The 57,671-nt window shown below is 43.0% G+C and carries 19 protein-coding genes (2 of these 19 only partly in view); 13 read left to right on the forward strand and 6 right to left on the reverse strand.

The features are described from left to right. From SKC37_RS07615 to SKC37_RS07645, 7 genes are all read left to right on the forward strand, one after another. On the forward strand, window positions 1-979 hold the 3' portion of the coding sequence (locus SKC37_RS07615) for a hypothetical protein (RefSeq protein ID WP_377980900.1). 215 nt of this gene lie to the left of the window's left edge; the window shows 979 of its 1,194 coding nt (coding positions 216-1,194); its start codon lies off the left edge, out of view; the stop codon is at window positions 977-979. A gap of 88 nt (window positions 980-1,067) precedes the next feature. After that, on the forward strand, window positions 1,068-2,225 hold the full coding sequence (locus tag SKC37_RS07620) for a helix-turn-helix domain-containing protein (protein ID WP_377980901.1): 1,158 nt from the start codon (window positions 1,068-1,070) through the stop codon (window positions 2,223-2,225). A gap of 109 nt (window positions 2,226-2,334) precedes the next feature. Continuing rightward, the gene (locus tag SKC37_RS07625; RefSeq protein ID WP_377980902.1) at window positions 2,335-31,296 is read left to right on the forward strand and encodes a tandem-95 repeat protein; all 28,962 of its coding nucleotides are present in this window, start codon (window positions 2,335-2,337) and stop codon (window positions 31,294-31,296) included. After that, on the forward strand, window positions 31,296-32,189 hold the full coding sequence (locus SKC37_RS07630; protein ID WP_377980903.1) for a PorP/SprF family type IX secretion system membrane protein: 894 nt from the start codon (window positions 31,296-31,298) through the stop codon (window positions 32,187-32,189). Before SKC37_RS07625 ends, SKC37_RS07630 begins: the two co-directional genes overlap by 1 nt. After that, on the forward strand, window positions 32,189-33,349 hold the full coding sequence (locus tag SKC37_RS07635) for an OmpA family protein (RefSeq protein ID WP_377980904.1): 1,161 nt from the start codon (window positions 32,189-32,191) through the stop codon (window positions 33,347-33,349). The genes SKC37_RS07630 and SKC37_RS07635 overlap by 1 nt, the downstream gene beginning before the upstream one ends. A gap of 92 nt (window positions 33,350-33,441) precedes the next feature. Then, window positions 33,442-33,696: a hypothetical protein gene (locus SKC37_RS07640; RefSeq protein WP_377980905.1), complete on the forward strand. Its 255-nt coding sequence runs from the start codon at window positions 33,442-33,444 to the stop codon at window positions 33,694-33,696. Window positions 33,697-34,058: 362 nt separating this feature from the next. Then, window positions 34,059-35,108, forward strand: coding sequence for an NAD(P)-dependent alcohol dehydrogenase (locus SKC37_RS07645; RefSeq protein WP_377980906.1), 1,050 nt, complete (start codon window positions 34,059-34,061; stop codon window positions 35,106-35,108). Here SKC37_RS07645 and SKC37_RS07650 read toward each other — a convergent pair. From SKC37_RS07650 to SKC37_RS07670, 5 genes are all read right to left on the reverse strand, one after another. After that, entirely contained in the window at window positions 35,105-35,458 is a 354-nt protein-coding gene (locus tag SKC37_RS07650; RefSeq protein WP_377980907.1) for a helix-turn-helix domain-containing protein, read from the reverse strand. The genes SKC37_RS07645 and SKC37_RS07650 overlap by 4 nt on opposite strands. Window position 35,459: 1 nt before the next feature. Further along, window positions 35,460-35,768 carry a type II toxin-antitoxin system HigB family toxin gene (locus SKC37_RS07655; RefSeq protein WP_377980908.1) on the reverse strand — a complete coding sequence of 103 codons (309 nt, stop codon included), beginning with the start codon at window positions 35,766-35,768 and terminating at the stop codon, window positions 35,460-35,462. 325 nt (window positions 35,769-36,093) lie between these two features. Further along, entirely contained in the window at window positions 36,094-36,594 is a 501-nt protein-coding gene (locus SKC37_RS07660) for a heme-binding domain-containing protein (RefSeq protein WP_377980909.1), read from the reverse strand. A 31-nt stretch (window positions 36,595-36,625) separates the two neighbouring features. Then, the gene (locus SKC37_RS07665; RefSeq protein ID WP_377980910.1) at window positions 36,626-37,111 is read right to left on the reverse strand and encodes an asparaginase domain-containing protein; all 486 of its coding nucleotides are present in this window, start codon (window positions 37,109-37,111) and stop codon (window positions 36,626-36,628) included. 3 nt (window positions 37,112-37,114) lie between these two features. Next, window positions 37,115-38,497, reverse strand: a complete 1,383-nt coding sequence (locus SKC37_RS07670) for a hypothetical protein (RefSeq protein ID WP_377980911.1) — start codon at window positions 38,495-38,497, stop codon at window positions 37,115-37,117. Window positions 38,498-38,628: 131 nt separating this feature from the next. On the opposite strand from SKC37_RS07670, the gene SKC37_RS07675 reads away from it, so the two are divergent. The 5 genes from SKC37_RS07675 to SKC37_RS07695 all read left to right on the forward strand — a co-directional run bounded on the left by SKC37_RS07675 (window position 38,629) and on the right by SKC37_RS07695 (window position 53,848). Beyond that, window positions 38,629-40,323 carry a hypothetical protein gene (locus SKC37_RS07675; protein ID WP_377980912.1) on the forward strand — a complete coding sequence of 565 codons (1,695 nt, stop codon included), beginning with the start codon at window positions 38,629-38,631 and terminating at the stop codon, window positions 40,321-40,323. A 176-nt stretch (window positions 40,324-40,499) separates the two neighbouring features. After that, window positions 40,500-40,997 carry a helix-turn-helix domain-containing protein gene (locus SKC37_RS07680; RefSeq protein WP_377980913.1) on the forward strand — a complete coding sequence of 166 codons (498 nt, stop codon included), beginning with the start codon at window positions 40,500-40,502 and terminating at the stop codon, window positions 40,995-40,997. A gap of 147 nt (window positions 40,998-41,144) precedes the next feature. Next, on the forward strand, window positions 41,145-51,701 hold the full coding sequence (locus SKC37_RS07685; protein WP_377980914.1) for a cadherin-like beta sandwich domain-containing protein: 10,557 nt from the start codon (window positions 41,145-41,147) through the stop codon (window positions 51,699-51,701). 2 nt (window positions 51,702-51,703) lie between these two features. Beyond that, the gene (locus SKC37_RS07690) at window positions 51,704-52,597 is read left to right on the forward strand and encodes a PorP/SprF family type IX secretion system membrane protein (RefSeq protein ID WP_377980915.1); all 894 of its coding nucleotides are present in this window, start codon (window positions 51,704-51,706) and stop codon (window positions 52,595-52,597) included. Window positions 52,598-52,621: 24 nt separating this feature from the next. Beyond that, window positions 52,622-53,848 carry an OmpA family protein gene (locus tag SKC37_RS07695; protein ID WP_377980916.1) on the forward strand — a complete coding sequence of 409 codons (1,227 nt, stop codon included), beginning with the start codon at window positions 52,622-52,624 and terminating at the stop codon, window positions 53,846-53,848. A 53-nt stretch (window positions 53,849-53,901) separates the two neighbouring features. On the opposite strand, the gene SKC37_RS07700 is transcribed toward SKC37_RS07695, so the two are convergent. Further along, window positions 53,902-55,026 (reverse strand): helix-turn-helix domain-containing protein, encoded by a 1,125-nt coding sequence (locus tag SKC37_RS07700; RefSeq protein ID WP_377980917.1) that lies wholly within the window; start codon window positions 55,024-55,026, stop codon window positions 53,902-53,904. A 227-nt stretch (window positions 55,027-55,253) separates the two neighbouring features. Here SKC37_RS07700 and SKC37_RS07705 point away from each other — a divergent pair, with 227 nt between their 5' ends. Further along, on the forward strand, window positions 55,254-57,671 hold the 5' end (the start) of the coding sequence (locus tag SKC37_RS07705) for an Ig-like domain-containing protein (RefSeq protein WP_377980918.1). 6,060 nt of this gene lie beyond the right edge of the window; the window shows 2,418 of its 8,478 coding nt (coding positions 1-2,418); it begins with the start codon at window positions 55,254-55,256; the stop codon falls past the right edge of the window.

Genomic DNA, 57,671 nt, shown 5'->3' on the forward strand with positions numbered 1-57,671 from the left:
TCCTGGTTTTATTCATGCCTATTCGCCGTTTCATTTTTTAGCTCCGGTTATATCCTTTTTGTTTGTTTATTTTATGCTCTATCCACAGCGTAAAATGGCTTGGTGGCATGGACTTTTGTTTTTGCCTTTTGTACTGCACTTGCTGGAATTACTTCCGTTTTTTCTGGGGCCGGTGGAAAACAAAGTGAAAGAAGTAGGGCTCATCATGAAGTACCATTCACTGATTAACTATCCGAGCGACGTCAGTTATTTTTCTCCCCAAACCTTAGCTACCTTAAAGGTGAGTAATACGTTGCTTGGGGCGGTGGTCAGTTTTATTTTGGTCCTCATTTTCATCCGAAAAAATAGTTACAAAAGTAGTTTTGTTTTGAACTGGTTGCTTGCCTATACGAGCTTAAGTCTACTGTCCATTGTATTCATTATTGCCTACGTAATGGGTATCATCGGGTTTAATAATCTACAATTCTCCTATGCAGATTTGCTGATGCATTTAGCTGCATTCCTGAATGTAGGGGTTGTCTTATATCGTCCGGCTTTGTTAGATACCGTTACTTTCCAAAGCCTGGTGAATCGCTTGCAACCAGAGCAGCGCCGTCCTGAGCCCGATGAGGATGCGGAGAAATTGAAAAAATACGAGGGATTTGCCCAGCGATTAGAGGAGTATTTCGTAGCTCAAAAACCTTTTTTACAAAGCGATGCCAGCTTGGATAATACCGCTAAATCGATTGGTATTTCAGCGCGAGAATTATCGCGTACCACACAGTATATCTACGAATTAAACTATCCAGATTTTGTCAATTCGTGGCGGATCAATTATATCGTAGAGCAGCGTAAACAGCACGAATCATGGAGGAAGATGTCTCAGGACTTGATGGCGGAACAAGCCGGTTTTGGGTCGAGACAAGGGCTTCATAATGCCATTAATAAGCTTCACCACATCACTCCGGCTGCTTTTTTCGCTCAAAAAGACGCCGAATAAATTTTGTCCAATTCTTGTAACATACGTAATATGTTACAGATGTACTTGTCCAATTTTTGTTATTTAGCTTATCATTCAAATGTTCTAAATGTCAAACGTCGGATCTTTGTACCTGTTTTCTTTGGTCAGCTCGCTTTGCGTACTCTTTGGTCTGAATTTTTTGTTCAGAAAGGGGAATCTTGTCGTAGCTAAGATCCTAGCTTCTGAGTTTTTAATTTTAGGGTATTTAGTGGTAGCGGCCTATTATTTAATGCCGGAGAATATTGTCGAGACACCTTATTTTTTCAGAACGGTTGCACCCCTGTTTTATTTGTTACCCCCTTTGAATTTCTTGTTTCTTTGGTATTTATTTCATCCCAAAGCCAAGTTCAAAAAAATTCACCTGTTCTTTGCCCTACCTTTTCTTTTACAGTTAGTGGAGAACTTGCCCTTTTATTTAAGTTCGAAGGCTACGAAAATAACAGAGATAAAGTGGATGCTCGCACAGGGGGATTTCTTTGCTTTTAGTCCGCGCTTCATGTGGTTTGATCCGATTTGCCATGTGTATGCGAAGTTTGTGATGTATGCTATTTTCTATGTTGCGATGGTCTATTATTATTGCCGCTTTAGGATGGCGAAGCAGAACCAAATTTTGTTCCAAAAAGGGATTTTCCATTTCTGGGTCATTGGGATTTTGATTTTTCGATTTTGTACGCTGTTCTATATTTGGTACACGTTCATCTTTACCGATCATGGAAAGACCTCGTTCATTACTACGGATTATCTCTTAATTGCGGAGTTTGTTTTCCATCTGTTTTACTTAGCGATTAATCCCAAATTATTGGATGTCAAAATCCTCGCCGAGAATTTACGTGGTCCGGAAAAAGAGGAAAGTGTACTTACGGCAGACGAGGAGAATCGACTCTGCGCTTTAGCGGATAAGATAGAAGAGTATTTCAAAACCACGGAGGTCTTTCTAAATTCACAATTAACGGCGGAATTATTGGGTTCATTAACGGGCAATCCGCACCGATCCATCGGCCAGGCGATTAAATGTAAGTATGGCATTTCCTTCCGTGATTATTTGAACAATTACCGGATTGCCTACATCGAGGAGAAGCTAAGTGACCCCGCTTATTTAGCCAAATCGTCCATCGAAACGATCGCCGAAGCGTCCGGTTTCGGTTCACGCCAAAGCTTCTACACCGCCTTCAAGAAAGCCAAAGGATGCACCCCAAAGGAGTATTTCAACTCCAGAATAGGTTAGATTATTCGTCCAAATTCTGTCAAAGGCGCTTTTTTTGACAAATCCCCCCACCCCGTTTCACTTTCTTTGTTTGCCGAATTGTATTATTTCAACATCGGCAGACTGATATATGAAATTACGTTTACCGATTCGCTTTGTTCTAATTGTCCTTTTTCAGCTGGTTTCTGTGTTTGTTATTGCACAGACGCCGTGTGTGGTTCCTTACAATCCTACTCCTGCTACCTCGTGGGGAATGATTCAAAAATTTCAGTCCAATGCGGTTATTTGGAATGGAGGAATACCTACTGCGGCAGATCTGAATGGTGATGGTATTTCTGAAATTCTGGCACCCGCTAATGATAATTCAGGATATTACGTATACAAAGGAGACGGCTCCAATGCGACTACCGCCACTAAAAGTTTCGTTATTGCTACCACTAATGAGCGCTCCGTTCAACCAGCTATTGCTAATATTGTAGGTTCTTCATCACCAGAAGTCGTGATGGTCAACGCTTTGGGATTTGTTTACATTTTTAGTAATACTGGTGGCACAGAGACTAACTTTTTGTACAAATCAACAACAGCTTCACAATATGACAATGGGAACTTTGTTAATCAAATAACGAAGTCCGCTACACCGTATATTGTAGATATTGACGAAGATGGCACAGCCGAAATCGTGATAGGTTCAGATGTTTTTGGAATTGTCAATGGCGCATTAGTTAAGAGAGTAGCAGGGTTGCCTTTAAATTATTCCAGTCAAACTTATGGTTCAACTGGTACTCCTATTGATGTGATTGTTGTTGACATTATTTCAACTAATCCCGGCAAAGAATTAGTTTTTGGATCAAAAGTGTACGGCTTTAATCTTGCAGCAGGCACTATGTCCTTGTTAAAGGATTTGAGTACTGTTTCTGGTTCAGGAATTGCGGCAAACGATAACGGCCCCACTGCCGTAGGCGATATGAATGGGGATGGGAAATTAGACATTGTATATAATGGATCTTCTTTTGTAGTGATGTGGGACCCTAACGGAACCACATTAGCCAATACCTTACTTTTTAAAAGAGTGCCGCCATTTTTTAATTATGGAGTTAGAGGTTTACCCTTAATTGCCAATGTGTACAATGATAAAACAACGGGGGGCAAAGCCACAGATTTGCCAGAAGCAGTTATTATCAACTCATCAGGTGCAAGTTCGGGTGCCGTAACAGCCTATAATTTAAACTATAATACTACTGCAGGAACAACGACGCAACACATCTGGACATTTGGGACCAATGACATGTCGGGTTCTACGGGTATTACCGCATTTGACTTTGATGGAAATGGTATGCGAGAAATCGTATACCGCGATCAGTCCACGTTGCGGATTATCAATGGCAACCTTGCCACACCAGTTAATTATGCTTCAGCACCTGTTGCTTCTGCTACTTGGGGAGAATACCCAATTGTGGCCGATTTAAATAATGATGGTCAAGCAGAAATTGCAGTTACGGGTAACAATATGCTACAGGTTTTCGGGAGTGATCCAGCCACGTCTTCTTGGAAAGGTGCTCCCAATTATTGGAACCAGCGCAACTACCGCATTGTCAATATCAATTCGAATTTAACGGTTCCTACTACTGAAATTAATGCAGCGAGCACTATTGCGTACAATAACAATGAAGCGCAGTTGCAATTTTCAGATGCTACAGGGAATGGGGTGCCTAGTGGATTTACGTATTCGCCCGATGCAACCATCACCATTAATTCAATTACGGGTGTTTGCCCTACTATGATTGTTTCTGCAACTATTAGTAATACGGGTGCTGCAGTTTTACCAGTTGGGACGTTTGTTTCTCTTTACGATGCAGATCCAACGAGTGTCGCCGCTAATTTAATAGGCACTTTTCAAACAGCCGCTGCTATTGCTGCAGGAGCCTCCATCAACGTTTCGATTAATGCACATTTAGTAGGCGGTGGTTCTCGAATTTTTGCGGTGGTGAATGATAATGGAACCAGTGCAACACCTTTTAATTTAAGCACTTGGTCAACCAATTTTAAATCAAATACCCCTATTTACGAGTGTAATTTTGTCAATAATATCAGCTCAAGAACTTTTACACCCTGTTTAGATTCGGATGGGGACAATGTGCCTGATTTTGGAGATATTGATGATGATAATGATGGCGTTTTGGATTATGAAGAACAAACTTGTTCCAGTGCGTCCATGAGTAAATCAGATATTACTGTTAGCTCTGGCATTTCCTGGTTCTTTCAAAATGCACCTGCAATAGGATTAAATGCATTATTGGATGGTTCACAAATTCAACAATTGTATCCTACGGAGACAGCCATCGCTAATAAAACGCTTTTACAATTTAATTTCGTTACTCCTAAAGTGCTCAACTTAATTGAGCTCGAGAATAATGCAAGTCAAACCCCCTTTGTAGCAGGCGGAACCTATAAAATTCAGGGATCTAATAATGGTATAACATGGGAAGATATTGTTGGTTCTCAGGCGATTGCCAATACAGCTCCGATATTAGCTACGACTAATTCGATCAAATTTAATATGCCTGCTAACTATAAAGGCTATTTTAACTATCGAATTTTTGCCATTAATGTTACGGGACAAGCTAATTGGGCAAGAGAAGCTTATTTTAGAGAAGTCACTTGCGTTGATATTAATACGGACGGAGATGGGCTTCCTAATCGATTGGATATCGATTCTGATGGCGATACCTGCCCTGATTCTAAAGAATCAAATATTAATACCACGCTAACTTCAACTGGCGTGGTGGCTACTTCTGGTAGCGCGGCCGCCACTTTTGGGAATAATGGTTTTGCGAATGCGTTAGAGACGGTTTCTGAAAGTGGTATTTATTCTGGATCATATGCATATGAAAATGCAACAAATTCATCTAAAAATGGATGTACGGATACAGATGGGGATTCTGTAGCGGATGTTTTTGATTTAGATGATGACAATGATGGTATACTAGATACGATAGAGGGAAATAGTTGTGTGGCATTAACAAACGATTTTCAAATTTTTAACGATCTAACGATCAAACAATTTAACCTTGTTTATAATGGGGACTTTGATTTAGGGGATACTGGATTTACTACAACCTATACAAAAGGTAATATTGGAGCTTGTGGAGCTTATCTTGTTGCACCTACAGGCTGGGTTTCTAGTGCAGGGTCTTTATCTGAAGGAAATGCCATGCAAATTAATGCTGACTGCGAGGCCCCATTTACTGCTTTTTGGAGTCAAACGGTATCAGTTAAACCCAATACGAATTATAAATTAGGTTTTTCAATCAGAAATGGGAATCCGGCCGCCGTTAGTTATAGTATTAATGGAGGTGCTCCACAAGGAAATTTTGGTACAACGGGTAATTGGGTTTCAAAGCAAGCTACGGTCAATTCTGGCAATAGGTCTACGATGGCCATCAGTCTTTTTGAAAGTACAGGCGCACCTATGTCTGCGGATTTTGGAGTTGACGATATTTTTTTAATAGAGATAAAGGACATTTATTGTTCTCAAAATTTAGATACCGATAATGATGGCATCTTGAATCATCTGGATGTAGATTCCGATGGTGATGGTTGTTACGATGCGGTAGAAGCGGGTATTTTAACATCAAGCAATACAGGAATTGTTGCCGGTGCTTATGGGTTTAATGGGTTTGCAAATAACTTAGATACAGCAGGCGAGTCGGGTATTTATAAGGAGACTTATTCTTATGCGTATGCGGTTAATGCATCATTTAATGCTTGTCTGGATACTGATGGGGATGGAGTAACAGATTTAAATGATATCGATGATGATAATGATGGAATCTTAGACAGGATTGAATGCGATATGCGCCCGCGTAAAATATTATTTGCAGGTTCTTCAGAAAGTTATTTGGGAATGCGCGCAAATTTATTTGCAGAATTTGATAATTATAAAATAGCTGGAGCAAGTATTGTGGAGTCCAATATTATTGAAACTGCGACAGTTCCTGCCGGTTTTTATGATGGCTATGATATGGTTGTTTTTGGTGGTGCGGCATTTAATACTATACATGCAAACCATTGGACTGCCTTACAAGCAGCTATACAAAATAAAACAAGCGAGGCATTTGTTATAGAGTCAGACAACTGTTGCGTTGTTGCAAATCAAAATGGCTTAACTAATTTATTAAATACAGTATTTGGTACATCGTATACTTTATCTACAACTCGAACAACTAGCACGAACGAAACGTACAATAAGAACGCTTCTAATAGTTATGCTAGTCAATTCAATACAAACGCATTATTAGGCGGCATTTATTATCCTATGTTAGGGGTTGCCAGTTCAGATATTTTATTTAGTTCTTCTGCGAATGCAACAGAGACAGTAGCAGGATTAAAACAATTACCAGGTACTACCGATAAAAATCGATTCGTGTCTTGGTTTGTAGATGGTTCAGTTACACAGACCACACCTTGGTATGCATCAAATGTCGGTAAAATTGCCACCGCTTTTTATAATGCTTATTCAAGTGCTAGTTCATTTACTTGTGATACTGATAATGATGGAATTTTCAATCATCTAGATTTAGATTCGGATGGCGATGGATGTCCTGATGCTAAAGAAACGAATATTCCGAACCTGAGATCAGGGACAATCAAAAATGGAACAATTGGTTCAATTACTACAACTACAGTAGATAATGCGATTGCAGGAACAACGGGTAATTATGGCGCAAATGGATTTGCGAATGTAGTAGAAACGGCAAACGAAAGCGGTATTTATAGCGGCACATATAATTACAGTTTTTCGTTAAATGCTAGTCTTAATGCTTGTTTGGATACAGATAGTGATGGAGTAACTGATATTTTTGATATAGATGATGACAATGATGGCGTCTTAGATGTCGTCGAAATGACGAATTGTAATTCATCTCTACTTATAACTCCTAGTTCAGCAACTTCAAGTCCAGTTTATGGAGGGAGCACAGCTACGCGTACAATTGATGGATCTGGCTTTACGGGTAGTGGTCTTAATGCATTAGCTTCGTCCCCTGCTGTTTTAGAAGACGCGTGGCTTTTGAAAGAACCATTAACATCCGGATTTATAGAATATAATTTACCAGGCAATTCCAATATTGGTGGCGTGGTATTATGGGCGCCTGATGCAAATAATTATGGAGGGGGCGATGCGCCGCCTAAAGACTTTACGGTTGAAATTACCTATAATAATGGGCAAGTATTCACTACAGGTATTTACACTACTGAACAACCGAATGGAAGTGGGTCAAACCGTGGAGCTCAGCCATTTTACTTTCCACAAACCTTTTTAAGTGCAACTAAGGTAAAATTAAATATCATCAATGGTTGGTATGATATAAATAATAATAGCCTTAATCAAGTAAGTACGGATGGCATAACTGTTAGCGCAGCTTACAATATGTTTTTGGGGGAGTTTAGGGTTTTGTGTGGAGCTACGGATTTAGACACGGATAACGACGGAATTCCAAATAGGTTAGATTTAGATTCAGATGGAGACGGTTGTCCAGACGCAAAAGAAGCGGGTATTATCGGTACACTAAATAATGGAATAATCAAAAACGGAAGTAATGGGGCCGTTTCTACCACTACTTCGGGAGTTGCGGGATCCATTGCAAATGGTGGTTATGGAACGAATGGATTTGCAAATGCTTTAGAGACAGTTGCAGACAATGGAATTTATTCAAGTGTTTACAATTATGGTTATGCCATTTACGCAGGGACATCGGCATGTTTAGATTCTGATGGTGATTCGGTAGCAGATGTTTTTGATTTAGATGATGATAATGATGGTATTTTAGACCAAACAGAATCGTCATCTTGTAGCACTACTCCTAATTATATTTTTAGAAATATTAACGGAACTACAACGGGGGCAATGGGCTATAATGGCGCCTTCCCTTCCTGGATGTTAAATTCATTTACAGAATCTGAAGATGGGTATAGAATAGTTTTTGATCAACCTGTATCGGATGTGGTCCTTCAGTATGCTTCCATCTATCAAGACGATCGAATTGGTGATTTCACGGTTAAACTAAAAGATGGGACAATCATTGCTGGCATAGATTTTAATTTATTAACTAGCTATGGGCCTACTAATTCAATCTGGACTCCACAGCCCAATAATACAGGTAATTTTAACGGTAATTTTACTAAGTATTTTGGTGCGCCTTTTTCTACGAATACGCCCTATTTTAGAACAACAGTAGCTAATACGGGAACTACTCAGTCATGGGGGATTGTACAATTAAAAAATATTGCCGGCGCAGCCGAAGTGGGTATCTCAGAAGTGAGTTTCAGAATCATTGGGGGTACTGCCACATCTGGAACCGGCGGGTTAGCTGTATTTGCTTCTTGCTTTTTTGACCAAGATACCGATAACGACGGCATTTCAAATCGCATAGATTTAGATTCAGATGGGGATGGATGTACGGATGCAGTGGAAGCAGGGGTATCTGGAACCTTATCTACAGGTACTGTAAAAAATGGTTTGTATGGTGTAGTTAAAACAACTACGGCTAATGTAGTGAGCGCAATTGCAGCTGCACCTTATGGAGTAAACGGTTTAGCGGATGGTGTGGAAACGGCCCCTGAAAGTGGTTTAATTAATTATACTTCAAAGTATGATCCCCAAGCAATAAGTAAAAACTTAGCGAGTTGTGCAGATACCGATGGTGATGGCGTTTTTGATTCTGTTGATATTGATGATGATAACGATGGGGTATTGGACGCGGTGGAGTCGCCTAATTGTTTTTACAGGGCTGCAGAATGGTTATCAGGTAATAGAAGTGAAATTCTAGAGAGTACTTCGCTTGCTATGAGTTCAACCTATAGAGATTTAAGTAAACTAGTGGATGGAGATAATGGAACTGCAGCGGCAAATTATTCTGTCATTTTTAATGCATCCACCACTGCCGCTCAAACGGTTTATGGCTTTCAAATGCCGGTGCCGGTGGCATTAAAAAGAATTTATGTAGGGTACGTAAATACGAACACCCATTTTAATACGGGTACGATTATCAGATTAGAGGGATCGAATAACAATACTACTTGGACTACATTAGGCACAGGATATGGTGCAGTCACGTCGATACCAGGAGTAACGGGATCCATTACGGCAAATACGTTTACGGTAGATGATGCTAACATTGCTAGGTATTCTAATTACAGAATTTATTGGGTTTCTGGGGGAGGTGTAAATGCATCTGGTATTGCCAATGAAGTTTATTTTGAAACCGCTACTTCTTATCAGCCAAGTACAAGTCCCAAAGCGGTTTGTATAAATGATACGGACAAGGATGGAATCTTAAATCACCAGGATTTAGATTCCGATAATGACGGATGTTCTGATGCCATTGAAGCAAAGAGTTCAACAACCGCTACAAGTACAACAGTTTATCCAGTGTTTTCATCAGGGGATGATACAAATGCTAACGGTTTATTAAATGTGTTTGAAAGTGCTACGGCAGGGGTAGTGAATTATACTTCGGCTTATGATCCATTTGCTTTAAGTGCCAATTTAGCCTTGTGCAAGGATACGGACGGGGATGGAGTCTCTGATAACACTGATTTAGATGATGATAATGACGGTATTTTAGATGCCTTGGAATCTCCTGATTGTTTTTATTCAGAAAACGATTGGCATTTTGGTAATCGTTCAGACATTAAAGTTTCCTCGGGAATGTCCATGACAAGTCCACAAAATCAACCACAAAAATTAGTGGATGGTAAAAATAGTGGGGTTAGTTATGATGTGAGAATGGAAACCACTACTTCAACAGTCAATGCACTGGGTTCAGGTAGACAGGTTTATCAATTTAACATGAATATCCCGGTTAAACTTTCCAAAATTTTACTGGGATACACGGGTATCTATTCACACTTTAATGATGGCACTAAATTAATTTTAAGAGGATCAAACAATGGTGTGAATTGGACATTTTTATCTGGTTCTGGTACAAGCACATCTACTGCAGAAGTCACCTATGACGCAACCATTAATGCCAACTCTGCAACAGAAACTTCTACCATTTACCCTTATCCAGCAACAACGCAATATGCTACTAGTGCCAATATATTTTCGGTAACACAAAATGCAGCAAAGTATCAGTACTATGATATTTATTGGTCAAGTGGCGGAGGTATTAATAATACGGGTTATGCAAATGAGGTGTATTTTGATGTAGCGTCAGATTACATTCCAAGCGAACACCCTAAGGTAGATTGTTCGAATGATACGGATGGAGACGGCATCTTGAATCATCTTGATTTAGATTCAGATGGTGATGCTTGTCCAGATGCAAAAGAAGCCGGCATTACAGCAAGTTTAACATCGGCATCGGTCATTAATTTAGTTGGGGCGACGATTGCCTCTGGAACTTCAACTTCAACCTTACAAAACGCAATCATTGATGGAGCTGGTGTCTCTACTTTTGGCAATAATGGATTTGTCAATACATTAGAGACTGCTAGTGAAAGCGGTGCTTATAATGGTACCTATAATTATAGTATTGCTATTAATAAAGCCCAAAGTATATGTTTAGATTCTGATGGCGATGGCACACCTGATTTAGTAGATTTAGATGATGACAATGATGGGGTTTTGGATATTGTGGAATGTCCTGTTCCTGGTAAAAAACCTTTAGTGCCAAGATTTGATATTGCTTCTGGAGCAAGCAAGACCGCAACTTTTACAAATTTCCCTGAAGAGTTATGGATTGATATTTGGGCCCTAGATAACAATTTTAATTTAAAAATTAACAATGTAGATATTACCAATGTGAGTGAACTGAATTTTGCTCCATTGGGTGCTGGTTATCCTTATCCAAAGCCTTATACTGATATTGTAAGAGCGGACGGAACTGCAATTTATCCATCCGGGAATGTTTGGAATTATCCAAACGCGTCTCAATATCCATTAATCAGAGTTAAGATTAATAATAATGGGTATTCTAAAATTTATGGATATGATTTTGTTAATGGAACTGGTAATTATAAAGAGTTAGTTTTAGTAAGCGCTGTTTACCAAAAAGTGCCTATTAATTTAACAGGCACCAATACAATTGTTTTTAGTCAAGATAATACTTGGGCACCATCAAATTTAAATGCGGAGTTTAATACCTTCAGTAGCGCAGGTTTTTGCGATACAGATGGCGATGGGTTAGAGAATCGATTGGATTTAGATTCAGACAATGATGGATGTAGTGATGCGTATGAAGCTAAAACAACGACAGACATTTCAGCCAATTTTAAATTTACGAGCGGTTTCGGTACCAATGGATTCGTAGACGCTAAAGAAACAACGGCAGATAATGGAATATATAACGGCTATTATCCGTACGATTTTGCCATTGATGCAACGATCAAAGCGTGTAAAGATTCAGATACTGATGGTGTCCCTGATGTATCCGATTTAGATGATGACAATGATGGAATTTTAGATGCGGTGGAATCACCATCTTGTTTTTATAGTTTATCAGAATTATCAAAGCCAGTTGCTGTCAGTTCAGATTTAATGCCTTATGATGCTACTGGTACTTATTCTGTTGACAAATCAATTGACGGTTCATTGGCTACTTATTCTGCTTTTAAATCAGGGCAGTTTCTCGCTAACAATGAAATTTTAAAATATACTGCGAATGGTCTCATAGATATTACAAGTTTGACTCTAGACCTAGATTTCAGAGCGATATCAACTGATGCTGCCAGTACATTTAGATTCCAAGGTTCGGTAGACAATGTGCTTTGGGATAACTTAAACACAGCTCCAGTTTCTTCACTGACCTATACGCCGCCAGCTACTTTAGTTTTGACCAATAATCTTCAGGCGGGTAAAAAGTATAAGTATTTTAGATTGTATGGAGTTGCAGGTACTTCTAATTTTGGTGGCGTTGCAAATGCTACATTTAATTTAGCGTCTTCGAATCGATCAAGTGCAAATCCTAAATTAACTTGTTCAAACGATACAGATTCTGACGGAATACCAAACAATTTGGATTTAGATTCAGATGGTGATGGATGTCCAGATGCAAAAGAAGCAGGCGTTACAGGAACACTTACAACGGGTTCGGTTGTAAACTTAACTTCTCCATCAGGTACGGCTACTTCGACTACGGCAAATGTGGCTAGTGCCATTGCGTCATCCACTTATAGTGATAATGGTTTGGCAGATGCTTTAGAAACGGGGACAGAGTCAGGCAATTATTCGGGGACTTATACGTATGATTTTGCTGTTAATAAGTCATTGAATGCTTGTTTGGATACAGATAATGATGGTGTTCCAGATTTGTTTGATATAGATGATGATAACGATGGTATTGTAGATGCAGTAGAATCGCCATCCTGTTTTTACGATGCAAGTGAACTATCCATCCCAGTTTCTATTAGTACGGAATTACTTCCTCATTCTTCTTATACAATTGAGAAGGCATTGGATGGTATAACAACTACTGCATCTGCTTTTGCGCCTACTCAAAACTGGGTGGGGAAAGAAATTTTTAAATACACTGCCACTAGTTCAATTCCAATTGCTAGCATTGATATTGATTTAGTGAATTGGGGCTTGTCATCAGATGCGAACCAAACGTTTAAACTACAGGGGTCCAACGATAATAGCACCTGGTCGGATTTGTCGGCTGCTTTGAATTCACAAACAAATACCGGTACGTTTAGTATTCGTAATACTTTATTGCCTAGTGATAAATTTAAATATTTCAGAGTGATTGGGGTGGCTGGAAATTCTAATTACGGAGGTGTTTCAGAATCGAGATTTGTTCTATCTAATTCTTTTGTTCAAAGTCAGTACACTAAACCCACTTGTTTAACAGGTCGAGAAGATGCGGATTTAATCCCTAATCATTTAGATTTAGATTCAGATGGGGACGGATGTTCTGATGCATTAGAGGCGGGAACTTCCACTAATACAACAGCTAATTTTAAATTTACGGGTAATGCATTAGATTTTGGGGCAAATGGTTTTTATAATTCTTTAGAAAATACAGCTGCAGAAAGTAATTTATATAAAGGTGTTTACACTTATGATTATGCTATCGATCCAACCTATAAAGCATGTACAGATACAGATGGCGATGGCGTAGGGGATTTAGTAGATATTGATGATGATAATGACGGTATTTTAGATGCCATTGAATCGCCCACTTGTTTTTATACTTTAACTGAATTAGCAAGTCCCATTTCAGTAAGTAGTGAGTTAGTGCAATATTCATCTTATGTTATTGGGAATGCCATTGATGGTATAGGAACTACTGCATCTGCATTCAATGCAAATCAAGATTGGGTGAATAAAGAGATTTTCAAGTTTACTGCTAAAAGTTATATTTCAATTTCTGGAATGAGTTTTGATTTAGTCAACTGGGCTTTATCAAGTACTAACGCAAGTACCTTTAAATTACAAGGATCAGGCGACAATCTAACTTGGATAGATTTATCAGTACCCACATTTTCTTCAGCCACCAGTGGAACTTTCACTATTTCGAATACACTCGCAACTACTGTGAAATTCAAATATTTCCGGATTTTAGGAGTGGCAGGATTGAGTAGCTATGGAGGGGTATATGAGGCCAAATTTAATCTCGCTACATCAACATCCGTTAGTGCAAGCCCTAAGCCAACTTGTTTAACGGGTCGTTCTGATGGGGACATAATTCCTAACCATTTAGATTTAGATTCTGATGGCGATGGATGTAGTGATGCATTAGAGTCAGGAACATCATCAAATACAACAGCCAACTTTAAATTTACAGGTGCCTCGGCTGATTTTGGAGCTAATGGATTTATAAATACACTAGAAAAAACCAATGCCGAAAGTAATTTATACAAAAGCACATATACCTATTATTATGCGACCAATAATACATTAAATGTTTGCTTAGATTCAGATGGGGATGGTGTAAATGATATCATTGATTTAGACGATGATAATGATGGTGTTCTAGATTATGTGGAACAATCTTGCGAAGGATCTGTCATGAGTAAATCAGATATCACGATAAGCTCTGCTGTAAATTGGTATTTTCAAAATGCGCCAACTGGATTAAACGCATTTTTGGATGGCTCTTTGATTCAACAAATTTATCCAACTGAATCGAGTATCTCTAATAAGACAGTATATCAATTTGATTTTATCGCGCCTAAAGTATTAAACTTAATTGAGTTAGCAAATATTACGAATCAAACACCTTTTATAGCAGGCGGAACCTATAAAATTCAAGGATCAAATGATGAGGGGACAACTTGGAGTGACATTGTTAGTTCACAAGTAGTGGCTAACACATCTCCAATCCTGGCTACGACCAATTCCATCAAATTTAATATGCCTGCCAATTATAAACCCTTTTTATCGTACAGGATTTATGCCATTAGTATGACGGGTCAGGCCAATTGGTCTACAGAGGTTTATTTTAGAGAAGTAAATTGCGAAGACATTAATACGGATGGGGATGCGAACACCAATAGATTAGACCTTGATTCGGACGGTGATGCATGCCCTGATGCTGTTGAAGCGGGTGCAACGTATATTTCAACGTCTGGCATTTCAGGCACGGCTAGATTGACCACAAGCATAATTCCGAGTACACCCAATTACGGTGCTAATGGTTTTGCCAATAGTTTAGAAACTTCCACCGAATCGGGCGCTTACACCGGAACCTATACTTATGTTTATGCTACTGATGCTACCGTAAGTGCTTGTGAGGATACGGATTCAGATGGTGTGACTGATGTGCTTGATTTAGATGATGACAACGATGGTGTGTTAGATGTCGTGGAATGTCCAGTTTTTGCTCCTAATATATTATTAAACGGCACATTTGACACCAATACAGCTGGTTGGACTGCTGGTGCTAACTGGGTTTATTATACGCCAGGTTTTCTTTGGAACTCTGCAGAAAATGTAACGAATGATAAAATTTCCCAAACTTTTGCTAAGCCTATTATTCCCGCAGCACAAACTACAGTAGATGTTGTTTTTGATGTTAATACAAATGGATATGGTTGGGATATATCAAGTGCGAGCACTGCATCCTTAGATGTTATTTTAAATAACAAAATATATGCTACTATAAGCAATCCTAATGGAGGAACCATTGCAAGTGTAGTGGCTAAAAATAGCGCAACAGTCAATGTTTCAAGTGTTGATATTGTAGCAAACATGGTTCCTACAACAAAGATGGTTGTTAAAATACCTAAAACAGCACTTGCAAATACAAACACATTAAGTTTTAGTTTTACTGCTTCTAGTGATGATTTTGGTATTGACAATGTATTTATTGGAACACAATTAGATGCTTGTGATAAAGATGGAGATGGCATTATAAATAGTAAAGACCTCGACTCTGATGGCGATGGTTGCCCCGATGCGGTGGAAGCAGGAACTACCTATATTTCAACCTCTGGTATTTCGGGTTTGGCTAGATTATCAACAAGTTTAATTCCTGGCCCTTTTGATGATAATGGATTTGCTAATGGCGTAGAAACCGTTGCTGGATCAGGTCTTTATAAGGGAACTTATACATATGATAATGCAATCAATGCATCCATTAATGCTTGTACGGATACCGATGGTGATGGCGTATCGGACGTGCTAGATTTAGATGATGATAATGACGGTGTGTTGGATACCATTGAGAATAATTGTTCGGTGGTTGTTGTTAACAAAACGGGAGCGATTATCACGAAACCATCTACCATAACGTATGGTTTTAATGGGAACACCATTGCTAATTTAATTGATGGTGTGGATAATAACGTTTATGTTGTTAGTGCCCCTTCAGGTACTTTAAATGGCCCTTGGTTTAATTTTGAATTCCCTAGTCCTAAGGTTTTAACCTATTTGGAAATTGGGCATTATCAAAATCAACGTCTTTTTTCTACAACGTCTACTTACAAAATTCAAGGTAGCACAGATAATTCCAATTGGGTAGATGTTACAGGTACATTAACGTATAATGATGTTGCAACCACTACTAGTGGAGGTTTGTCAAACTTCAACTCCAATATTGCTAATTTCCCTGCCAATACGAAGCCATATAAATTTTATAGAGTTTTAGGAATTAATGCGGCTTCTGGTGGTGGATGGGCAACCGAAATACATTTTAAAGAATTTGTGTGTGCATCATCTGATTTTGATAATGATGGCATACCTAACAGTTTAGAATTAGACAGTGACGGCGATGGTTGTTTTGATGCGGTGGAAGCAGGTACAACGAATATTTCTACATCGGGTGTTGCGCCTTCGGCTAAATTAACTACTAGTGTCATTCCTAGTCCTTACGGTGCCAATGGTTTTGCTGATGGATTAGAGTCGACAACAGAAAGTGGATTATACACAGGAACATATACTTATGACTTTGCAAACAACACATCTATTAAAGCATGTTTAGATTCGGATACGGATGGCGTACCCGATATTACAGATTTAGATGATGATAACGATGGGGTGTTAGATACGATTGAGCAAACAAATTGTGTTACAAGCGGAATCAATTTAAATACATTAACATTTAATGGGTCTTCTATTACAGCCAAAACAGCAAATAGTTTAACTACAGCCGGTGGCGATGCTTGGAAATCATCCTACTCGAATGAGAATCTTAAACTTCCGATTTCCTTAAAGTTCAAGCATAATTCAACAACAGGTTATGAGATGTTTGGATTACTTCCTGTAACAAAAGCACAAACTCCAGGAGATTGGGGGGACGGTGCATATAAATTTTATCCTCAGAATTCTGTTACCTATGGTTACTTTACGACCACTTGGGATATTAATAACGTTCCAATTACGGCGTCGGATGTATTAAGTATTGATATTTCTGCAACAGGTTATGTAACTGTTGCAATTAATGGAGTTACTCAAAAAGCATTTCAAGGTGTAGTTTCGGATTATAAATTAGCCCTTAGTTCATACCGAACATCTTCTTTAAATGATATTATTTTAAGTGATGCTACGCGTCCTGCCATTTTTTCTTGTACTGATTTAGATACTGATAATGATGGTAGACCCAATAGATTAGATTTAGATTCAGACGGCGATGGCTGTTTTGATGCAGTGGAAGCAGGAACAACATTTAAATCATCTTCAGTTGTTTCTACTTCTAAATTAACAACCGATATTATTCCAGGAGATTACGGTTCAAATGGTTTTGCAGATGGTTTAGAAACTACCTCACAATCAGGTATTTATACTGGTACTTATAGTTATGATTACGCCATCAATTCAACTATTAAAGCCTGTTTAGATTCAGATACAGATGGCGTTGCGGACGTATATGACTTAGATGACGATAATGATGGGGTGTTAGATAGTATTGAAAATGGCCCATTTGGTTGTGCACTATCTCCAGCTTGTGTTACCAACCCTTCTTTTTCTGCAACAGCTTCTGCAACGGGTACACCTCCTACGGGATGGACAAGTTTTGCAAATGGAGGATCTGTAGATATAAATCAAGGAAATTGGCAAATAAGTTATGGACAAGCTACCCCTTCTAGGACCTTATTCCCTGCTGCTACCGCTAATACCTTCTTCATTTATGGAATGAGCAAGGGTGGAAGTGGATCACTTGGAGGCTGGGGGCCTTTTGGTGAAGCCTTCCAGCAAACACTAAATTGCTTGACAGTAGGGCAAACCTATTACTTATCATTTAGAGGTGCATTTACGCATAGTCCGGGTGTTAATGCTGCAGTGTCCTATGAAACAACCCCAACAGCTGCAAGGTTTGTCTTATTAAGAGACGGAACGCAGGTTTCACAAGCACCGGATCAGTTGTTAGAAGCAACACAACAAATGGTTACTTTGTCATTTGTCGCTACTGCAACTACCCATACTATTGCGCTCGCACATACAGCTGACAGAGCAACGGATTTATCGTTAATGGTTATTGAGGCAGGTTCTGGATACTTATGTACAAGTAAACCCGCGTCATCTAATGAAAATTTAGATACTGACGGAGATGGTATTCCAAACCGTCTGGATTTAGACTCTGATGGCGATGGTTGTTCGGATGCTTCGGAATCTAAAACAGTCAATTCATTAACGGCGACTACCGTTACAGGTACTTATGGAAACAATGGTTTTGCCAACTCTATTGAAACAGCAACTGAAAGTGGATTGTATAGTGGTACGTATTTATACTCACGTGCGACAGATCCAACGATTAAAGCTTGTCTAGATTCTGATTTTGACGGGGTTCCAGATATCGATGATTTGGATGATGATAATGATGGGATTTTAGATTCGAATGAATGTAGCGTCGCATTAATGATTGAAAATAATCCAGCAAACCTGGGTCAGGTTTCTCGGAAAAATTGGACATTCGCTTTTATTAATGGACAAGATGTTAACAGCTTTGCAGGTACTACTTTTGGTGCATTAAGAGCAGAGGCAACACAAAATGTATATGGTGAGGTTAAGTTGCCGCCTGCAACAACTCCTGTTATTAAAGAACCAATTACTTCTCTTGATATTCCTACCTTGGATTTAGGAACAGTAGTTTATAGAGAAGTTTTTGTAAAAATACCATCAACTGCAGCGTTTAGAAATGCAACTCAAATTTCCTTTAGAATAGGGAAGAATAATTTGACTTGGAATGCTGCTGTTTTATATATAGCGCACAACGGAGCTCGAATTACTTCAACGACTCCTGCTGCTGGCGGCGGAGGAAGTACGAGTGTTTTAGTATCTACAAATAGTACGGACTTAAAACTGGTTTCTCAAGGTAAATACAACGCAACTGGTGGACCTTATTATCAAGGAAATGCTTTTATAACAAGTCCAGCCAATGCTGGGAAATGGGTTAGAATGGCATTATCTATTCAAGATGATGGAAGTTTTGAACAAGCTAGTGTACAATATAGTCTTAATGGATCAACGACTTGGTCGCCAGTAGATGTTGACAATGGTTTCCAATTTGCTGCAACTGAATTTAGCAATTCTTTAGATGATTCAAATTTAGCTTGTGACACAGACGGCGACGGTATTCCAAATCAATTAGACCTCGACTCCGACGGCGATGGTTGTTCTGATGCGAATGAAGCCTACGGATTAACAACGGCGCAGGGGACAGATGGTAACCAGTATTTTGGCAATAGTCCACTAACCGTAGACGTCACGGGTAAGGTTTCTGGTGCGACTTATACTGCTACAAGTGCGAACGTCATTACGGCAGGATCTGCTAGTACGATTACTGTTCAACCTACAGATCAATCGATTAATATAGGAGGAAATGCTGTATTCAGCACGGCATTAACGACTGGATCTGGAACGACCTCTTACCAATGGCAAGTGAGCACAAATGGCGGAACTACTTGGACCAATGTTACTAATTCTGCACCCTATTCTGGTACTAATACAGCAACATTAACGGTTACAAATGTTCCTTTATCAATGAAAGGATACCGATACCGATTAAATATCGCTCAGTCCAATTTTGTCTGTGGAAATGTAACAAGTTCTGAAGTAAGATTGTTGATGGACAACACGCCAATTGTGGTGGACGAAAGTGCAACGGTTGCAGAAGACACGCCATTATCGGGTAACGTATTAAGCAATGATAAAGGATCGGGAACACCGGCAGCGACTTTAACGGTAACTAATTTTATCATAAATGGCACCACGTTTACAGCTGGCCAAACAGCCTCGATTTCAGGAGTAGGTTCGATTACTATTAACACGAATGGAACATATACCTTTACACCTACAGCTAATTACAATGGTGCGGTTCCACTAATTGAATATACGGCACGAGATGCAAATGGCGGAACGGATGTAGGGGCATTAAACATTACCGTAACTCCAGTGAATGATCCACCGGTGGCTGTAGATGATATCATAAGTACGAACGAAAATACACCTGTTTCTGGAAACGTATTAACAGACGGAACAGACGATTCAGATGTAGATGGGAATACCTTAACGATCACTGAATTTAAAATAGGGTCGGTAAGTTATAACCCAGGAAGTCCGGTTTCTATTCCAGGTGTAGGAACCATTTTATTAACGTCAAGTGGAAGCTACACTTTCACTCCTACTGCTGGTTATACGGGTTCTGTTCCAGGCATTGATTACAAAATTAGTGATGGAAATGGCGGTTCAGATACGGGTACGCTAAGCATTACAGTGAACAACGTGAACGATGCGCCTTTAGCGACGGATGATATTGTGTCTATGCTACAAGGAGGCATTGCGACGGGTTCTGTCTTAACTAATGACACCGATGTGGATGCGGGGACTACGTTAACGGTAACCGGCTATACGATTGCAGGCTTAACAGGTCCTTTCCCACTTGGAACGATTTATGCAATTCCAGGCAAAGGAGGGGTTACAATTTCGGCAAGTGGTAATTATACATTTACTGCAGATCAGAATTATTCTGGCTCTGTCCCTCACATTACTTACACGGTAAGCGATGGAACTTCTACCGACACAGCTATACTAGATATTTTCATAGCTCCGGTGAATGCCTTGCCAGTTGCGGTGGACGATGTAAATACAACTCCTGAGGATACTCCAGTCAGTGGAAATGTAGTAAGCAACGACACGGATGCGAACGGAGGAGATACTAAAACGGTGGTAGGATTTACCGTAGGTGGCCAAACCTATCCAGCCGGATCGACAGCTATTATTACCGGAGTAGGTACGATTGTGGTAAACGCAAATGGGTCCTATACGTTTACTCCATTTACCAATTACAATGGAACCGTTCCTACAGTATCTTATACGATAAGCGATGGTAACGGGGGCACTGATAGCGGAGACTTAGTAATTTCTGTCACGGCTGTTAATGATAATCCTATCGCCGTAAACGATGATAATAAAACCACGCCAGAAGATACGCCTGTCACGGTAAATGTATTAACAAACGATTCCGATCCAGATGGTAGCGGAACCGTTTTAAGTGTAACACAATTTACCATTGCGGGTATTTCAGGCACGTTCACTTCTACAGCAACAATCCCTGGCAAAGGAACGATCACGGCATTAAGCACGGGCGAATTTACCTTTACGCCATTCTTGAATTTTAATGGCGTTGTTCCTACGATTACGTATACCGTTTCTGATGGAACGGCGACTAATACGGCGAACTTTAATTTAACGGTTACTCCGGTGAATGATGCGCCAATAGTCGTGAATGAAACGCTAAGCACGTTAGAAAATATGCCTCTTTCAGGCAACTTACTATCGAATGATACGGACGTAGAATCCAATACTTTATCGATCACGCAATTCACCATTGCAGGTGTAGGCACAGCAACTGCCGCAACGTATCCTGCCGGAAGTATCGTTGATATTCCGAATGTAGGAACCGTGATTGTGAACGCGGATGGAACGTTTACGTTTACGCCGGTACGCGGTTATTCTGGCACACCGCCAGTGATCACTTACGCGGTAAGTGACGGAAACGGGGGAACGACTAACGGGACTTTGGCCATCACCGTTACTCCTGTAAATGATCCGCCTGTAGTGGTAAATGAATCCGTTCAAATCCAAGAGGACGCGGTGGCAACGGGTAACTTATTAACCAATGATACAGATCCTGAAAATAATCCGTTAACGATTACGCAATTTACGATTGCCGGAATTTCAGGCACCTTCACTTCGACGGCTTCAATTCCAGGCGTAGGAATGATTACGATTAACGCAAACGGAACCTACACGTTTACACCTACTGCAAATTACAATGGCATTGCCCCTTTAATCGAATATACAGTTAGCGATGGTTTAGGAGGAAACACTACGGGGAATTTAACCATTGTGGTGGCAGCCGTAAATGATGCGCCTATTGTGGTAAATGATACGAAATCTGCACCAGTAAATACGCCTATTGTAGATAATGTATTAACGAACGACCGAGATGTAGAGGTGAGTGCTTTAAGCCTCACGAAATTTACGATTGCAGGCATTGATTACTTGCCGGGGGCGACTGCGATTATTACCGGCGTGGGTACGATTATAATGAATGCGGATGGAACGTTCACATTCACTCCTGCGACGAATTATATAGGCGCTGCACCTTTAGTTACTTATACCGTTTCAGATGGAACGGCGACGAGTACGGGGACCTTGAGTTTAACGATTACGCCGATTGATGCTGATGGGGATGGTATTCCGGATGAAGTAGAAAAAGGATCCGGATCCACTCCACGCGATACAGATAACGATGGCACGCCAGATTATCTAGATACGGATAGTGATGGCGACGGAATTTTAGATAGTGCAGAAGACGCAGTATGTATCGGATTTATGCCGTGTGTGCCTACCGACACGGACGGCGACGGTACGCCGGATTACCGCGACCTCGATTCAGATGGTGACGGTATTCCAGATGCAATAGAAGGGATTATAGATACGGACGGCGATGGCGTACCTAATTACCGTGATACGGATAGTGATGCCGATGGTATTTTAGATTCAATTGAAGGAAACATTGATACGGACGGCGATGGCACACCGGATTACAAAGATTTAGATTCTGATGGAGACGGGATTACAGATGCAATAGAAGGCGCGACAGATACAGACGGTGATGGTACACCTAATTATATCGATCTAGATTCTGATGGTGATGGCATCTCAGATGCGATCGAGGGAACAACGGATACGGATGGAGACGGAACACCTAATTATTTAGATACGGATTCTGATGGCGACGGCATTTCAGATGCTATTGAAAAAGGGCCTACCGCGACGCCTGTCGACACAGACGGCGATGGAACACCAGATTACAAAGATCTGGATTCTGACAATGACGGAATTTTAGACAGCGCAGAAACGGCGACGGATACGGACGGCGATGGCGTACCTAATTTCCGAGACTTAGACAGTGACGGCGACGGCATTTTAGATGCAGTGGAAGGAACAGTAGACACAGACGGCGACGGCACACCAAATTATTTAGATGTAGATAGTGACGGCGACGGTATCCCTGACAGCATTGAAAAAGGACCAGGCTCCGTTCCAGTAGACACGGATGGTGATGGAACTCCGGATTACAAAGACTTAGATACAGATGGCGATGGAATTCCAGACGCAATCGAAGATGCGGGTTGCACGGGTACAGCTCCTTGTACACCTACGGATACCGATGGTGATGGAACGCCTAACTTTAGAGACCTAGATTCTGACGGCGATGGCATTTCAGATGCGATGGAGAAAGGACCAAATGGTGCGACACCTGTCGATACAGATGGCGACGGTACTCCTGATTACTTAGACTTAGATTCTGACGGAGACGGCATTTCAGATGCGATTGAAAAAGGACCTAACGCGACGCCAATAGATACGGACGGCGACGGTACTCCTGATTTCCGTGATACGGATTCTGATAATGATGGGATCTCGGATTTAATTGAAAAAGGACCTACTGCAACACCTGTAGATACAGATAATGATGGCACCCCAGATTACCGTGATTTAGACTCGGACGGAGACGGAAAATCAGATCAATCCGAAGGTAATGTTGATACGGACGGCGATGGCACTCCTAACTTTAGAGACTTAGATTCAGATGGCGATGGCGTATTAGATGCCGTGGACGTTTGTCCATTAGTGGATGGTCTAGGCAGCACGAACGGTTGTCCTCCAGATAGCGACGGAGATGGTCTTGCAGATGTAGACGATTCAGATGACGACAACGACGGCATCTTGGATACGGTAGAGGCAGCGGCTTGCTCGCCTTCGGCAGCAAACTGTGATACCGATGGAGATGGCATTCCAAATATCCTTGACACGGATAGTGATGGGGATGGTATTTCAGATGTCATCGAAGCTGGCGGAACCGATGCTGACAAGGATGGCAAGGCCGATGGAGCCGTAGATAGCAATGGCGTTCCAGCTTCTGCTTCAGGCGGATTGACACCTCCTAATACGGACGGAACAGGTAATTCGAATCCTTACGACACGGACAGTGATGGCGATGGAATTTTAGATTCGATCGAGAAGGGAACTGGAACGACTTTGGCAGATACAGATAACGACAATATCCCGGATTATTTAGACTTAGATTCTGACGGCGACGGCATTAGTGATGCGATTGAAAAAGGAACCGGAACTGCGGTAGTGGATACAGACAATGACGGAACTCCAGACTTTAGAGATCTAGATTCGGATGGCGATGGTATCCCGGATGCGACCGAAGGAACGACGGATTCTGATAACGATGGCACGCCTAACTATAGAGATGTAGACAGTGATGGGGATGGTATTTTAGACAGCGTGGAGAAAGGAACGGGCATTACCTTATTAGACTCAGACGGCGATAACATTCCTAATTACTTAGATGCAGATAGTGATGCCGACGGCATTCCAGATGCGGTCGAAGGTACCGTGGATACGGATTCAGATGGTACGCCGGATTATTTAGATCTGGATTCAGATGGCGACGGTATTTTAGACAGTGTGGAAGATGCGGGTTGCACAGGTACAGCACCATGTACGCCTACAGATACGGACGGCGATGGTGTGCCTAACTTCAGAGATTTGGATAGTGATGGCGATGGCATTCCAGATGCTGTTGAAAAAGGATCAGGTAGTACGCCGGTCGATTCAGATAACGATGGGAAGCCAGATTATGTAGATACCGATAGCGATGGGGATGGAATTTTAGATACCGTGGAAGACGCAGGATGTATCGGTACGGCACCATGTACACCTACAGACACAGATAATGATGGTATTCCAAACTATTTAGATATCGATAGTGATGGAGACAATATTCCTGATACCCTTGAGAAGGGTACAACAACATCACCTGTGGATACAGATAGTGATGGCACTCCAGATTATTTAGATACGGATACCGACGGGGATGGTATTCCTGATAATGTGGAAGATGCTGGTTGTGCTGTGGCATCCACCACTTGTACACCTACAGATACGGATGGCGACGGCATTCCAAATCACAAAGATTTAGATAGTGATGGGGACGGAATCCCTGACAGTGTAGAGAAAGGGGCGAATGGAGCTACTCCAGATGATACGGATGGAACGGGATTACCAAACTATTTAGATACAGACAGTGATGATGACGGCATCTTAGATGCGGTGGAGCGCGGTATTGACGGCAATAATCCACTCGATACAGACAGCGATGGAATCCCAGATTACAAAGAAGTAGATAGTGATAACGATGGTATCCCCGATGCAATCGAAGGCACGGTGGATACGGACGGCGATGGTATTCCGAATTACCGCGATACGGATTCGGATAATGATGGAATTTTAGACGCTACGGAAGATGCAGGATGTACCGGAACGGCACCATGTACGCCTACTGACACGGATAATGACGGTATCCCTAATTATAAAGATCTAGATTCAGATGGAGATAACAAGTCAGATCGCTCTGAAGGAGAGACCGATTTTGACGGAGATGGAACACCTAACTATTTAGACCTAGATTCTGATGGAGATGGCGTCCTAGATAGAGTAGATCAATGTCCGCTATTGGTAGGTTTGGCAAATTTAAATGGTTGTCCAGTAGATACAGACGGCGATGGCGTATATGATATTGATGATGCAGATAACGATAACGATGGTCTATTAGACACGGTGGAGGCAGGCGTTTGCTCTCCTACTGCACCAGACTGTGATACGGATAGCGATGGAATACCGAATCGTTTGGATCCAGATTCAGATAATGATGGAATCAGTGACGTACGGGAATCCAATGGAACCGATGTCGATGGAGATGGTAAGGTTGATGGAACAGTAGATGCAAATGGGGTTCCTAGCTCGACGAATGGGGGTTTAACTCCGCCAAACACCGATGGCACCACCCTTCCAGATCCATACGATCTCGATAGCGACGGTGATGGCATCCCAGATAGCCTAGAGGGTACAGTAGATACGGATGGCGATGGCATTCCGAATTACCGCGACCTAGACTCAGATGGCGATGGCATTCCAGACAGCGCAGAAAAAGGAACGGGCACGGCTATTTTAGATACGGATGGGGACGGAACTCCAGATTATAAAGATTTGGATTCAGATAATGATGGTATTCCAGATCGTGTCGAAGGTACAACGGATACCGATAACGATGGTATCCCGAATTACCGCGACATCGACTCAGACGGCGACAGCATTCCGGACAATATCGAGAAAGGAACAGGTAGTACCTTATTGGATACGGATGGAGATTTAATTCCTAACTATTTAGACACGGACTCTGACGGCGATGGCATCTCTGATTCAATCGAAAAAGGCTTGAATGGAAATAGCCCTATCGACACCGATGGAGATGGTGTGCCGGATTACCGCGACCTCGATTCTGATAACGACGGCATTCCTGATAGCGTCGAGGGTGCATTGGATAGGGATGGCGATGGCGTCCCTAATTACCGTGACCTAGATTCAGACGGCGACGGCATTACAGACGCAGTTGAAAAAGGTCCAAACGGGGCGACTCCAGTAGACACTGATCTCGACGGAACGCCAGATTATTTAGATCTAGATTCAGACGGCGATGGCAAATCAGATGCAATTGAAAAAGGAACCGGGTCGACTTTATTAGACTCAGATCGCGACGGAATTCCAGATTACCGCGATGTAGATAACTATGGTAAATCGGACTTCAATGTTACGAATGTAAATGTACCTGTTTCAGGAAACGTGAAGACAAACGATACCGTTCCTACGGGCACCACTTACGGTCAGCCAGCTGCTTTAGCGGGGGCTACACTCGTGATGAATGCTGCCACTGGAACGTATACCTTTACGTCGACCACCCCAGGAAAATATGTGTATTATATTCCGGTTTGTGGTCCTGCTCAAACATCGAATTGTCCACAAACGCCTTTAGAAATTACGGTCCTAGACCCTCTGGCGGTGGATAAGCCGGCAGCAAATAATGACTTTGCGATCTTAGAGCAGGGTGGTTCTGCCACGGTAGCCATACTCGCGAATGATAAGGCAGGCGATTTAGGCAAATCAATTGATGCAGCTTCGCTTGTTATTTCCACAGCACCGGGTCACGGAACGGTAGTCGTTAGTAGCAATGGAACCATCACCTATACTCCATCACCGTTCTTCGTAGGTGTAGATAGTTTAGTGTACCGCATTTGCGATACGAACGTACCATCACAATGCCAAAGCGCCACCGCCTACTTCACCATCGAACCAGCTGGTGTGTTAGTAAGTACGGGAGCGGTAGACGATTTTGCTATCCTGCGTGGTAGCACAGATGGATCTACAAGTGTGACAGGAAACGTCTTAAGTAATGACTTAAACGGTGCCGGAGCATCGCTGACAGCCAACCTCATTAGTGGGCCTAGTAGTGCACAAGGTACCTTTACAATGAACGCTGCAGGCAACTATACCTTTACGGCAGCGCCAGGATTTAGTGGTCCTGTGGACATTGTTTATGAAGCCTGCGGAGGCAGTCCAGTGGTTTGTACGAAAGCAACGCTTCACATTTTAGTGGATCCAGTGCCCGCCCTTGTAAATGACGTCACGACGGCCTTTGCCAATGTTCCTAAAACGGGGAATCTTTCGACGAATGAAACTGTGCCAGCGGGCACGACCTACGGTCAGCCAGCTGCCTTAACGGGTGCAACGATTGTAGTAGACGCAAGCGGAACCTACACGTTCACAGCGACAGCTGCCGGAACGTATACGTATACAATTCCAGTATGTGCACCAGGTCAGACGAGCAATTGTCCTACGGAGACTTTGGTGATAACGGTAACTGCTCCTTCGCTAGTGGATGACTTAGCGAGTGCGTTTGCTAACGTGGCTAAGACGGGTGATTTGTCTACGAATGACACGAACCCTGCAGGATCTACCTACGGTCAACCAGCTGCCATAACAGGTGCGACAATCACGGTGAATGCAGATGGAACGTTTAGTTTCACAGCTACTACTGCCGGAACGTATACTTACACGATACCAGTTTGTGCACCGGGTCAGACAGTGAATTGTCCTACGGAAACGTTAGTGATAACTGTGACGGCGCCAGGCCCAGTGGACGACGCTGTGACTGCTTTCGCGAATGTTCCTAAAACAGGAAATGTATCTACGAACGACAGCAACCCAGCCGGCACGACCTTCGGTCAACCAGCTGCCATAACGGGTGCGACGATCACGGTAAATCCTGACGGTACGTATAGCTTCACCGCAACAGCTGCAGGAACTTACACGTATACGATTCCAGTATGTGCACCAGGTCAGACGAGCAATTGTCCTACGGAAACGTTAGTGATAACGGTGACGGCGCCAGGCCCAGTTGATGACGCTGCTACGGCTTTTGCAAACGTTCCTAAAACCGGAAACATCGCTACGAACGACAGCAACCCAACTGGCACGACTTTCGGTCAACCAGCCGCAATAACAGGTGCGACAATCACAGTGAATGCAGACGGTACGTATAGTTTCACTGCGACAGCCGCAGGAACGTATACCTACACGATACCTGTATGTGCGCCGGGTCAGAAAAGCAATTGTCCTACGGAAACGTTAGTGATAACGGTGACGGCGCCAGGCCCAGTGGACGACGCGGCTACGGCTTTCGCGAACGTTCCTAAAACCGGAAACATCGCAACGAATGATAGCAACCCAGCGGGCACGACCTTCGGTCAACCAGCGGCCATAACGGGTGCGACAATCACAGTGAATGCGGACGGAACGTATAGCTTCACAGCGACAGCTGCCGGAACTTACACGTATACGATTCCAGTATGTGCACCGGGTCAGACGAGCAATTGTCCGACGGAGACGTTAGTGATAACGGTGACATCGCCGCAAGTCACAAACGACGCGGCGACTGCCTTCGCAAACGTTCCTAAAACAGGAAATATCGCTACGAACGACAGCAATCCAGCCGGCACGACCTTCGGTCAACCAGCTGCCATAACAGGTGCAACAATTACCGTAAATGCGGACGGTACCTATACGTTCACAGCGACAAAAGCAGGAACGTATACGTATACAATTCCAGTCTGTGCACCGGGTCAGACAAGCAATTGTCCTACGGAGACTTTGGTGATTACGGTGACGGATCCAGTAGTGCCACCGGTTGTGCCACCGGTGGTCCCTTATTTGGCACCTACCACGAATCCAGACATCGACGCGACGAACATCAATGTGCCGGTGAGCGGTAATGTATCGACGAACGATGCGCCAGGTGCGACTTATGGTCAGCCAGCGCAACAATCGGGGGCGACGATTACGGTCAATGCGAACGGATCGTACAGCTTCACGGCGACGATTCCGGGTGTTTACACATATCTAGTTCCAGCTTGTCCTACGGGCCAAACGTCGAACTGCCCTACGGTTCCACTCGTGATTACGGTCAGCGATCCGTTAAAAGATAGCAACAGTCCGGTCGCGAATACGGATGTGGCGACGGTGAATGCGGGATCATCTGTGACGACGAAAGTCTTAGCGAATGACAATGCGGCAAATCCTGCGGCGAGTCTGAACCCTGCTAGTCTCGCAATCGTAACCAACGGAGCGAACGGAACAGCCGTAGTGAACTCGGATGGAACGATTACTTATACACCAAAAGCAGGCTTCACCGGAGTGGATGAAATCACGTACAAGATTTGTGATAATTCGACACCGGCACTTTGCTCGACGGCGAAAGTCGTTTACACGATTCAACCGGTAGCGGAACCTTCAAAAACTTTTGCGACGGATGATTATAACAGCACGCCAGCGGGATCTCCGGTAACGGGATCTGTGCTAGCGAATGACGGAAATACGGCAGGGGAGACCTTGACGGCGACGATTGTTAGTGGAGTTTCAGCTGCGGAGGGTACGCTCGTATTTAAGGCAGACGGGACGTATACGTTCACGCCGGCGCCAGGTTTCTCAGGTCCGGTTGATGTGGTTTACACGGTATGTTCTGCGAGCAATGTGTGTGCGAAAGCGACGCTTCACCTGGTCGTGAATCCGGCGCCAGTGATCACGCCTGACTTTAACGCGACCTTGATCGGGATTCCGGTGAACGGTAGCGCGGCGACGAATGACGTCGTGCCAGCGGGATCGACCTATGGCCAGCCAGCTTCGATTAGCGGTGCGAGTCTGCAGATGAATCCGGATGGTACGTATATTTTCAGTTCGACGACGCCGGGAACGTATGAGTATTTGGTTCCAGTTTGTGCCAAAGCTCAAACGACCAACTGTCCTCTCGTTCCATTAGTCATCACGGTGAGCGATCCGAATGCGATCACGAATCCTCCAATCGCAAATGCGGACGTGGTTTCAGTGGCAGCAGGATCTCAAGTAACGACGAATGTGTTAGCGAATGACCAGGCGGCGAATGTGGGAGGAGTGCTGGTGTATAGTACTTTGGCGATCACCAACGCACCACTGAATGGAACCGCGAAAGTCAATGCGGACGGAACAATCACGTACACGCCAGCGCCAGGATTTGTGGGCACAGATGTGTTAACGTACACGGTCTGCGATAACAGCCAACCGGCACTTTGCAAGACCGCGAAAGTGTACTACACGGTGGGAGCTTCGGCTTCGAAAAACTTGCTGGCCTCAGATGACTTCGCGACGACGCAGGGAGGTTTAGTGAGCGGAAACGTGTTAGGAAACGATAAGAGTTCGACGGGCAGCGCCTTAACGGCGACGGTGGTGACGAACGTGGATCCGGCCAAAGGAATCTTCAGCTTGAGTCCATCGGGTGCGTATACGTTCACGCCAGCGGCGGGTTATGTAGGACCAGTGGACATCATTTACTCGGTGTGCAGTGCGGATGGAAAATGTACGCAGGCGACCTTGCACATTACCGTATTACCGGTGCCGGATATGATCGCGCCACAGGCCATCACGCCTAATGGGGATGGTAAAAATGACACCTTGATTTTCCGTGGATTGCCAGGATTGAACATCGAAAATCGCTTGACGATTTACAACCGTTGGGGTAACATCGTGTTCTCGACGGGTAATTACCAAAACAATTGGTCAGGTCAAACGGACAATGCTTTTGGCGCGCTTGCTACAGATAGCCAGTTGCCGGATGGAACGTATTATTACATCCTTGACTTCTTTGGCGCTAGACCAAACCTAGGCAATTATGTGTACTTAGATAGATCTTCGAACTAATGAAAAAGAGTTATATACTGATTTTGTTTTTGCTGGTTGCATTGAGCTCAAAAGCCCAAATCGAAACCATGTATTCGATGTACCGCATTAACCCCATTATTTCATCCCCCGCTTACGCAGGAACGATGGAAGATGGGCACCGCGGCGAAATCGTGGTGATGGACCGCCAGCAATGGTTAGGGATTCAGGGTGCGCCGCGGACGTTGGCTATGACCGCGAACTTTCAATACAAACCCAAAATAGGCGGAGGCTTCTTGTTGCTCGCAGATCAGGCGGGACCTTTGCGCGTTTCGACGATGGCGGGGGATTTAGCCTACCACGTGCAGTTTAATCCGGAGTGGAGTATGGCTGGCGGGATTCGCTTGGGCGTATCGAGCGTTTATTTGGACTATGACGGCATCCAAGTGGTGGACCCGAATGATCCGATATTAGCGACGAATAAAGGCTCAGGATTGAAAGGAAATACGGGTTGGGGCGTGCGCTTTAATCACAAGGGCGGATTCTTTGCGAGTTTATCGATGCCGCGGGTGTTGAGCTATGATTTTGGCGGGTTTTCTGGAGCCTACAAGGACGTGACGTATTTGTATATCAATGCGGGAACGACGGTGCGCGTGAACGATCAATTGTCGTTTTCACCCTCCTTTATGGCGCGTGCCGCGCAGGACGTTCCACTCAGCTGGGACGTGAATTTGATGGCTCGGGTAGGAAAGGCATTTGATGCGGGTTTGGCCTATCGACATAAGGATAGTTATGGTCTTCGTTTTGGGATGCAAGCAAACCCCAAAATCTACCTCGGCTACATCTACGAAATGCCCATTTCCGGCCTAAGCAAAGTGAGTAACCAGACGCACGAAATCGCGATTCGCCTGTCTATTTTAAATCGTCCGAAATAATGAAGAAGCTATTTTTTATCCTATTAAGTTTCTCTGCTTTTGCTCAGCAAAGCACCGTGGAAGACATCAAATACACCCCGCGCCACAGCATGGCGCTGCTGTTAGGGGGCACGAATCGCTGGATGCAGGAATTGCCATCGCGCCGTGATTTCTTAGTTAATTATACCGAATTAGGGTTGCAATATGCCCGCGAAACGAAGCCGAATGTGGACGTTTTTGGGACCTTATTATTCGGTCTTAATGGGTCGCGTGATCGCTATGCTTCCGCGGGTTTGGGTCTTCGTTATTACCTACGCGATAGGGATAAGTTTCGCCTGAAACCGTTCGGGCAGTTTGCGGGGGATGCCGTTTTCGATAATAATTATAACCAAACCTACCGCGATGTGGATTTCGCAGGATCCATCGCCGCTGGTGTGGATTATAAGGTGGCGGATCACTGGCTTTTGCGCGGTCTCACACAGGTGGGATTCCCGTTTTTTGTGTCAGGTAAACTAGATCCACTGAATCATAGAGGGACGAATTTTAGTGCGACTTTAGGGCTGGTGTTTGAGTGGGGTCACTCACCTATTGCTGAGGCGGTGGTTGTGGCTGAGCCTGCTCCTTTAGATACCGATGGCGATGGGGTATTGGATTCTGAGGATGATTGCCCTACGGTGAAAGGGGTGCGCGAAAATAAAGGTTGTCCGTCTGATAAAGATGGTGATGGGGTGATCGATGCGTTGGACGATTGTCCGGTGGTGGCTGGCTTGATGGAGTTGAAAGGTTGTCCTCCGGTGGCTCCGGCTCCTGCTCCTGTTGTGGCAGAGGTGGCGCCGCGTCGCGAAGTCAACCTCGATTCTTTGTTTGATACCGTCGTGTATTTCCGCACGGATAAGTCGTGGATAGGGCCGATGAATGCGCGTAAATTAAACCGCATAATTGAGTTGTTGAAGGAATACCCGTTTGTGAATGTGAAGCTTCAAGGTCACACGGATTACCGTCAGACCGAGCAATATAACACCGGTTTAGCCGAGCGTCGTGTGGCGTCTGTTCGCCGCTACTTGATGCAGCGCGGAGTTTCTGTAAATCGCTTTAAAGGCGAGGCGTTCTCTGAGTTAGTGCCGGCTTCGAAGACGGATCTGCAGTTGAATCGCCGTGTGGAGGTGCATATTTGGAAATAAGATTTATTTAGTCCAAAAACTGTGCTTGGCAGGATTTTTGACAAAGAGTGATTTTGCGGTAATGTAGTTTTGATTGTTATTTCTCTTTTACGATGAAATCAATACGATTAAAATACTGTACGGATAACGGTTGCACGTTTAAGTTTGTTAATCGGGCGAATATTCAGCGTTTCGACGTAGTCGAGAAGAAAGGGTCTGTTTTCATTGAACTGACTTTAAAGACGGGAGAATCGGTTTCGCTTTTAGGTGGTGTGGAGACTATGGATGCATTTAATCAGCGATGGTCTCGCTTTGAGGCTTCGGAAGAGATCTTTTTTGATCTCGCAGAGTTCGAAGTCATACGATAATTTAGAACACGGAGTTTTGAAACCCTTTGGCTGCTGGCTGGAGGGTTTTTTCGTTTAACTCGGTGGTCGGCGCGAAGCGCCTTAGTCACGACTGCGTCGTTTAGTCGTCCTTCGGACTTAGTCGAAAGGGTCATTAGGGGCGCAAATGGCAATATTGTATGAAATAAAGCGCGAGGTACGCAGAGGGCTTTTCAGGTATTGACAGAAAGTGTCAATAGTCCAAAAGCGGCTTGGGTGGCTTGAAGATTATTTCAATATATGCCCCTTATTTGGCCTAAAACAATTTTACAATATAAAGGTTAAATCGTGATACAAATGTGAGTATTAAACGAGTAATTTTACCTTATACAAAAAACGAAACTATGATAAAAGTACACGGATATGGCGCGGTAAATCCGCAGGCGCCCATTGCGCCGATTGATTTTGAAAGACGCGATGTAGGTCCCAAAGACGTAAAAATTGACATCCTTTATTGCGGGGTTTGTCACTCAGATATTCATATGGTGCGTTCCGAGTGGGGGCCGTCTGTCTATCCCATTGTTCCAGGCCACGAAATTGTGGGTACGATCACGGAAGTAGGTGCAGAAGTAACGAAGTTTAAAGTGGGTGATTTGGCTGGTGTGGGTGTTTTTGTGGACTCGTGCCGCGAATGTCCGTCGTGTAAAAAGGGTCAGGAGCAATACTGCGACGAGGAGATGACGCCTACCTATAATGGCTATTACCGCGATGGGGTGACGCAGACTTTTGGTGGATATTCCTCGACTTATGTGATCGACGAAGCGTATACGTTGCATATTCCGTTTACCAAAGAGCTAGAGCGTGTCGCCCCTCTCTTATGCGCCGGCATCACGACCTATTCACCTTTGCGTTATGCAGGAGTGGGTAAGGGTCACAAAGTGGCGGTGTTAGGTTTGGGTGGTTTAGGCCACATGGCGGTGAAATTTGCAGCTTCTTTTGGCGCTGAAGTGACTATGTTGAGTACGTCACCATCGAAAGAGCAGGATGCCAAAGCCCTAGGCGCGCATCACTTCGCCTTATCGACTGATCCTGCAACCATGGAATCTTTGAAAGGCTCGTTTGACTTTATCTTGAATACGGTGGCGGCGTCACATGATTTGAATAAGTTTTTGGGCTTATTAAAGGTTGAGGGCAAGATGCTTTTAGTGGGAATTCCTCCAGAGGCGGCTCAAGTTTACGCGGCTACGTTGATTTCCAAAAGACGTTCCATCATCGGATCCATGATCGGTGGCATCGAGGAAACACAAGAAATGCTAGACTACTGCGCAGAACACAATATCCTTTCTGATGTCGAAATGATCGATATGAAAGATGTTAATGAAGCGTACGAGCGCGTGATCAAGTCAGATGTGAAGTACCGTTTTGTGATTGATATGAAGTCGCTGCGCGACTAAATAAATACCTCAGCAGGGATGTTTAATTCTTTTTTGAATATTCTTATGGTTTCTAATGTTAAGGGTTTGTGTCGGTTAATGATTGCTGACACATACCCTTTAGAACCAATTTTCCCAACAAAATCTTTATTTCGTAATCCCTTTTCTGACATTTTTAGCTTAATTATCTCAATGGGATCAGGCGTAGGAATTGCATAGTGAGTGTCCTCATATTGCTTGACAAGCAACAAAACGATTTGAATTTTTTCGCCCTCTGTGCTATTTACAGGATAGTTTTTGTCAAATTGATTATCTAACCAATCCAAGCATTTTTGATATTCAATGTCTGATTTTATGATTTTCAGTTCCATTTTATTTTTTGTTTTGGACAGTTAGTGCTTCTATTTTGTTGTATTCTGAATGGCTTCCAAACCATTTAATTTGAATTGCTTTATAATCAAATACAATTCTGACTATTAGGCGAAATTTATTCCCTTGTATATTAAATATAATTCGATTGTCTCCGATTATACTGGAGTCCGGAAATGTTCGACGTAATTCATTAATACTCTTGAAGTCGGATTTTTCTAATTCGTGGTACCAAGACAATAAACTAGTTTTAGCCTCTGGATACTTTTTGCAATACTCGAGAAGCGTTTTTCTAGCTATTATATTAAACACAAAGCAAGGTACAAAAGTTTACTATAAGTAAACTTATAATCTTAAATTAAATAAAAAGTCGATTTTCGAGTATTGACAAAATCTGTCAACACCTGAAAATCGACTTTTATACTTTGTGAGTTATTTCACTAAATAGTGCCATTAGAGCCAGCAGGCGAATATTCGCCCTAAAGACTGCGGACTCAGTCCCTCCTAACCGTGCAAAACACCCCCTCCGGACTAAACGACAAAGTCGTGACTAAGCCGTAGGCGACTCTTTGACTTCGCTGCGCAGCAGCGCTGACTAAGCCGAAGGCGACTCTTTGACTGCGCTGCGCAGCAGCGTCTAGCTCTTTTTTCTTGGCTTCATCTTCAAACTATCAGCCGGATAGCTTGCTTTTAACATCGCCATTTGAGACTTAGCCCAGTTGATGATTTTAGCGCGATCAGCCTCTGATAATTTGGCATTACTATGTAGACCAAAATACGTGTAAGACGGCATTGGCATCTCGCCAGACTCTACTTGTTCCACCACCTCTTCTAATTTGTGGTTTTGCACCGCGATAGGCATCTTCGTGAACGTCGCAAAATTCAAGTGCTTTTTACCATCATTCACGTGGTGATCTAGCCAAAAACCCACCGGCTGAACTGAACTGTACCAAGGATAGGTGGATTTGTTCGAGTGGCAATCGTTGCAGGCGTTTTCTAACAGGACTTTAACGTCTGCGGGCACTTCGTACTTTGTTTCTAAAGCGTAAGTGTTATCGTTCGAGAGGTTTTTCTCTGTAGGAACGAATTGGATGGCGATTAATACAACGATTAATCCAACGATGATTTTGTTCTTCATGATTAACAGGGTTTTATATAGATGCAAGGTATTAATTTATTGTCTCGAATTCACCCTTTTCCAGATTCTTGCGGACGTTATTCGTCGCAAAAATCTTCCCATTCATCGAAATGTAGACGCCAGGCTCTAATATTTGGAGGAAAGCTAAGGCACTTCCTAGGTTAAACATCCCGTCAGAGCTACCAAACTTGTAGGGGATCATGGCGCCGGTGAGGACGATGGTTTTGGGGATATTTTGGGAGGCCAAATACTGGGCCGTTTGCACCATCGTATCGGTTCCATGGGTAATTAATATACGATCGGCACCAGCAGAAGAACAGGCAAACGAGATTAGCTGGCGGTCTACGTCGCTAAACTCTAGACTATCTTTCATGAGTAACGTGTCGATGGAAACGTCCAGTCTGCTACGGCCTTTTTCGAGCATCTCCGGTAGGTGCGTATCTTTAAAAAACAGCGAACCATTTAGCTCGTTATATTCTTTGTCAAAAGTCCCGCCGGTTACAAAGATTTGGATCATATTTTATGAGTTCAAAAACTCCTCACTCACCTGAAAAAACTGCTTGTTTAAGCGGTATACTTTGAGGCGAGAATCGGTGTCTGATTTTTTGAAAATAATGAAATTAGTATCGACTTGCAGAATAGCTTTTAGCTTCAGATTTAACTGGTTTAAGACATCATTTTTCAGGCGAATATTGTGTGAAAAATGAACGCCTTTTTGTTCAATTAATTCAAGGAGTTCTGAGTTCGGAACGTCGTCTTTTTTTAATAGATGGCGCAGAACTTTTAGCTCGTTTTCTTCGAAATTAATAGTGGCTTTTCCAAGGTATAAAATGCCGTCTTTGTCTTTAATAATGGTCGCTTTGGACGGGCGCAATTTGAGGAAAAAATAGAGGACTAAAAAACACCCAAATAGTCCGATGATGGCAATGATATAAGCAGAATATTTTGCCCAAAGATTTAGCTCTAAAAATGGAGCTTTTAAAATAGCATTGCCTAAAAATTTATCGATGGGGACTGAGACTAATTCTATATCCCCATTTGAATGATTATTCGCAAAATAATAGATAATTCCATTCTCTACAAAGGGCTTAAATTGGGGTGAAATTTTCGATGATACGGCTTCATTTTGAAATATTTCATAGCTGTCATCCGTAAAATTTACTCGAATAATCTTTCTTTCTTCATTGAATGCAACGAAGTAATTATCGTATTGAAAGTTTTGGGGATTATTGCCAAAAAACAGGGCTGTTTTGCCCCTATTTTCCCAAGTTTTTGAACGTAAATTAAAATGCCAAAGATCTTGGTTCCGTTCAAATTTTAGGTTGTCAAACGCATTAAGTACCATCCCATTAAAATAGCTGATATCTTCCCCACTTTTGAATTGGTTTACGTCAAACATTCCAGGAGGAACTTTGTCTCCTTGAACGGGTGAATAGCTCTCCCATTCTTTGGAATTAATATCAAAATAAGTAAAGAAATTTCGTGCAGACCAGAACCCATATCCCCCGAATCGAAAAATGCGATTATCATACAAAAATTGCTGGCTATTAATTTGCATTTTATGTTCAAAAGAATGATCAATACGTACTAATTCGTTTCCTCGAATTTCATAGACAATTCCCCCTAAATTTTGGGTAATATAAAGCTTATTATCAATGATATTTAATTGGAAAGAAGTCGGGGTGAATTTTTTATAAAAAGTGGAATCGCTAAACTTAAAATAAACAGGGGCAGACTCGGTTAATTCTGGAATCTTGATCGTTTTATAAGAGTTCTTTTCAATTAAATAAATGTAAGGTTTTGCATACGTAATGGTTGCTTCTCCTAAATAAGATAAGCGGAGATTATCTGCCTTAAGAAGAGAAGCAGAAAACAGTAAAAGTAAGATGATGTATTTTTTCATTGTGCTCCGGAGTCAGTGCTAAAATTAAGCTAATTTTTCCAAATAATGGTTATAAGCCCTTATAGTGGCCTTGTTTGGTTTGAGTTACTGGCAAATAGTATTAATTTGGCCCTCATAATCTTCTGTTCTAAATGAAAAATACGCTGCATTTATGCTGCTTTCTAGCAGCCTCCTTTCTTTTTTCTTGCTCTAATGCGACTGATTCGGATCAAAATTTAGGTAAATCAAGTCCTGAACTAGAGAAACTTTTAAGTCAGCAACAGGTGTATGCAACTAATAGGCAGATGGACTCTGTGTTGATTTTGGGACTAAAAATCAGGGAAATAGCAGAGAAGGAAGGCGATTCTTTAGCCATTGCAAAGTCTCTTTTGCCAATTAAAGGCGAAGTGGATGCGGCTAATCAACGGAAATTAGAGATTTATCTTCCGGGGGCCATTCGGTATTTTAAGTCACATGGCCGCTTATATGATCAAGCGAAATTGCAGGCATCTTATGGCGCCATTTTAGCTACGAAAGGATCCTACGAACTGGCGCTGAAAGAGTTGCTATCCTCGTATGATATTTTGGTTAAGTTGGATAGCTTGGGGCCCCGGTTTAGTGTGGTGTTGAATATAGGGAATACTTTTTCGGGTATTGGGAGTCATGATAAGGCCCTTGTATATTATCAAAAGTCGAAAGACCTCGCGATTCAGCTAAATGACTCCCTCAAAATGAGTTCAGCGTTTTTAGACTTAGGGATTGAGTATAAGACCAGTCTTCCGGATAGTGCTATTTGGTATATTACGAAATCGGCCGAATTGATTCCCTTGTCTTATCGTTCATTTCTGGCCTTGAAAGTAGATTATAATATGGCACAAGCGCTTGCTGTTCAAGGTAAAAATGCAGAGGCTATTGCCATTTTTAATCGCATTTTAGCAGAGTCTGCAAAACGCAATGAAACAGAGGGAATGGCGATGGCACATAGAGGATTGTCATCGGTTTTTGCCTCGATGAAAATATACCCCAAAGCGAAATTTCATTTAGAGCAATCGAATAAAATATTTACAGAAATAGGCGGGCAAGATTTTCTGATTTTGGAGGGTTTCCCGGAGGCTATCAAGCTTTTCGAAACCTTTGGCGATTATAAAAATGCCTTTACTTACATGCGAGATTATAAGGTGAAGAACGATTCCTTAGTTTCACTTCGCAAGCAAACGACCATTCACGATTTAGAGATTAAATATCAAACAGAGAAGAAAGAACTGGAAAATAAGAGCTTGAAAGATCAGGTGTTTTTAGAGCGAATTGCCTTGGCTGTTTTGGCCGCTTTCTTAGGTGCTTTACTGTACTTCTATTTAGTACGCGTACGCTTATTGAACGAGCGTAATAAAGCCTATTTCAGCTTGATGAGAAATTATGAAGAGTCGAGTGCGCAATTTAAGCGTTCGCGAAAGTTAGAGGCTGATGCGGAGGGGCAATTATTACAAAAATTGTACACTTATCTCGAAAAGGAGAAGTCGTATGTGAATCCTAAATTAAAAGTAGATGAGGTAGCTCTGGCGATTCAATCCACCCAAAAAGAGATTGCGGCGGCATTAAAGAAGAACAAGAATCAAAATTTTACCGCATGCATTAATCAGTACCGAATCGAAGAGGTAATCCGAATTTTTAATGACTTGAATTACGATCACTACAAGTTAGAGGCCATTGCGACGATGGCTGGTTTTGGCTCGAAACAATCTTTTTACACGGCTTTTGAAAGTGTGGTAGGGGTTAAGCCGGCCTTTTATCGTCAAAAAGTTACGGATGATCTGAAAGCTAAGAATAATGCGATTGTAGCTAATTAAGGTTGTTTTTTCTGAAATTAGTCCAATATATAGCAGTAGGGCATCAAATGTTAGACTACTAGTTTTTGTGGGTACAAACAAGGGTTTTTAAATTCAATCCGAATTAATAAAGCCACTCTGTTTGTTCTATAATGATTTTTAGTCCTTTTGACCTTGTTTGTTTTGCCTTAGCCTTTGTGGCAATCATACTTTTGGTCACCATTTCCTTATTCATCCACCGAGTGAACTTGTTGAAGGAAAGGGAATTGGCTTATCAGGATCTTTCCGAAAAATTTCAGCAGCTAGAAAAGAAATATGCTACCGAGGATTCCTCTGAACTAGAAGTATTGTTCCGATTGTGCTCATACCTCGAGAAAGAGAAGGCCTACCTTAATACGAAATTGAAGGTAGACGAGGTGGCTGAGGCCATCCATTCTTCCCAGCGCGAAATCTCGGTTCTCTTAAAGAAGCATAAAAACCAAAATTTCAATTCGTTCATCAATCACTATCGAGTAGAGGAGGTTCTTCGCATTTTCAATGATGCGAACTATGAACATTACAAATTGGAATCGATTGCGATGATGTCGGGTTTTGGGTCAAAACAATCTTTTTACAACACGTTCGAGGCCGTTGTGGGAGAAAAGCCGGCACACTATCGCCAAAAAGTTCAAACGGAACAACCCTCCTTAAAATAGCCATTCTGCGCCATTTAAACCCATATTTTCGCCAAAGTCCAATATATATCCATTTGGCAATAAATCCTTGACTACTAGTTTTTGCGCTTGAAAAGGAGGTAGAGTAATTTTATTTAGGATTCAAATAAATACTCTGTTCTTCCCTCTATGAATAATCTTCATAAACTCCGTGTTCTAAAATTCATTTTATTATTTGTAGGCTTGTTTGGTAGTCTGTCCAGTGTGGCTCAGACGGTTAAATTGTCGTCTTTGACTTTTGCCTCCTCTCCGCTTATCGAAAACTATGATCCATCCACCGCTAGTGCAGCGAATCGAAAAAGTTACACAACGAGCATGAAGCTATCGGGTCAAATCACCTTTGACCGAGTACTAACGCCTAACATGAATCGTGAAGCCGTTAATATAGCTTCATATTCTATTTTTGATGGTCTAAATACGTATAATGAGACTAATTCCTACGTAGTGGGTCCTAGTGGACAACCCACTGTTTCTACTAATGCGAATGGCGATATCTCCTCGATTAATATTATTTTCAAACAATGGCAAAATCCAGCTAAAGTAGATGTCAATGATTTTATCAATGAAATTTGGATTACAGAAAATTATACATCTGCGCTTAATGGGTCCTATTGTGGCTCCAATTTTACAATAGGTTATTGTCCACAAACATTTTACAATAGGACGAATAGCTCCATTGTCATTCCACTACCTGCGATTACTTATTTGTCTTCTAATGCGAATTTAGGGGGATTAACTATTACTTCTAATGGGGAGTCGTCCTCTCCTCCAGGATTTTCTCCATCTGTTACTAATTACGGCGTAAGTGTACCCTATGCCATGGCTACCATGACGGTTACTCCCACGCTTGAAAGTGGAAGTGGGACTATTTTAGTGAATGGCAAAACAGTTTCAAATAACGCAGCCAGTAGCAGTATCGTTTTAAATCAGGGATCAAATACGATTACCATTGCTGTGACTGCTCAAGATGGAACGAAGAAAACATATACGATAACGGTTACTCGTTTAGCTCCATCCACGAATGCGAATCTGTCAAACCTTGTTTTATATAATTATACAGCTGTTCCTTTAAGCCCATCATTTAGTTCAGCAATTACTGCCTATACCGCAACCGTTCCTTACGCTACTACAAATGTTCAATTAGAACCTACTTCTACTGAGACTACAGCTAAGATTTCAGTTAATGGGAAAAGCGTAGCAAGCGGTTTTAATAGTTCAGACGTGATTTTAAATGTAGGCGCAAACGTAATTAATGCGGTGGCTACTGCGCAAGATGGTATTACAAAAAAGACTTATTCTGTAACGGTGACTCGCCAAGCTCCATCTGCAAATGCGGATCTTAGCAACTTAACCTTAAGTAATAATGCGTCATTAAATACAGGGTTTGTTTCCAATACAACTTCCTATACTACTACTGTTCCCTATTCTAGAAGTATGCTGAATGTAACTCCTACTTTAGCGGATGCAACAGCGACAATAACAGTCAATGGTAAATCAGTTTCAAATGGATCTGTTAGCCAAAACGTTTATTTAACGGTAGGGTCAAATACGATTAATGTGACGACTACAGCACAAAATGGAACCACTAAAAAATCGTATACCTTAGTTGTAGCCAGAACTACGCCGGCAACTGATGCGAATTTGGCAGGTCTTGCCTTAAATAATGGAGCCCTTTTAAGTCCGACTTTTAATACGAATACAACATCCTACACTAGCACGGTTTTATATGCCGTATCTGCTATAAAGGCAACCCCTATATTATCAGATGCGAACGGATCTGTCTTTGTGAACGGAAAACTTGTTGCAAATGCAACACCAAGCTCTGATATCCTTTTAAATGTAGGAGCAAATACCATTAATATGGTTGCCACGGCGGAAGATTTGATTACCCGTAGAGGATATTCTGCTGTCATTACGAGATTGCCGGCCTCTACAAATGCCTATTTAACGAGTATTTCTGTCAACAATGGAGCAACCATTAGTCCCACCTTTGCAACCAGTACGTATACCTACACCTCAACGGTGGCTTTTGCGGTCAAAGCATTAAAATTCACCTCAAGTACGGCAGATGCTACGGCAACTATTTCAGTGAACGGGAAATCCGTTCCGAGTGGCGTGGCTAGTTCAGATGTTTTACTAAGTGTGGGGGTGAATACCATCAATGTGGTGAGTACCGCACAAGATGGGGTTACCAAGAAAACCTATACGTTTGTTGTTACAAGAAATCCAGCGTCCACCAATGCCGATTTAACGAGCATTTCACTAAATAACGGCGCAACATTAAATCCTAGTTTTGCTACGAATACAAACGCTTATACAAGTACGGTTTTATATGCGGTTTCTGCTGTAAAAGTGACCTCTATTGTTTCTGATCCGACAGCTATCATCACCGTAAATGGTAAGACGGTTGCGAACGGGGCGGCTAGTTCAGATGTGTTATTAAGTGTAGGGGCGAATACTCTTACTGTCGTGAGCACGGCACAGGATGGAATTACCAAAAAGACCTATACCGTAGTTATTACCAGAAGTCCAGCCTCTACTGTTGCGGACTTAACGAATCTTACCTTGAATAATGGGGCTAGTCTCAGCCCAACTTTCGGCACAAATACCATCGCATATACTAGTGCCGTTGCTTATGCTGTTTCCTCACTAAAATTCACGCCTACCTTGTCTGATGCGACAGCTGCCATTACGGTGAATGGTAAAAATGTGGCGAATGGCACAGCCAGCTCTGATGTGTCATTAAACGTAGGGAACAACACGATTTCAGTAGTTGTTACAGCCCAAAACGGAACAACCAAGAAAACCTACACGGTCGTTGTTACGCGTGCGGCAGCCTCAACGAATGCTGCCATGAGTGGATTAAGTATTGATCAAGGTACATTAAGCCCAAGCTTTGGGACAAACACCTTAGCCTATACGACTACGGTAGCTAATGCGGTAAATTCCATTACGTTAACGCCTACTATCTCTAGTTCTTTAGCGACACTTAAAGTCAATGGAATCACGGCAACCAGTGGCCAATCGAGTACGATTAATTTAGGTTTTGGATCTACCACCATAACCATGGTGGTTACGGCAGAAGATAAAACTACACTGAAGACATATGTTTTAACGGTCAACCGCGCCCTTTCTAATAACGCAGACTTAAGCAATCTTTCCATGACGGGAGTAGCCTTAAGCCCTACTTTCTCGAGTGCGACGACTACGTATACAGCGACTGTTCCGTATGCTTCTACTAGCACGACAGTAACTCCGGTTAAATCGCAGGCAAATGCTACGGTCAAAGTAAATACGACAGCCGTTACCGCGAGTAAATTAATCAACCTAAATGTAGGGTCAAATACGATCACGACAGACGTAACGGCACAAGACGGTACGACGACAAAATCGTACACATTAACGGTAACTAGAGCAGCAGCCTCTACGAATGCAAACTTGAGCACCGTGGCATTAAGTTCTGGAACTGTCACGATCACATCTTCTACTTCCTATACAGGAATTGTTTCTACTAGACCGACGATTACGGTTACGCCAACAGCCGCAGATGCGAGTGCGATTATTAAAGTAAATGGTCGAGTAGTGGCGAATGGTGCCACAAGTGGTTTAGTACCTTTAACGAATGGCGTGGAGGTTTCTATTCAAATTACGTTAACAGCTCAGGATGGAACGACTTCGAAGACCTATACTTTAGGGGTTACGTATACGCCACCATCTTGTGCGCCAGTTAACTTAGGAACAACAAATGCGAACGGTAAAACGTACCGGGTATTGAAATTTTCTTCAGTAGGTGAGTGTGAATGGACTGCTCCTACGGGTGTGACTAAAATAGATTATTTAGTCGTAGCTGGGGGTGGTGGTTCTGCGGGATCTACTAGTACTATTGGATATGGAGAATTCATCGGCGGCGGTGGTGGTGGCGGTGGCGGTGTACTTACCGCTTCGAATTATTCCATTACTCCAGGCCAAACCTATAATGTTAAAGTAGGTGCAGGAGGTTTAGGAGGATTAAAATCAAGCATTGCAATGCTTAGAACGGCTAAACCTGGAGGAAACTCTCAGTTTGGAAGTATTATGGCTTATGGTGGTGGTTATGGTGGTGGTAAGAATGAACCCGGAGGAACTGGTGGATCCGGTGGTGGCGGTGGTGGTTATGGCTGGAGTCTATGGCCTAACGATGGTGGTTCAAGAATTTCAGGTCAAGGAAATGTAGGTGGATCTTCAGCTTACTCTTTATTAGGTGATTTAGATGGAAACCGCGCTGGTGGTGGCGGTGGTGGTGGCGCAGGTGCCGCGGGAGCTAACTCATCAGGTCCTCAAAATGGAGGTAATGGTGGTGCAGGTCTTTTATCGACGATTACAGGTGCCAATGTGTACTACGGCGGTGGCGGTGGTGGTGGAACACGTGATATGTCGTGGTTTTTTGGATTATTTGATGAAAACGTTAGTCCTGGATCTGGTGGAACAGGTGGTGGAGCTGCAGGAAATAGAAATGGAAATGGAAATGATGGTTCAGATGGATTTGGTGGCGGTGCCGGTGGTGTAGGTGGTGATGGAAATGGAGGTGCAGGAGGCGATGGTGTTGTTATTATTCGGTATGAAGAACTTCCCAATGTGCCTGTAGAAACGACGATCGTAGGTACCGTCACAACGACAAATAACGTAAGTACATTCACATCTGATCCTACTGGAGCCGTTTACAAAGTATTAACATTCTCTACTTTAGGAAACTACCCAGATTGGACTGCGCCTGCAGGTGTAACTTCAGTTGATTACCTAGTTGTAGGTGGTGGAGGTAGTGGTGGAACACCGGGAGGAAATATTGGTCAAAATTACTGGGGAACTGGTGGAGGCGGGGCCGGTGGGTTGTTGCAAGGAATTATGACGGTTACTCCTGGAGGAACCTATTCTGTAACAGTAGGAGGAGGAGGTACAGCTCCTGTTTATACGAATACCAATACCTATGTAGGGGATAATGGAGATGATTCCCGTTTTGGAGGATTACTCGCGTTAGGCGGCGGTGGCGGAGGTGCCGGCGTAAGCGTAGATAGTGGAAAAGGAAATGATGGAGCATCCGGAGGAGGATCTGGTGGTAACAATGGAAGCGTTTATGCTTTGGGTACGGCAGGACAGGGATACAATGGTATGGTTTCTAGACTCTATGGTAATTATAGACATGCTGGCGGCGGCGGCGGCGGTGCTGGGGGAGTAGGTACACGCGGCGGTCATCCTGACGGACATAATTCCGTAGGAGGAGATGGAGGCCCAGGAATTACTTCTAACATTTCAGGTTCTTCATTATACTATTCTGGAGGGGGCGCTGGTGGTGCCAGGGATACAAATGGTGGACAAGGTGGAGGAACAGGTGGTTCTGGCGTAGGAGGTAATGGAGGAACGCAATCTTCGGGTTCAAATGGTATGGATGGCCGTGGCGCAGGCGGTGGAGGAACCGGTGCTGATGCTGCCGGAGGTAACGGAGGATCCGGTGTGGTGATCTTACGCTATGCGGTTTCCACGGATGCAAATTTAACGGCCTTAGGAATTAGTTCTGGAACATTAAGTCCGGTGTTCGCAAGTTCGACTTTAGCCTATACAGTTGAAGTACCTAATGCTGTTTCTACTTTCTCTATCACACCAACTTTATCTTATGGTGAGGCCCTAGTGTCGATTAATGGGGAGGCCGCGCAAAGTGGACAACCTAGTCGTGCATTTGATTTAGAAGTAGGAGAAAACAGTTTCTCTATCATCGTGACAGCGGCTGATGGAAGAACGAAAAAAACATACACAATCGAAGTGCATCGGATTTCTGCAGATGCAACTTTGGCAGACTTAAGCTTAACCGAGGGTTCGCTCTCGCCTACGTTTGATGCAGCCACAGGCACATATTCTGCTTTAGTTTCTAGTAGCGTTAGCTCTGTAAAAGTGATTCCTACGCTGACAGATGCTACGGCGAGCGTGAAAGTCAATGGTGTGACGGTTGTGAATAAACAACAAAGTGGAAGTATCAATTTAGGTATTGGGCCAAATGTCATCACAGTTCTTACGACAGCAGAAGATGGCACGACGACTAGAACGTATACGGTTACAGTGACGCGTGTTTCAGTTGACTTAAGTGATTTAAGCCTTGGTTCAGGAACCTTAAGTCAAACGTTCTCGTCTAGCCTGACAACGTATACTTCCGTTCTTGCGAATGCAATTACGTCAACTACGATTTTACCTACGGCAGTGGATGCTAATTCAACGGTAAAAGTGAATAGTCTAGTGACGACTAGTGGACAAGCAAGTAGTCCTTTGGCCTTAAAAGTAGGGGACAATGCGGTCGATGTAGATGTCATCGCACAGGATGGATCCTTGCAAAAACGCTATAGTGTAACGCTAACGCGTACGGGACCATCGACAATTGCTACTTTGTCAAACATTGCCTTAAGCAATGGAACACTGAGTCCAGCCTTCGCAAGCGGTACGACTAGTTATGCTGCCACTGTTCCGAATAGTGTTAGTTCGATGACCTTGACTTCTACGATAACCGAAGCCAATGCAACGATCACCGTGAATGGAGATCCAGTCATTAGTGGTCAGTCTTCAGGACTGATTAACTTAGGAGTAGGAGCAAATGTTATTACGGTAGAGGGAACGGCTCAAGATGGTGTTACGTTACAAACGTATACCATCACGGTTACTCGTGGTGCCCCATCTACGGTGGCGACATTAGCAAGCCTTGCGTTAAGCAATGGAACGATTAGTCCGGTATTTGCTAGTGGAACGACAACCTATACGACCTCCGTTCCGAATAGTGTGAGTGCCATGACCTTAACTCCTACGGTGACGGATGCTACGGCAACGGTAACAGTGAATGGAGATTTAGTGGTGAGTGGTCAGTCGTCTGGTCAACTCAATTTAGGGGTTGGAGACAATGTCATTACCATCGTGGGAACGGCACAAGATGGCCTCGCTCAGCAGACTTATACGTTGACAGTTACGCGTGCTGCTCCATCTGCGGTGGCAACATTGGCGAACCTAGTTTTGAGTAACGGCACAATCAGCCCAGCATTCTCTAGCAGTACGACTAGTTATACCACTACAGTAGCAAACGATGTGAGTTCAATTACCTTAACACCTACGGTGACAGATGAGACTGCTACGATTTCAGTCAATGGAGACGTGGTAGCTAGTGGCCAGTCGACGGCTTCTATTAATTTAGGCGTAGGTGCAAACGTCATTACGGTTGTCGGTCTAGCTCAAGATGGAAATACGCAGCAGGTTTATACCGTAACAATAACCCGTACGGCGCCAGCGACTGATGCGACCTTGTCAGGAATAGTTCTAAGCAACGGTACATTAAGTCCAGCATTCTCTAGTGGAACCACAAATTATACGTCTACGTTAGCTTCGAATGTGAGTTCAATTACTTTAACTCCGACGGTAACAAATACGTATGCGACGGTATTAGTGAATGGTGACCCTGTTATCAGTGGACAAAGCTCAGGTGTAATAAACCTAGGTTTTGGCACTAATACCCTATTAGTCGTAGGCACAGCGCAGGATGGAAGCACACAGCAAACCTATACGCTGACGATCACACGTAACGCTCCATCGACCGATGCTACAATAGCTAGTTTGTCAATGAGCAATGGGTTGTTAAGTCCAACTTTTGCGAGTGGAACGTCAAGCTATACGGCAACGGTGGCGAACAATGTGAGCTCGATTACTTTGACACCTACCTTGACAAATGCTTCAGGATCAATTACCGTGAATGGGGATGCCATCATCAATGGTCAATCCACTTCAGTTATCAATCTTGAAGTAGGAGCAAATGTCCTTACGGTTGTGGGTACCGCTCAAGATGGTAGCACGCAGCAGATTTATACTCTTACGGTAACGCGTACGGGTCCATCGACCGACGCGACCTTGTCTGGATTATCATTAAGCGCGGGCTTGCTTAGCCCAACTTTTGCAAGTGGAACGGCAAGTTACACGGCAACGGTTGCTAATAGTGTTAGCTCGCTAACATTAACACCAACCACTACTGATGCAGGGGCTACGATTTCCGTGAATGGAGACATCGTTGCTAGTGGTCAGTCATCAAGTCTTGTGAATGTTTCCGTAGGTACGAATACGTTAACGGTAGTTGTAACGGCACAAGATGGTAGTACGCAACAAAGCTATACAGTTACAGTGACCCGTACGGCTCCAGCTACAGATGCTACTTTATCCGGATTAGTTTTAAGCGCGGGTTCATTAAGTCCAGCATTCTCAAGTGGTACCACTAGCTATACAGCGACAGTGGGCACGAATGTGAGTTCATTAACCTTGACTCCTACCGTGAACCAAGCCAATGCAACGGTTACATCTAATGGCGATGCAGTGACCAGCGGTCAGTCTTCCGGGGCCATTAATTTAGGCATTGGATCAAACGTAATTACCTTAGTAGGACTAGCACAGGACGGTGTAACGCAACAAGCGTATACCGTAACCGTAACTAGAACTGCACCATCGTCCGTGGCTACGTTAGCGGGTTTATCCACAAGTGCCGGAACGTTAAATCCGGTCTTCTCCAGCAGTAGAACTAATTATGAGGCAACTGTTGCGAATAGCGTTAGCTCGATAACAGTGACACCTATTGTTACAGATGCGTCGGCAACTATTTATGTCAATGGTATTCCAGTAGTCAGTGGCCAAACCTCAGGTGCGATTAACCTAAGTCCAGGCGAAAATGCGATTACGGTCTTAGTGCGTGCGGAAGATCAAACCACGTCTAAAACCTATGTATTGACAGTGACTAGAACAGCAACTCAATTAAGCATTTCTGCCCCAGCACTTACCTTATCAAAAGTATATGATGGTAATGATGTAGCGAACATCACCGCAGGTAGTTTAATAGGAGTTATTTCTGGCGATATTGTCACTGTGACAGCAACGGCTAAATACATAAATGCGAGTGTGGGTACAGGTAAAATTATTATGGTTACCTATGCACTTTCTGGCGCAGATGCTTCTAAATATATTAGACCAAACAACGAAGTTTTTGACTCCGGGATTATTCGAAATGTCAACCCTACCATCTCCGGATTTACGCCAATTTCGAAAACTATAGGTGACGCAGCGTTTGCGTTAACCGCACCTACCACGAATAGTACAGGAGCTTTTACCTATGTCTCTTCGAACCCAGCAGTGGTATCGATTAGCGGAAACACGGTGACGGTTGTGGGTGCTGGAACGGCAACTATTACAGCTACTCAAGCGGCGGACACTAACTTCTCAAGTGGCACCATAACCACAACGATAACGGTGGCGGCGGCAACGAATACGAATACTACCACACCTCCTGTGGATACCGATGGCGACGGCGTTTCTGACGCTCAAGAGGCAATCGACGGTACGGATCCTACTTCAGCGACCAGCTTTAAGGATACGGATGGCGATGGAGTACCAGATGTAGTAGAAATAGCTGATGGTACTAACCCAGCGGCAGCTGGCGACGCCAAAGACACCGATGGCGACGGTATTCCGGATTACATCGAAGTCAAACAAGGAACAAACCCAGCGGTAGCCGGTGATGCAAAAGACACCGATGGCGATGGTGTACCTGATTACATCGAGGCATTACAAGGTACAAACCCTGCCGCAGCTGGAGATCAATTAAAAGATACCGACGGCGATGGAGTACCAGATTACATCGAAGTTCAACAAGGAACTTCACCTACGACAGCCACGGACGCTAAGGACTCAGACGGCGATGGTGTTCCAGATTACATCGAGGTGAAACAAGGAACGAATCCGGCTGTAGCCACAGATGCGAAAGATACTGACGGTGATGGAGTACCTGATTACATCGAGGTAAAACAAGGAACGAATCCTGCCGCTGCTGGCGATGCGAAAGACTCTGATGGAGACGGTGTTCCGGATTATATCGAGGTGAAACAAGGAACGAATCCGACTGTTGCTTACGATGGTAAGGATACGGATGGTGATGGCATTCCTGACTATGTGGAAATTGCTGCGGGTCTAGATCCAAACGATGCGACTTCAGCGGTTGATTCAGACGGTGATGGCGTTCCTGATTATGTCGAGATCAAGCAAGGCACTAACCCGAACGATGCAAAATCTGTGAAAGATACGGACGGTGATGGCGTACCTGATTACATCGAGGTGTACCAAGGCACGAATCCAAACAGCGCGTCAAGTTTTGCTGATGCGGATGGTGATGGAATCTCCGATGTGGAAGAGGGCTATAGTCGAATCAAAGGGGCGAACATTCCTGATTTAGATGGCGATGGTATTCCTGATTACCGCGACACGGATTGTGATGGCGATGGCATTCTAGACGTGAATGAGGATAACCTGAACTTAGGCGCTTTACCAGATTGCGATAATGACGGTATTCCCAATCGACTAGACAAAGATGTTTGTGTGACGTTTACACCACAAGGTATTTCACCGAATGGCGATGGCGAAAATGATGTCTTGTTAGTACCGGGTGTATTAGCTACACAGCCTAATAAGTTAACGGTTTACAACCGAAGCGGTATGGTGGTTTATGAGCAATCGAATTATCAGAATGATTGGGCAGGAACTACTAACAGCGGAGACTTACTGCCGGATGGAGTGTACTATTATGTGGTGGATTTCTTCGGAGTAAAACCTACGGTTAACACGTTTATTTACATTAGCCGTTTAGCACAATAAATATGAAAAGGATAGCTTTATTTTTAATAAGTTTTTTATTTATTCAGCAAGCGCAAGCACAGCTGGAGTCCATGTATTCGCTGTATCGTTTTAATCCGCAAGTGATTAATCCGAGCCAGGCTGGTAGTACAAAGCACTCGGAATTCATCTTGATTAACCGCCAGCAATGGATGGGAATGGAGGGATCACCGCAGACGGTATCTTTGACAGGAAACATTAAATACGGCGCAAATAAAGGGCTGGGTTTTGTGTTGATCAATGACCAAGCGGGACCGGTGAAAACGGCTACCATTGCTGGGGACTTTGCTTACCACATTAAATTAAGCCAAGACTGGAATTTATCCGGTGGTGTACGTTTAGGGATGTCGAGTATGAGCGTGAATTTTTCCTCACTTCGTTTAGTGAGTACGGTAGATCCGATGTTCCAAGGGGATCGCTCTACGGGAATGAAGACGAACACGGGCTGGGGGATCAAGTTAAGCAAAGGAGAAGATGGATTGTTTTTCAGCCTTGCGCAACCGCGGGTGTTGAACTATGATTTTGGACCACAAAACGGGGCTTACAAAGACGTGGCCTATTACTATGCGATGGCTGGAACTAAGGTGAAGTTGAATGAGGCGGTGAATTTGTATCCGAGTGCTTTGGCTAGACTATCTCCTGACGCACCTACGAGCTGGGATGTGAATCTGACGGCGAACATTTTAAACAAGTTCGACGTAGGGGCCAGTTTGCGCTCACAAGATAGCTATGGTGCCCGTTTAGGAGTTCAAGTTAGCCCAAAATTGTACATGGGTTACGTGTACGAAGTTCCCACTTCTGCGATGAGCAAGATGGCCAGCAACACGCACGAATTAGCCTTGCGTTTTTATGTGTTTAATAAAGCAGAGAGTAAATAATAGCATTAAAAGAAAAAGTAAGACATGAAAAAAGTAGTTGTAGTAATTTTAGTGATGTGCGCCATGGTTTCAAACCTGACAGCACAGACGTATAAAAATAGCATTAGCGTTTTAGGCGGAAGCTCCGCATTGTGGTTAACCAATACCGCAACCGAAGCGGGACAACGCCCGACGTATTCACACGGTGGATTGCAAGTGACCCACCAACTCAAGTCAAACATTGAAGTAGTTTTAACGGGCCTTGGAGGTTACACGACTTCGCCTAGTTACAATGCAGTAAAGAGCGGAGTGGACATGAAGTATTTAAGTGCGGGTTTAGGATTGCGTTATTCGCTTTCGAAGCCTTTGGCAAAAATCTTTACTCCTTTTGCTAGCCTAGAGGCGAGTGCATTAGCGAGAAAAAACACGACACAAACCAATCACAATGTGGACGTGATCGGATCTGTTGGCTTAGGCTTAAAAGCAGCGATCACCAAGCAAGTGAGCGTGATGTACCAGGTGTCTACCGGTTCCCCGTTTTACCAAACAAGCCACTTAGGTTCGAATGCCTTTGATGCGAGAGGATCTTACTTCTTGAACTCGTTTGGGGTATCGTTTGCTTTTGGAAAAGGATGCGAACAAACAATAGCAAAAGCAGTATCAGCCCCAGTGGATGTAGATACGGATGGAGATGGCGTGGTGGATCGTTTGGATCAATGCCCTGGCGTGTTTGGATCAGCCTCAAATAATGGATGCATAGACCCGGCTTTACAAGCAGCAGCGATGGCTAAGTTAGAGAAAGAGGCGATGGTAAAAGCCGAAGCAGTGGTAGCGGCGCGTTATGAGGCAGAAGCAAAAACAAAAGCGGCAGCAGAAGCGCAAGCCAAGCAAGCGGCAGAAACCAAAGCAGCAGAAGAGCAAAAGGCGAAAGAGCAATTACTTCAAGACCGAACGTTGATTTTCAATGATGACTCCGCCGTGATCTTGCCAGCAGCGAAAGCGCAAGCAGATGAAGTAGTGGAAGCCCTAAAGCAAAACCCTACAGCTAAAGTAAGCGTAAAAGGTCACACGGATAACTACGGAACGAAGAAGAACAACGTGAAAGTATCTAGAAACCGGGCAGCAAGAGTACGTAAATACTTACAGAAGAACGGCATCGAGGCGAGTAGAATCGAGTCATCTTACTTCGGCGAGAGTCAGCCAGCGCACAGCAACAAAACGCAAGCGGGTAAGCAATTAAACCGTCGAGTAGAGATTAAAATAGTAAAATAAACTAACGCAGAAAATAGCGAAAGGCCTGGAGGATTCTCTAGGCCTTTTTTGTTTTAGAGGCTTTCCAAATATTGGCTAGGGGTCATTCCTGTTTCTGCTTTAAACGCCTCGTAAAAAGTAGATCTTGATTTGAATCCAGAGATTGTGCCGATGGCGTCGATGGTGATATTATCTGTAAGTCCTTTGTGTAAAAGTGCTTTCGCATGATTAATGCGATGGCTACTACGTAATTCGGTAAACTTTTTGCCATTGGCATATTTGCAGGCTAAAGAAATTTGTTTCTGTGGAACATTTAGCGCTCTAGTTACATCAGCTATTTCAAAGGATGGATTTAAATAGGGCTTTTCTTTATGTAAGTAGTTTTGTATTCTGTTTGCCAAATCCTTTAATTCAGTTAATTCCTCTTTACTTATTTCTTTAGGGACGTCAAAGCTTTGCTTATAGACCTTCTTTATCCCATAAAGTACTTCTGGGTAAATAAATATGAGCGCGATGGGGAAAATTATGTAGACTATACCAGAGGAGAAATAGATCGGATTCTCGTTTATGGAAACATCGCTGAAAGAGGTGCTAAATAGATTAAGCGCAACGACTAGATACGCAGAGGTGATGATGAAAAGGCTGAATAGGACAAAAATGAGCCAATTTCTCGTTCGTAAATTTGTCTGAGTAATCTGTTGAAGTAGAAATAAAGTGCACCACAATAGATACCCTAACATCAAGATAGGCCTACTTAAAAATGACGTTTTGAAGGTAGAAAATGAATTAACGTTAATGATATTTAAGTTATTCAGATTTTGGTGTATCGAATGAGCAATCTGCAGCTTATAGTCCCACGAGGTAACTAGGTAAGGTGCGATATTGGCTAATTGGATGAAAAAGGGGATAAAGTGAAGTAGATCCCATGACGTTATTTTAGCCTTTTCTGGTGTGAGAATACTTCTAAAATAGAAATGTAGTAAGGGACCAGGTACTAACCAAAAGGGTGTCAATGTCCCAAAAAGCAAGGCCAATGAAAAGTCGCTTTGGGTAGGGTCTGAAAAATAATGCGTTAACCCATGAGCTGAAAGTATCACCATAATGCCCGCAATAAACAAGGTGTTTTTTTCCAGCTTCCAATTGTATATCGTCAATAAAAACGATATCAATAAGGATAGCAGGGCAAAGTAATACAGCATAGTTTAATTTAGAACAAGTTTAAATTTCTTAAAAAAAAGGCAAAATCCAAACTTTAACATCAGTCCGGTTTTTTTTTGGACTACTTGGACTTTCTAAAATGAATGTTTGATTTTTATAAAGAGTACCTTAGTGTTAATAATTGCAATTTAATGAGCTCTCAGATATTTAAATGGGATGTTCAAGTTTAATAATAGCGGCGTTAACCCCGTGTTCTAAATTTTAATAAATGTTAGTATCCACTACTAATTGCCGCCTATATAAGGTGGTTGTTTCAGTTGTTGCATTTCTTTGCTTTCAACTAATCGGAATTTCAGCTTATTCCCAAAGCACCACATTTAAATCCGGATCTGCCATCATCGATATGGGCGCAGCCTCACCTACGGTGGCGAACTCCCTGAAGCCTTATGGTTTGATTTATTCGTTGTTAAACGATTCTAATATACCGGTGTACGGTGTAATTGGCCAAACTAAGGTCAAAGACGGAATCGATTTTACCTATAACGGCAAAAGCTACCGAGGAGGGACCTATATCGTTCCTGCTGAATTTAGAAGTACGGCTGTCAATGCGGTATTAAGCTCTTGGGCGGGACAAGGCGTTGTTATCGATTATGCAACGACGGATTTTGTGGTGAACGTAACCTACAAAATGACTTTCGCCCCTAAGTGGGCAATGGATAAAACAAATGGTTCGGTTGCGGTGGCCTATCTTACGGCGGCCGGTATCCCGGCATCCGCTTACTCTTTTAAGGAACCAAGTCAACTTCAAGCATGTAATGACATCTTCGTTTTACCTCACGCATCTCCTACTTGGGCAACGCACAAGAATTTGTATTTCTGGAATAAGGAGCAAAGGGGAGCTATTTATGTGAGTTGTAATGCCGTGAGTATTTTGGAAGGTATCACAAAAGATACCACTATCAGCGGCACACCTACCACGATTAAAATGAACTTTCTAACCACGAATGGTTTAGTGAATTATGCGAATCACGGAGCTGCGACTACACCTTTCTTACATTTGAATCCGACGGATCCAATGGCCCAATACATAGGGAAAACAGATGCAGCTCAAATCAAAGGGGCAGAAGTGGTGTATTTACCTAAAATAGGAAGTGCTTGGAACCCTGGCACTAAGTTGATTACCCAAAGCCCTACCCAAACCAATATCCCCTCTCTTTCTCCAGGTCCTGCAGCCATTAATATTTATGGTCGAGGATTCGATGATAATACTAGGGGTTATGTCATGTATGAAGCGGCTCACTCCGTAGGGGGAACGGCAGCGGATAATATTGCAGCCCAACGTGTCTTTTTAAACTTTAGTTTCTTCGCCTTACAAGACAAGGCAAGTTCCTTGTTCTCCGCTTCAGTAGCCGGTATTCCTACAGAAATGAAAGCAGGAGTAACGTACGCAAACTTTGCTGCGACAGTAAATGGTTCAGGTAACTTTACCTACCAGTGGAAGTCATCCGTTCCAGGAACATTCACGAATCCAACAGGTGCAACTACTTCATTTACTCCTGATGTCAATATCACGAGCTCATCTAATTGCGTCATTACCTGCGTAGTAACTGATGCTTGTACCCGTAGTATTTTTGATTCCAAAGGTACGGTGGTTATCCCAGCGAATCCGCCATTAGTGGTTAACCCTATTACGAAAACGATATCTGCGGATTGTGGTACCGCTCCACTTACATTCAATGTGTTTGATTCGAATGAAGACCCAGATGCAGGGGCAAGAACCTTGACTGCAGTAACGGGAGTGAGCAATGGAACGATCACTTTCACGTCTTCAGGAATTGTAACGTTTACTGGAAATGAATTTTTCCAAGGTTTGGAAACCCTAAACTATACCTTGAGCAACGGAATCGTTTCTGCATCTAATACAATCAAAATTACGGTAGGCTCTGCTGCTTTAGCTCCAGTCATCACCAACGACAATGCCGCGGTTTTAGAAGATAAAATCACGCCGATTTCTGTACTGTTAAATGATAAAAATAACCCGACGGCCTCTTCGTCAAGCAACCTCTTTATTCGAGACATTACGGTGAAGCCTACCTCTGGTTATGTGTACATTAACGGGGATGGAACGCTTTCTTATGTTACCCAAAAAGACGCTGCTCCAGTAAATGGAACAGACTCATTTAAGTATTTAGCTTGTAATGACCTAGGATATTGTGCGGTAGGTACGGTGAACGTGACGATTACGCCGGATAACTGTGGACCAGGTAATTATAAGCCGTCGGTATCTACGAGTTCAGTTTCAAATACGGTGAATCTAATTGCTTCGAGAGACTCATATATAGATGAAAATAATTCATCTAACAATTATGGGGGAAGTTCAAGTTCATCTATGTCCTTGAATGGTAATAGTGGAAATAGAAGAAAACCTATCCTTTATTTTGATTTGTCTTCTATCGGAAGTTCTTCAACCATCACAAGTGCGAGTTTACAATTAACGTACAGTTCGTCCATTTCTTCATCAAACGCGAACTCATCAAGCAAGAATCCGTTCCCTGCGTCTATCTTTAAGTTATCTCGTTTATGGACAGAAACGGGAGTTACTTGGAGTAAGACAAATGGTTCAACCTCTTGGGGAACTTCTGGTGCGTCGTCGAGTTCAAGTGATTATTCTTCTACTGATGCAGGA

It is taken from the genome of Aquirufa esocilacus, assembly GCF_042715595.1.
Classification (GTDB): domain Bacteria; phylum Bacteroidota; class Bacteroidia; order Cytophagales; family Spirosomataceae; genus Aquirufa; species Aquirufa esocilacus.

What these genes read in the sequence shown, in the direction of transcription:
- SKC37_RS07620 (WP_377980901.1), top strand. Translation starts at nt 1,068, where the DNA reads ATGTCAAACGTCGGATCTTTGTACCTGTTTTCTTTGGTCAGCTCGCTT.
- SKC37_RS07625 (WP_377980902.1), top strand. Translation starts at nt 2,335, where the DNA reads ATGAAATTACGTTTACCGATTCGCTTTGTTCTAATTGTCCTTTTTCAG.
- SKC37_RS07630 (WP_377980903.1), top strand. Translation starts at nt 31,296, where the DNA reads ATGAAAAAGAGTTATATACTGATTTTGTTTTTGCTGGTTGCATTGAGC.
- SKC37_RS07635 (WP_377980904.1), top strand. Translation starts at nt 32,189, where the DNA reads ATGAAGAAGCTATTTTTTATCCTATTAAGTTTCTCTGCTTTTGCTCAG.
- SKC37_RS07640 (WP_377980905.1), top strand. Translation starts at nt 33,442, where the DNA reads ATGAAATCAATACGATTAAAATACTGTACGGATAACGGTTGCACGTTT.
- SKC37_RS07645 (WP_377980906.1), top strand. Translation starts at nt 34,059, where the DNA reads ATGATAAAAGTACACGGATATGGCGCGGTAAATCCGCAGGCGCCCATT.
- SKC37_RS07650 (WP_377980907.1), bottom strand. Translation starts at nt 35,458, where the DNA reads ATGGAACTGAAAATCATAAAATCAGACATTGAATATCAAAAATGCTTG.
- SKC37_RS07660 (WP_377980909.1), bottom strand. Translation starts at nt 36,594, where the DNA reads ATGAAGAACAAAATCATCGTTGGATTAATCGTTGTATTAATCGCCATC.
- SKC37_RS07665 (WP_377980910.1), bottom strand. Translation starts at nt 37,111, where the DNA reads ATGATCCAAATCTTTGTAACCGGCGGGACTTTTGACAAAGAATATAAC.
- SKC37_RS07670 (WP_377980911.1), bottom strand. Translation starts at nt 38,497, where the DNA reads ATGAAAAAATACATCATCTTACTTTTACTGTTTTCTGCTTCTCTTCTT.
- SKC37_RS07675 (WP_377980912.1), top strand. Translation starts at nt 38,629, where the DNA reads ATGAAAAATACGCTGCATTTATGCTGCTTTCTAGCAGCCTCCTTTCTT.
- SKC37_RS07685 (WP_377980914.1), top strand. Translation starts at nt 41,145, where the DNA reads ATGAATAATCTTCATAAACTCCGTGTTCTAAAATTCATTTTATTATTT.
- SKC37_RS07690 (WP_377980915.1), top strand. Translation starts at nt 51,704, where the DNA reads ATGAAAAGGATAGCTTTATTTTTAATAAGTTTTTTATTTATTCAGCAA.
- SKC37_RS07695 (WP_377980916.1), top strand. Translation starts at nt 52,622, where the DNA reads ATGAAAAAAGTAGTTGTAGTAATTTTAGTGATGTGCGCCATGGTTTCA.
- SKC37_RS07700 (WP_377980917.1), bottom strand. Translation starts at nt 55,026, where the DNA reads ATGCTGTATTACTTTGCCCTGCTATCCTTATTGATATCGTTTTTATTG.